This window comes from Streptococcus suis, from assembly GCF_019794555.1.
In the GTDB taxonomy this organism is placed as follows: Bacteria; Bacillota; Bacilli; order Lactobacillales; family Streptococcaceae; genus Streptococcus; species Streptococcus suis_AB.
The window spans coordinates 115,344-156,854 of the sequence record NZ_JAIMEP010000001.1 but is presented as its reverse complement, the minus strand read 5'-3'; the positions used below and the strand labels follow the sequence as shown (position 1 = coordinate 156,854).

37 protein-coding genes and 3 pseudogenes (1 of these 40 cut by a window edge) are annotated in these 41,511 nt (G+C 38.6%); 5 read left to right on the top strand and 35 right to left on the bottom strand.

Going from position 1 to position 41,511, the window contains the following annotated elements; all coding sequences use genetic code 11:
- Both ltrA and K6V48_RS00800 read right to left on the bottom strand, forming a co-directional pair.
- Window positions 1–866, bottom strand: an 866-nt coding sequence (gene ltrA, locus K6V48_RS00805) for a group II intron reverse transcriptase/maturase (RefSeq protein ID WP_222367281.1), incomplete at its 3' end; no start/stop codon positions are given.
- An 818-nt stretch (window positions 867–1,684) separates the two neighbouring features.
- On the bottom strand, window positions 1,685–2,389 hold the full coding sequence (locus K6V48_RS00800) for a glucosamine-6-phosphate deaminase (RefSeq protein ID WP_172038677.1): 705 nt from the start codon (window positions 2,387–2,389) through the stop codon (window positions 1,685–1,687).
- 124 nt (window positions 2,390–2,513) lie between these two features.
- Between K6V48_RS00800 and K6V48_RS00795 the strand changes: the two genes are divergently transcribed.
- From K6V48_RS00795 to K6V48_RS00785, 3 genes and pseudogenes are all read left to right on the top strand, one after another.
- Window positions 2,514–2,681, top strand: coding sequence for a hypothetical protein (locus K6V48_RS00795; RefSeq protein WP_172038678.1), 168 nt, complete (start codon window positions 2,514–2,516; stop codon window positions 2,679–2,681).
- A 14-nt stretch (window positions 2,682–2,695) separates the two neighbouring features.
- On the top strand, window positions 2,696–3,724 hold the full coding sequence (gene queA, locus K6V48_RS00790) for a tRNA preQ1(34) S-adenosylmethionine ribosyltransferase-isomerase QueA (protein ID WP_171989752.1): 1,029 nt from the start codon (window positions 2,696–2,698) through the stop codon (window positions 3,722–3,724).
- Between the two features lie 24 nt (window positions 3,725–3,748).
- A pseudogene (locus K6V48_RS00785) lies at window positions 3,749–4,221 on the top strand (arginine repressor).
- Window positions 4,222–4,310: 89 nt separating this feature from the next.
- Here the strand turns inward: K6V48_RS00785 and K6V48_RS00780 are convergent.
- The 19 genes and pseudogenes from K6V48_RS00780 to K6V48_RS00690 form a co-directional block, all read right to left on the bottom strand.
- Window positions 4,311–5,660, bottom strand: coding sequence for a dipeptidase (locus K6V48_RS00780; protein ID WP_222367279.1), 1,350 nt, complete (start codon window positions 5,658–5,660; stop codon window positions 4,311–4,313).
- Between the two features lie 51 nt (window positions 5,661–5,711).
- The gene (locus tag K6V48_RS00775; protein WP_172017291.1) at window positions 5,712–7,214 is read right to left on the bottom strand and encodes a YfcC family protein; all 1,503 of its coding nucleotides are present in this window, start codon (window positions 7,212–7,214) and stop codon (window positions 5,712–5,714) included.
- Window positions 7,215–7,783: 569 nt separating this feature from the next.
- Window positions 7,784–8,731, bottom strand: coding sequence for a carbamate kinase (arcC, locus tag K6V48_RS00770; RefSeq protein WP_172071491.1), 948 nt, complete (start codon window positions 8,729–8,731; stop codon window positions 7,784–7,786).
- 223 nt (window positions 8,732–8,954) lie between these two features.
- Window positions 8,955–9,968 (bottom strand): ornithine carbamoyltransferase, encoded by a 1,014-nt coding sequence (argF, locus tag K6V48_RS00765; protein ID WP_024391973.1) that lies wholly within the window; start codon window positions 9,966–9,968, stop codon window positions 8,955–8,957.
- A 17-nt stretch (window positions 9,969–9,985) separates the two neighbouring features.
- Window positions 9,986–10,432 (bottom strand): GNAT family N-acetyltransferase, encoded by a 447-nt coding sequence (locus K6V48_RS00760; protein WP_222367277.1) that lies wholly within the window; start codon window positions 10,430–10,432, stop codon window positions 9,986–9,988.
- Entirely contained in the window at window positions 10,433–11,665 is a 1,233-nt protein-coding gene (gene arcA, locus K6V48_RS00755) for an arginine deiminase (RefSeq protein ID WP_161942967.1), read from the bottom strand. It abuts the gene before it with no gap.
- 397 nt (window positions 11,666–12,062) lie between these two features.
- Window positions 12,063–12,758 carry a Crp/Fnr family transcriptional regulator gene (locus K6V48_RS00750; protein ID WP_024391976.1) on the bottom strand — a complete coding sequence of 232 codons (696 nt, stop codon included), beginning with the start codon at window positions 12,756–12,758 and terminating at the stop codon, window positions 12,063–12,065.
- A gap of 180 nt (window positions 12,759–12,938) precedes the next feature.
- Window positions 12,939–13,850, bottom strand: a complete 912-nt coding sequence (whiA, locus tag K6V48_RS00745) for a DNA-binding protein WhiA (RefSeq protein WP_172038685.1) — start codon at window positions 13,848–13,850, stop codon at window positions 12,939–12,941.
- Window positions 13,847–14,821 carry a gluconeogenesis factor YvcK family protein gene (locus K6V48_RS00740; RefSeq protein WP_222367274.1) on the bottom strand — a complete coding sequence of 325 codons (975 nt, stop codon included), beginning with the start codon at window positions 14,819–14,821 and terminating at the stop codon, window positions 13,847–13,849. Before K6V48_RS00740 ends, whiA begins: the two co-directional genes overlap by 4 nt.
- Window positions 14,818–15,705 (bottom strand): RNase adapter RapZ, encoded by an 888-nt coding sequence (rapZ, locus tag K6V48_RS00735; protein WP_172017302.1) that lies wholly within the window; start codon window positions 15,703–15,705, stop codon window positions 14,818–14,820. Before rapZ ends, K6V48_RS00740 begins: the two co-directional genes overlap by 4 nt.
- Before the next feature lie 22 nt (window positions 15,706–15,727).
- Window positions 15,728–16,108 (bottom strand): RidA family protein, encoded by a 381-nt coding sequence (locus tag K6V48_RS00730; protein WP_222367273.1) that lies wholly within the window; start codon window positions 16,106–16,108, stop codon window positions 15,728–15,730.
- Between the two features lie 49 nt (window positions 16,109–16,157).
- A pseudogene (locus K6V48_RS00725) lies at window positions 16,158–17,477 on the bottom strand (MATE family efflux transporter).
- Between the two features lie 317 nt (window positions 17,478–17,794).
- Window positions 17,795–18,133 carry a type II toxin-antitoxin system RelE/ParE family toxin gene (locus K6V48_RS00720; protein ID WP_105127518.1) on the bottom strand — a complete coding sequence of 113 codons (339 nt, stop codon included), beginning with the start codon at window positions 18,131–18,133 and terminating at the stop codon, window positions 17,795–17,797.
- Complete coding sequence (gene relB / locus K6V48_RS00715; protein ID WP_172017310.1) at window positions 18,133–18,420, bottom strand: type II toxin-antitoxin system RelB/ParD family antitoxin; 288 nt, start codon at window positions 18,418–18,420, stop codon at window positions 18,133–18,135. The genes K6V48_RS00720 and relB (K6V48_RS00715) overlap by 1 nt, the downstream gene beginning before the upstream one ends.
- A gap of 503 nt (window positions 18,421–18,923) precedes the next feature.
- Window positions 18,924–19,192 (bottom strand): annotated as a pseudogene (locus K6V48_RS00710) (type II toxin-antitoxin system RelE family toxin).
- A complete protein-coding gene (gene relB / locus K6V48_RS00705; protein ID WP_130554954.1) occupies window positions 19,182–19,409 on the bottom strand; it encodes a type II toxin-antitoxin system RelB family antitoxin in 228 nt (75 codons plus the stop codon). The pseudogene K6V48_RS00710 and the gene relB (K6V48_RS00705) overlap by 11 nt, the downstream one beginning before the upstream one ends.
- Window positions 19,410–19,531: 122 nt before the next feature.
- The gene (asnS, locus tag K6V48_RS00700) at window positions 19,532–20,878 is read right to left on the bottom strand and encodes an asparagine--tRNA ligase (RefSeq protein WP_024397445.1); all 1,347 of its coding nucleotides are present in this window, start codon (window positions 20,876–20,878) and stop codon (window positions 19,532–19,534) included.
- Window positions 20,879–20,892: 14 nt separating this feature from the next.
- Complete coding sequence (locus K6V48_RS00695; protein WP_222367271.1) at window positions 20,893–22,074, bottom strand: pyridoxal phosphate-dependent aminotransferase; 1,182 nt, start codon at window positions 22,072–22,074, stop codon at window positions 20,893–20,895.
- Window positions 22,071–22,568: a cell wall elongation regulator TseB-like domain-containing protein gene (locus K6V48_RS00690; protein ID WP_222367269.1), complete on the bottom strand. Its 498-nt coding sequence runs from the start codon at window positions 22,566–22,568 to the stop codon at window positions 22,071–22,073. The genes K6V48_RS00695 and K6V48_RS00690 overlap by 4 nt, the downstream gene beginning before the upstream one ends.
- A gap of 146 nt (window positions 22,569–22,714) precedes the next feature.
- Here K6V48_RS00690 and K6V48_RS00685 point away from each other — a divergent pair, with 146 nt between their 5' ends.
- Both K6V48_RS00685 and K6V48_RS00680 read left to right on the top strand, forming a co-directional pair.
- Window positions 22,715–23,155 (top strand): MarR family winged helix-turn-helix transcriptional regulator, encoded by a 441-nt coding sequence (locus K6V48_RS00685; protein WP_172065821.1) that lies wholly within the window; start codon window positions 22,715–22,717, stop codon window positions 23,153–23,155.
- Between the two features lie 76 nt (window positions 23,156–23,231).
- On the top strand, window positions 23,232–23,744 hold the full coding sequence (locus K6V48_RS00680; protein WP_172017322.1) for an NADPH-dependent FMN reductase: 513 nt from the start codon (window positions 23,232–23,234) through the stop codon (window positions 23,742–23,744).
- Between the two features lie 318 nt (window positions 23,745–24,062).
- Here the strand turns inward: K6V48_RS00680 and K6V48_RS00675 are convergent, their stop codons facing one another.
- The 14 genes from K6V48_RS00675 to K6V48_RS00610 form a co-directional block, all read right to left on the bottom strand.
- Window positions 24,063–24,497, bottom strand: a complete 435-nt coding sequence (locus K6V48_RS00675) for a CoA-binding protein (RefSeq protein ID WP_222367261.1) — start codon at window positions 24,495–24,497, stop codon at window positions 24,063–24,065.
- Window positions 24,498–24,545: 48 nt separating this feature from the next.
- Window positions 24,546–25,304: a glucose-6-phosphate isomerase gene (locus K6V48_RS00670; protein WP_222367260.1), complete on the bottom strand. Its 759-nt coding sequence runs from the start codon at window positions 25,302–25,304 to the stop codon at window positions 24,546–24,548.
- Window positions 25,305–25,322: 18 nt separating this feature from the next.
- Entirely contained in the window at window positions 25,323–27,959 is a 2,637-nt protein-coding gene (gene polA, locus K6V48_RS00665; RefSeq protein WP_222367252.1) for a DNA polymerase I, read from the bottom strand.
- A gap of 75 nt (window positions 27,960–28,034) precedes the next feature.
- The gene (locus K6V48_RS00660) at window positions 28,035–29,342 is read right to left on the bottom strand and encodes a hypothetical protein (RefSeq protein WP_261311009.1); all 1,308 of its coding nucleotides are present in this window, start codon (window positions 29,340–29,342) and stop codon (window positions 28,035–28,037) included.
- A 77-nt stretch (window positions 29,343–29,419) separates the two neighbouring features.
- Window positions 29,420–33,157: a YobI family P-loop NTPase gene (locus tag K6V48_RS00655; protein ID WP_222367248.1), complete on the bottom strand. Its 3,738-nt coding sequence runs from the start codon at window positions 33,155–33,157 to the stop codon at window positions 29,420–29,422.
- Window positions 33,158–33,408: 251 nt separating this feature from the next.
- Window positions 33,409–34,902, bottom strand: coding sequence for a nucleotide sugar dehydrogenase (locus tag K6V48_RS00650; RefSeq protein WP_222367246.1), 1,494 nt, complete (start codon window positions 34,900–34,902; stop codon window positions 33,409–33,411).
- 98 nt (window positions 34,903–35,000) lie between these two features.
- Window positions 35,001–36,353 (bottom strand): IS66-like element short variant transposase, encoded by a 1,353-nt coding sequence (locus tag K6V48_RS00645; RefSeq protein WP_222367244.1) that lies wholly within the window; start codon window positions 36,351–36,353, stop codon window positions 35,001–35,003.
- Window positions 36,307–36,513, bottom strand: a complete 207-nt coding sequence (locus K6V48_RS00640; RefSeq protein ID WP_105138229.1) for an IS66 family transposase — start codon at window positions 36,511–36,513, stop codon at window positions 36,307–36,309. Before K6V48_RS00640 ends, K6V48_RS00645 begins: the two co-directional genes overlap by 47 nt.
- 52 nt (window positions 36,514–36,565) lie before the next feature.
- Window positions 36,566–36,916: an IS66 family insertion sequence element accessory protein TnpB gene (gene tnpB / locus K6V48_RS00635; protein ID WP_222367242.1), complete on the bottom strand. Its 351-nt coding sequence runs from the start codon at window positions 36,914–36,916 to the stop codon at window positions 36,566–36,568.
- Window positions 36,897–37,082, bottom strand: coding sequence for a hypothetical protein (locus tag K6V48_RS00630; RefSeq protein ID WP_105138228.1), 186 nt, complete (start codon window positions 37,080–37,082; stop codon window positions 36,897–36,899). The genes tnpB and K6V48_RS00630 overlap by 20 nt, the downstream gene beginning before the upstream one ends.
- Before the next feature lie 258 nt (window positions 37,083–37,340).
- Window positions 37,341–38,774 carry a lipopolysaccharide biosynthesis protein gene (locus tag K6V48_RS00625; RefSeq protein WP_261311008.1) on the bottom strand — a complete coding sequence of 478 codons (1,434 nt, stop codon included), beginning with the start codon at window positions 38,772–38,774 and terminating at the stop codon, window positions 37,341–37,343.
- Window positions 38,767–39,930, bottom strand: coding sequence for an O-antigen ligase family protein (locus K6V48_RS00620; RefSeq protein ID WP_222367238.1), 1,164 nt, complete (start codon window positions 39,928–39,930; stop codon window positions 38,767–38,769). The genes K6V48_RS00625 and K6V48_RS00620 overlap by 8 nt, the downstream gene beginning before the upstream one ends.
- Before the next feature lie 41 nt (window positions 39,931–39,971).
- Complete coding sequence (locus K6V48_RS00615; protein ID WP_222367229.1) at window positions 39,972–40,562, bottom strand: acyltransferase; 591 nt, start codon at window positions 40,560–40,562, stop codon at window positions 39,972–39,974.
- An 8-nt stretch (window positions 40,563–40,570) separates the two neighbouring features.
- Window positions 40,571–41,511: the final stretch of a capsular polysaccharide synthesis protein gene (locus tag K6V48_RS00610; RefSeq protein WP_222367227.1), read on the bottom strand. 997 nt of this gene lie beyond the right edge of the window; only the last 941 of its 1,938 coding nucleotides appear in the window; the start codon falls outside the window, past its right edge; the stop codon is at window positions 40,571–40,573.

The window sequence follows — 41,511 nt, the reverse complement described above, 5'->3', positions numbered from 1 at the left end:
TCCTGATGCGGACGACTTTTCCAACCCCCCGATGATTTCCAGAACCCAAATCCTAGATACTTCAATTTGCTCGGTCTCACAATCTTGGTCTTGGTCATGTTGACTTTCAAACCTAATCGCTTTTCAATATAACGACTAATTGAATGCATCACACGTTTAGCCGCCGCCTCACTACCAACTGTGATGACGCAGTCATCTGCGTAGCGAACAAAGCGAAGTCCGCGATTTTCCAACTCTTTATCTAGCTCATTAAGCATGATATTGGACAGGAGCGGTGATAGGTTTCCTCCCTGTGGCGTTCCAACTAGTGTTTTATGCCGTTGGCCGTTGATGACTACACCTGAATGAAGGTACTTACGAATCAGAGATTCTGTATCCCCATCCTGGATAATGTTATGAACAAGCGACATCAGTCTATCTTGAGGAACGGTATCGAAAAACTTTTCGAGGTCTATGTCCACTATCCACTCATAACCGTCATTAAGGTATTCTAATAACTGGATAACGGCATGTTCACAGGACCGATTGGGTCTGAATCCGTAGCTCTTATCAGAGAAATAGGGTTCACAAATAGGACTAATGACTTGGACAATAGCTTGTTGTATCATTCTATCCATGACCGTTGGGATGCCAAGCTGGCGAACTTCGCCGTTAGGTTTAGGAATTTCAACTCGTAAAACGGGCTGTGGTTTGTACTTTCTCTGCTTTATGAGTTCTTTAGTTGACCGCCAGTGTTTGCGGAGATAGTCATCTATTTCGTCAATAGTTACGCCGTCAATTCCTGCTGAACCTTTATTGGCTCTAACTTGATTGTAAGCATCCAACATATTTGAACGTGATAGGATATTATCTAGTAACTGTGACATGTGCGTACTCCTTTCTTGTTTCGGTGTCTGTAGGATGTCTTATATTGGCGAACTTTCTTCTAGTCATTACGTGACTGCCTCCAGTTCTATCAGACCATTCTTTACAGACACAATCGAAGTAGGTATACTTCGGTTAATTGTTCAGCCCTTCGCTCCGTTTCCATTACAGAAACTTCATCACTACTATGGCTTTGGCTGACTTCTCATGGTTCGTTGTTACTACGTCTTATCGACGCCCATGAGACCTCACGGGATAAGTCGTACATCTTTCCTCGTTTACACTCGTGATTTACGCAAATAGGTTACGACTACCTTTTTGGACTTTAGTGTTGAAAGCCACCTTATCCGCTAAATACGCCTTTGTATCACGTTTCTGTTCGTAGTGCCACGATTTCGCTATCCCTTCCTCTCCCCGCTACCTCACGATAGTCAGGCTTGGGAGTCGCTATTGGGTTCACCGGTAGCGGGTGCCCACGGAGGACTTTCACCTCAGAGGTACGACATGCCCGTCGTACTTTCAAAACACCTATGACGGCCACCATAGGTGTTTTTCCTTGCTTAAGACAAGCATTCTATAATCCTGTCGCGTTGTTTATTTGAGTACATTTAAATGAACCTAATGATATTCTCACATTCGCCTACCCATACTTTACTGCTGCCCGTGCCTCGGTTCCTTATCTGAAAGCTGGTGCCTTTGACAATAGAAAGAATTAATAATTATTAAATAGCATCCATTCCTATTCTGAAGATGGGGAGAAAATCAAAAGACCACAATAGGCATTTCTATTGGATAGAATGATCCCTTGTGGTTTTTTCTGTTATCCTAATTTACTCGCAGCTGCATGGTCAATAATCAACACTACATCGTTATGTTTTTGGAGAATACTTGCTGGAACCTCTTCCGTAACTTCTCCTTCGACCATAGCTTTAATCGCATCTGCCTTTTCTTCCCCATAAGCCATGAGGACAATGGTCTTGGCTGCCATAATATTGGCAATCCCCATTGAAATGGCTTGTTTTGGAACATCCTCTGAATGAGCAAAGAAACGAGCATTGGCTTCAATGGTTGATGGTGCCAAATCAACCACACGAGCAACAGCATCAAATGACGCTCCTGGTTCATTAAAACCGATATGACCGTTGCGACCAATTCCTAAAATTTGGAAATCTACCGGATGGTCTACCAAAATCTGATTGTAACGGGCAATTTCCTCGGTCAAGTCGTTTGCCAAGCCATTTGGTAAAAATGATTGTTTGAATGGTTTAGCATTGAAAAGATTCTCTTTCATAAAGTGAACATAAGACTGGTCACTGTCTTCACCCAGTCCCACGTACTCATCCAAATTGACAGAAGTCACATCAGAAAAGTCCAAATCTGACTCACGGATTATTCTATAGAACTCAAGCGGGCTAGAACCCGTTGCTAAACCAAGCACTTTTGCACCATTAGCCAACTTTTCTCTCAACAAATCTACAGCTAGTACCGCACCATCAACTTGATTGTTTACAACATGAATTTTCATATGATTCACCTCTTACCTATTTCTTATGTATATTATATGGTATATACCAATTTTTGTCAATTGATATATACCAATTCTTTCCGTTCAACCTCACGATTTACTAAAATTGTGATATAATGAATACATGACACAAGAATTATTGATCCTATTTTTTACAGGAATTGCTCTCTGTTTAATCAGTTATTTTATTCCAAAGCCAAAAAGTATAAAAATCATCCTAACGATGCTTGGTGTAATACTCATTCTATTCCCGTTTGCCCTATTGATGTATTTGATGGCTGTATTATTTTAGATTAAGGAGAGTATATGAATACTGCAGATTTTGATTTTGATTTACCAGAAGAACTGATTGCCCAAGTTCCGCTTGAGAAGCGTGACAGCTCCAAACTTCTCATCCTCGACCGCGAGAAGCACAGCATGGTTGATAGCCATTTTGACCATATTATTGACCAGCTTCACCCAGGTGATGCCCTTGTAATGAACAACACGCGCGTTTTGCCTGCCCGCCTCTACGGCTACAAGCCCGAAACAAACGGACATGTAGAACTTTTACTTTTGAAAAATACCCAAGGTGATCAGTGGGAGGTTCTTGCAAAACCAGCGAAGCGCTTGAAAGTCGGTACGACAGTTGCCTTTGGAGATGGACGTTTGACAGCTACCATTGTAGAGGAATTGGAACACGGAGGCCGAATCGTTGAGTTCACTTACGATGGAATCTTCTTAGAAGTCTTAGAAAGCCTCGGTGAAATGCCACTCCCTCCATATATTCATGAAAAATTGGAAGACCGCGAGCGCTACCAGACTGTTTATGCCAAAGAAAATGGTTCTGCCGCAGCTCCAACTGCCGGCCTCCATTTTACCCAGGAACTACTTGAAAAAATTGAAGCCAAAGGTGTGAAATTAGTCTATTTGACACTTCATGTTGGTCTCGGAACCTTCCGCCCAGTCTCTGTCGAAAACGTTGATGAGCATGAGATGCATTCAGAATTTTACAACCTAACCGCTGAAGCAGCTCAAACTCTCAATCAAGTCAAAGAAAATGGTGGACGTATCGTTGCGGTTGGAACCACTTCTATTCGCACGCTGGAAACCATTGGAAACAAATTTGATGGGCGTTTAGAAGCAGATTCTGGTTGGACAAATATTTTCATCAAACCAGGATATACCTTCCGAATTGTCGATGCATTTTCAACTAATTTCCATCTTCCAAAATCCACTTTGGTTATGCTTGTTTCAGCTTTTGCAGGTAGAGAATTTACCTTAGAAGCTTATAAACATGCTGTTGAAGAACGTTACCGCTTCTTTAGCTTTGGAGATGCAATGTTTATCCAATAAAACTTTTTAATTGAGGTCAACCCCATGAATAAGATTGAAAGTCGCCATAAATTAATCCTTTCCTTAATAAAAGAAAAAAACTTCACACACAACAAGAACTGCAAGAATTGCTGGAATTAAACGGAGTCACCGTTACCCAATCAACCTTGTCTCGTGATATCAAATTATTAAATTTAGTAAAGGTCAATGAAGATGCCTCCTCTTATTACATGGTCAACCCGATCGTACCAACCCGTTGGGAAAAACGCCTCCGTCTGTATATGGAAGATGCTCTCATTATGCTCAAACCAGTACAGCACCAAGTTGTATTAAAAACACTTCCAGGACTGGCCAGCTCCTTTGGCTCAATTCTTGATGCCATGGAAATCCCTGAGATTGTCGCGACGCTTTGTGGCGACGATGTCTGTCTCATTATTTGCCACGATACTGAAGCAGCCTTAGCTTGTTTTGAACATCTTACTCAATTTACACCACCATTCTTTTTATCAAAGGAATAAGAAAAAATATCCTAGGTTACAAGATTGCCTAGGATATTTTGTTTTCCGAAAAAACACCTCGTATTTTTCAACACGAGATGCTTTACAGTTTATTGCATTTCTCCAGCTAAGCGATAGACTGCTTCTGCGTAGATATCCATCGTTTTATCTAAATCCTTCAACGGCATCCGTTCATTTTCCTGATGCTCGGTTTGCTCCGTATCTGGGAAACAGGCTCCAAAGGCCACACAGTTTTTCATAGTTCGAGCGAAGGTCGCACCACCTGATGAGATAGGCTGACTAAGGGTATCACCCGTTTTTTCTTGATAGACTGCCATTAAGGTCTGAACCAATTCACTGTCCAAAGGGACATATAAAGCTGGTAAGTAGTCAAATTCTTGATAGTCTAAACCATAAGTTGCTGCCTTTTCACTCAAGATATGCACCAAATGTTCCTTAATCGCAAGAACAGGAATCCGCATATCAATCCGAATTTCAGATTTTTTAGGCTGAATCGTGAGACCCGCAATATTGAAACTAAGGGTTCCAGAAGGTTCATCCGTGACATCGTCAAATAATCTGAAACCTGTTGCATCTTCCCCTACTGCATTGGCAATGAAATCAATCGCAGGATGACCAACAAATTTTTGGAGCGCAATGGCCAATCGAACGATCGCATTGATTCCCTCTGCAGCATCCTTGGCATGTTTTGAAATGCCTAAAACAATTACTCGATCATCATCCATTTCATAATCGAATCCTAATTGATCCAATTCAGCAACCAAACTGGCCAACAAATGCCCTGAATAACTAGCCTTTGCAGGCACAACATTATAAGCTGTTCCAGCCTCAATCGTTAAAATACGGTCTCCAGGACCAACAAGTTTTGCTTGTAACAGACCTTTTTCTGCATAGGTCAATGGGAAAGAAGAATCTGGTGCAAATCCCATCGTCGCAACTTCTTCTAATTGATTGTACCGATTCATACACCGCCATAAGGTTTCTTCGTCTGTTCCAAAGATAAACCGAATACGTTTGGTAAAAGTGACACCAGCATCCATTAAGGCCTTGACCGCAAATAAAGCTGCCATGGAAGGACCCTTATCATCTTGCACCCCTCGACCAACCAAATGGTCATTTTTTATGGTTGCTTCAAAAGGGGGAGTTTCCCAATTCGATAGGTCCCCAGCTGGAACGACATCTAAATGACAAAGAATTGCCAACAATTCATCCCCTTGACCGATTTGGGCATAACCATAATACCCTTCAGGATCGAGATAAGTTGAAAAACCCAGTTTTTCAGCCATGGATAGCGTGTATTCTAAAACATCTTGAATAGCTTGTCCAAAAGGAGTACTGGTCTGATGTTCTTGCAATACAGAGGGAAAGGCGACTAATGCTTGAATAGCCGCCACACAAGCTTGCTTGTGCTCCTCAGTAATAAATGAATGTTCCTTCATTGTCTCTCCTTTCATACACAATTTATGGATCGGAGTAAGACCTACCATTTTTTAAAAGAATGTTGCAATCACAAGAATGATGATAGATGCAACAATAATGGCTGCAATCAATTTTCCAACGAATTTATACCAGGTAGCAATATCCACGCGACCAAGTGCCAATGCTCCCATAACAATACCAGAGGTTGGAGCAACTAAATTCAATACACCAGAAGCTGCTTGGAAAGCAGTGATAATCAAATGTGCAGGTACATTTACAAACTCACCCAAAGGAGCCATGATACCCATAGAAGCACCTGCCAAGCCAGATGTTGATGGAATTAAGAAAGACATTGGAAGGTAGAATAGATAGGTCAAGACGATAAAGACTTGAGAAGAGAGTCCTTGGAGTCCCACTTCGCCCCAGTGTAGAATCGTTGCAGTAATCATACCATCATTCATAATCACTTGGATTCCACGCGCAACAGCACAAATCAAGGCAACACTAAGAAGATCCGCAGCACCATTCATGAAGGCCTTTACCAAGCGATCTTCACCCATACCATAAACGACACCAATCAATACACCTGCAGCAGCAAAGAGCATAGCACCTTCTGGGAAATACCACCAACCAAATGGATAGGTTGTAATACCAACAATTTGCCCTAGAACTGGGATTGAAATCAACCATTCTTTAATATCTGTAAAGAGTGTCACCCCTAAATCTTCCCATGGAATGAAACTCAAAATCATAAAGACAAAAGTAAGGAAGAAGAGAATCAATACACGTTTTTGTGCAGGAGTTAAGGTATCATTAACAGCCCGATCAGCTGTCACGTTGAAATGTTCCATATCTTCTGCCCTTTGTTTATAAACCAAGGATTTAGTTGGATCTTTCTTCACTTTTTCAGCATAATTAGCAACAAAGGCCATTCCCAAACCAAGGATAACAATAAAGAAGACAATCCGCCATATCATACCATCGGCAATGGATACCCCAGCTGTTGCGGAAGCCACACCAGTCGCAAATGGATTGACAGTTGAGGCTAAACAACCAATTTGAGAACCTAGTAGGATTATGGCAACCCCAGTAATACTATCGTACCCAACTGCCATCATAACAGGAATAATCAGCGGGAAGAAAGCCATTGTTTCTTCACCCATGCCATAGGTGGAACCACCTAAGCCAAAGAGAAACATAAGGACATAAATCAACCATTTTTCACGGCCCTTGAAGCGTTTCACGATGGAGGCAATCCCAACGTCTAAGGCACCTGTCTCATTTACAACTCCAAGAAAAGCACCAACCATCAAGATAAAGAAGGAAACATCAATGGCTGCAGATGTTGCACCGTGCCCTAGCATTGCCCGCACAGGAGCCATCAACACGTCCCAAATCCCTTGGGGATTTTGATCCACTGCTTCATAGGTACCTGTAATAAAATTACCGCCATCATCCACTTGATATTGGCCGGCAGGAATAATCCAAGTCATCACAGCCATAATGGCAATGATGATCATGAGGACAGTATATGAAGAAGGCATCTTAAAGCCTTTTTTTACTTTTTCACTCATTGTAAAAACCTCCCATAATATTTTTCAATGTATGGATACATAAAATGAATGTCAAACGGATACACAACTCTACTAGATACCATACGAACAGCTCTGGAAAAACCATGAAAATATTCATACATATTTCAAAAACATACTCCAGAATAACCAGTCTTCAATCTTGTCTTCTAGTTTGCATTTCGTACTCACTCAAAAAGTTTAGGAAATCTTTTAACACCCAAATATAGTAGGGATAAGATTGGTTTTAGTAGTTACAGTTTCCTTCACCAGTCTGTTTCTAATGACTGTCAAAAGTTGGAAGCTACTGACCAAAGCAAGTAGATTCATGAAGTACAGTTAAAGCAAGTTTATGATAGACAAACTGTCGGTATTTCCAGTAGAATCGTCAACTCAAGTATCCACCTACACACAATTGAAAGGTCCTTATGAACGGAAGGCAGGCTGGATGAGTGTTCGTCATCCTCAGTTACTCATAGGTAGATACTGATGAGGAATAAGCTAAAATGGAAGGAGAGTAAGAACGGAAAGAAATACTCTCCTGTCCTTGAATAGCAATCTGTTTGCTATTATCAATGTTTTGTAATGGTTGTGCCACTGTGCGACTCAATCAATGCTCCTAAATTTTCTAACGAGGTAATCACAGCCTTAGAGTTTGGCTTATGATTGACAAAAGCAATAGCTGCTTCTACTTTTGGTAACATGGAGCCAGGTGCAAATTCATTTTGACCAATATACTCTTCAAGCTCCGCAACGGTTACCTTTTCCAATTTCCTTTGATCTGGCTTGTTAAAACGAACATAGACATAATCCACGCCCGTTAAGATAATAAAGACATCTGCATCGACTAATTCAGCAAGACATTGTGATGCAAAGTCCTTATCAATTACAGCCTCGACGCCCACAAGGGTTCCATCTTCTTCTTGGATAACTGGTACACCACCTCCACCTGCTGCGACAACAATCTCCCCTGCATTTAGTAGAGTACGGATTGTGCCAATCTCTTTAATACCAATTGGCTTTGGAGAAGCCACTACTTTGCGCCAGCCCCGTCCAGCATCTTCTTTGAAAGTTGCACCAGTCTTTTGACTTTCCAACTCCGCTTCTTCTTTGGTATAGAATGGACCAATGGGTTTTGATAAGTTTTCAAATGCAGGATCATTTTTATCTACAATTACTTGTGTGACAACAGAGACAACACCTTTATCAATACCTTCTTTGGCTAATTCATTTTCAAGAGCATTTTGTAACCAGAAACCGATTGATCCTTCGGTCATAGCGACCAAACTGTCTAATGGGAAGGCTGGATTTTTTTCAGAGTTAGCTGCTAAGTTTTGCAATAATAAATTCCCAACTTGCGGACCATTACCATGAGTGATAATCAAATCATCCCCATTTTTGATCAGTTTGACAAGGTGCTTAGCAGTCTGTACCAGGGCAGCTTTTTGGGCTTTGGCTGATGGATCTGACGTTAAAATGGCATTTCCTCCCAAAGCAACAACAATTTTACGATGAGTCATATTGATTTTCTTCCCTCCTTTCTATAAAGAAATCGCTTACATTTCTGATTTTCAAACTGGGGACAGGGTCAAAATTGAATCCGGTCCCCATACATGATGACTTCACTGACCATTTAATACTCTTCGAAAATCAAAATTATCCGTTGTCAACTTGCCTTGATGAACTCCAGTTCTATCTTCGACATCGTTTCCTAGGCTACTTTTGATTTTCATTGAGTATAAGCTACACACGTGGTACAAATGGATCCCCTAAAGTAGCTGCCATCACTGCTTTAATGGTATGCATGCGATTTTCAGCTTGGTCAAAATGGCGAGCATATTTGCTACGGAATACTTCATCCGTTACTTCCATTTCTTCTACACCAAATTTTTCAGCAACATCTTTACCATATACAGTATTAGTATCATGGAAGGCTGGCAAGCAGTGCAAGAAAATCAGATTCTCATTTTCTGCTTTTTTCACCAAATCCATGTTTACTTGATATGGTTTTAATAATTTCACACGTTCTTCAAATTTAGATTCTTCACCCATTGATACCCAAACGTCTGTATAGAGGACATCTGCACCTTTAACAGCCTCGTCAGCATTGTCCGTAATCAATACACGCGCACCAGATTCTTTAGCAAATCCTTCTGCAAGTGCTACCACTGTTTCGTCTGGGAAGAGTTCTTTTGGTGAGAAGATGTGCACATTGACACCAAGAATAGCCCCTGTTACCAAGAGAGAATTCGCCACATTGTTTCGTCCGTCACCACAGTATACCAAGGTCAATCCTTCTAACTTGCCAAAGTTTTCTTTCACAGTCAGATAGTCAGCCAACATTTGAGTCGGGTGCCATGCATCTGTCAAACCATTCCATACAGGAACACCTGAAAATTCGGCCAATTCTTCCACCATCTTTTGGCTGAAACCACGGAACTCAATCCCATCGAACATACGTCCCAATACCTTAGCTGTATCTTCTGTGGATTCTTTTTTACCAAGCTGGATATCATTAGCGCCTAGATATTCAGGGTGTGCACCCAAGTCAATCGCCGCAACAGTAAACGCAGCACGTGTACGAGTGGATGTTTTTTCAAATAAGAGAGCAATATTTTTACCTTCTAAATAGCGATGAGGGATATTGCGCTTTTTCAAATCCTTTAAGTGAGCCGCAAAATCAATCAACCATTCTAATTCAGCGCGAGTGAAATCTTTTTCCGCTAAAAAATGTCTGCCTTTAAAAATGTTTGTCATTATCCTTCTCCTCTTCTTTACCTTAAATTTTTGGTCAGAGTCTGACACCATTCACCATCTTCTAAATAGATTTCGGAAGTTGGCTGATAACCCAGCATCTCATAAAATGTTTTAGCTGTCAACTCAGAATGTATATTTATACATAAAACATTCGTGTTTTTGGCATATTCTTCCAATTTTTGGATAATTTCCCGAGCATATCCCTTCCCACGGTGTGGAGCCAGGGTAGCAATCCGAGTCAATCTTGCAGATCCAGATTCTGTTGGTAAGAAACGGCCGGTAGAAACTGGCTCGCCATGAACTTGTAGATTGGCATAGACACGTCCAACTTCGTCATATTGATCAAACTCATCTTCTCGTGCGATGGATTTTTCCATTACAAAGACACGATATCTTACGTACACAGAACATGCACGATGCCAAGGCTCACTTCCAATAACCAGTTCAATATCTGGTTCATTCATTTAGATATCCTCTCTGACAAAAGGCATAGACATGCAACGTGGTCCACCACGACCCCGAACTAATTCACTACCGCTAATCTTGATTAACCGAAGACCTTTTGATTCTAGGATGGCATTGGTAATGGTATTTCGTTTGTACACAACGACAACCCCTGGTGCGATGGTCAAGGTATTGGAACCATCGTTCCATTGTTCCCGACCAGCAGCTACAATATTTTCCCCACCACAACGAATCAAGTCAACTTTTTCAACGCCTAAGTTTGCAGCTAATAATTCAGCCAAATCACCATGTTCTTCTTCAATATGAAGCTCTTCATTTTCATAAGTAACGGAGAAGACACGCAAGCTACCTTCAATTTCTGGGTGAATGGTAAATTTATCATAATCTACCATGGTGAAAACAGTGTCCAAATGCATGAATTTTCGACTATTGGCAAATTCAAATGCAAGGACCTTCTTAAAGCCAACGCCTCTTTCAAATATGTTAATGAGGAGTTTTTCAATGGAAGCTGCGTCTGTCCGTTGAGAGATCCCAACCGCAAGCACATCCTTGGATAAAATCAGCTCATCGCCACCCTCAATACGTGTGGTTTCATTTCTGTTATATACCAGCGGAACCTTGCCACCATAGACTGGGTGGTAGGTAAAAATATACTTACCATAAATGGTTTCACGGTTGCGGGTTTCTGAATACATGTGGTTAAGCGATACCGCATTCCCTATTGTTGCGAAAGGATCCCGTGTAAAATACAGGTTTGGCATCGGATCGATTGCAAATGGGTACGATGATTCAACAAGATCTGTTAACCCTTTTTCTTCAATGTCATCTGATGGCAATTCAGCTTTTTGAATACCTGCCATAGTCTTTTCAATTAGCTCTTTATTGTCCTCAATTGCAAGTAAGAGTTTCCGAATGGCTTTTCTACACATCCGACCACGAATGTTGGCCTCTTCTAAGTATTCATCAATAAATTGTTCACGAATTTCTGGACTAGTCAGTGATTCCGCCGCCAACTGTTCCAAATATAACACTTCTACGCCTTCATCTCGAAGAGCTTGCGCAAAGGCATCATGCTCTTTTTGCGCGTCTTCTAAGAAAGGAATATCATCAAATAACAACCGTTCAAGATGATCAGGCATCAAATTTTCAATTTCTTTACCTGGTCGATGGAGCATAACCGTTTTTAGTTTCCCGATTTCTGAAAATACATGAATTGGACTTTGTGACATCAGAGCCCCCTCCTTTGATATTTTTTCTTGGCTGGGAAAGGTGGAGGACCGTACGCTTTCCTTCATTCCCTTTCCACTTTATATCTGTAGTGTATCAAAGGATCTTTGTTTGGAAGTGAAATTTTTGGCATCAATTTTGCGAAATTCATCTCATTTTATCCATTATTTTTGGGTATTCTTCAAAAAATTACGAAAATATTCGCATATTTACAATTTCTATATTATCATATGCATTTTTATTTTTTATCAAAAAATAAGATAATCAAATGACTTAGCTTTCAAATAAGGGATAGAAGTGCAGAGCCGAAAGTGACGAGGCTTCAAAACCATTAAAAGTGATGATGCTCTTCATTCAACACTTACACCTCTATTCCAATCAATGGAATAAAAAACAGAAACATCAATGTGTTTCTGTCAAATTCTCTAAGAAAAAGGTGGTATCTAAATAGGTTAATTTTTTATGGCAATAAGTAATTTTTTCTTCACTAATCAGCTGTTTTAGCACATGACTAACTGTTTCTCGTGTCGTTGCTGCCAATTGAGATAGCTCCAAGATATGGATTTCAAATGGCAAGGATGATAGGTGATTCCGTTGACACATATCCCAATAAAGCAAGGCAAGAACTTGAATCACCCGCTCAGTTGCCTTGGATTGGAGGGCATTTCGCAAGCGTAACTCCTGAAAGTGTAAAACACGGGATAGTTTTTTACAAATATAGACAAGCTGCCTTGGATTGACCATCGAGAGAGATTCAAATAAGTCCATGGGAATGATGAAACATTCTACATCTGTAATCGCAATTGCTGTGTAAAAATAGTCCTTATCTTGAAACATCCCGCCAAAAGGAAAGGCACTGTCTTCCCGAATGTAGTCAAGATAGGTAAAGGTATCCGTCTCATCGTACTGTTCAATACGGGCATAACCACGAGACAAGACAAAAAAGTAATCTCTTGGGTCCTGTGCATAAAAAATGACCTGTCCCTTAGCAATCTTTCTAAAACGGATATGCCTCGCTAACTGATCAAAAGCTTCTCTGGTAAGTTGTGCAAATGTCTGATGTGTTTTGAGATAATCATACTGTTCATTACTAATCATTCAGAAACCTCCAATCACGACAATCTTCTATGTATATTTTACCATACCGAATCGATAAAATCTAACATTTATGGAAGCGGATACAAAATCGCTGCACACAAAAAAATAATCACCTACTGCCACAGCTCCTTACTCGATGAGAACTGAAACAGAGCAGGAAGTGATTATTCACAACAACACCTATAATTCTTCTGCAATTTTATTTAACTTACGTAAACGATGGTTAACACCACTCTTGGTAATGGGCTGTGACAGGCTTTCAGCTAACTGCTGGATCGAATAATCAGGATGTTGAATGCGCAATTGAGCAATTTCTTGTAAATCACCTGACAGCTGGTCTATACCGATTGTATCCATTATTTTAATAATATTATTAATGGTTTTCATGCTAGCAGTGACTGTCTTGGCAATATTGGCCGCTTCAGCATTAGTAGCACGATTTAAATCATTCCGGGCTTCCCGTAACAATTTCACGTTTTCAAACTCAGTCTTTGCATCTTCTGCCCCAATCACCAAAAGGAAGTCCATAATATCTTCTGCCCGTTGCAAGTAGGTAATAGTTCCCTTCGACCGCTCTATAACCTTTGCATCCAATAGAAATTTCTGCATCAAATTGGCCAAGTCATAGGCATGATCACTATAGACAGAGGCAATTTCCAATTGGTATTTGCCTTTTTCAGGATCCTTTACAGAACCACTTGCTAAAAAAGCTCCACGTAAATAAGCCTGACTCCACGAATCATTTTCCAAAACTCTTGGTGAAATCCCTGTATCCAAACCAAAAAAACTGTCAGCCAGATGGAGATCATTGAGAATCTCGTTGACCCCATCTTGCACAAAAACCGAATAAACACGATTTTTCTTTAAATTTGACTTTTGATGATGCCGAATTTCTGCTTTTATCTGGTAAAAGTGAAAGAAGAGTTCATAGATATGACGCGCAATCTTGGCGTTTTCAGTGCTAATCGAAAGAGTCAGCCCTGAAGAAGCAAGACCAAGACTACCGGCTAACTTGATAATGGCTGACAGTTCACTTTTATTTTGATTGGATTGAAGCAGTAATTCTTCTTTAACCTGCACAGTGAAACTCATGTTCGCACCTGCAAAATGTTAAATAGCTCTTCCACGACTAAATCCCCATCGTGGAAGGCACCACCATTTTCTAGTTTCAAAAAGTTGGAAGAAATGATGCGACAGCCCTGGTCCTGTAAGCCTCGAAAATCATGCTTAACTTGCACCAAATACTCATCAAAATCATGGGTATTCATGTATTCTTGAGGAACGGGTTCAATATTCACAAGAACAGTATCAACAAATTGACTGGCCAAATGAGCATTCAATACACTGACGTGATTAGCATCTGTAAATGATTCTGTTTCGCCCCGCTGTGTCATGATGTTACAAATATAGACGACTTGAGCTTCTGTCTCACAAAGTGCCTTACCAATATCTGGAATCATGATATTAGGTAAGATAGAGGTATACAGAGAGCCTGGTCCTAAAACAACCAAGTCGCTGTCCATAATCGATTGTACTACTTGACGGCTGGCTTTCGGCTCCTCATCATTATATGTATTGGTCACGTAAACATGCCCTATCATACCCTTGTAGTTAGCAATGTTACTTTCACCAACCACTTCTGTCCCATCTGTAAAAACAGCATGTAGGGTTAAAGGCGTTTCACTAGACGGATAGATACGACCAGTCGTATGAAAGAAGCGTGTCAATAAACGCATGGCATCATATGTAGATCCTTGCATTTCAGAAATACCCGCAATAATCAAGTTTCCCAGAGGATGACCAGCCAAGGGGCCATCCGATTCAGCAAATCGATACTGAAAAATCTTTTCATAAAGCTTTGGCATATCCGACATGGCTAACAACACATTTCGCAAGTCACCCGGAGGAGTAACCTGTAAGGCCTGACGAATCTCGCCTGACGAACCTCCATCATCAGCAACAGTCACTATCGCTGTGATATCGGCATCCTTGGCACGAAGGCTCTTCAAAATCACAGGAATCCCCGTTCCGCCTCCAATCACTGTAATCTTTGGTTTTCTCATGAGCGGTTGACCGTTTCCTTCCGTCTATCCTTGTCGCGATGACTACGGTTGACAATCCAGTTTCTCTCTAAATCATCTGCAAGACGTTTGGCAAATGCTACACTTCTATGTTGACCGCCCGTGCACCCAATAGCGATTGTTAACACAGATTTTCCTTCCTTCTGATAACCAGGCAGAATTGGTTCAATCAAACCAAGCAAATGCTTGTAAAACTCTTCTGATTCCGCATGACCCATCACGTAGTCATAAACAGGTTGATCTAATCCGGTCATTTGCCTTAATTCCAATTTATAATACGGATTTGGCAAGAAACGAACATCAAAAACCAAGTCCGCATCTAAAGGCAGGCCATATTTAAAGCCAAAGGACATCACTTCGATACGAAAAGATGGCTGATTATCTTGACTAGCAAATTGCTCTGAAATGGCTTTCCGTAAATTTCGTGGAGTCAATTCAGAAGTATCAATCACATTCTGGCTCATATTTTTCAATGGTGCCAAGAGTTCACGTTCAAGCTGAATACCATCCAATACGCGACCATCAGCTGCCAATGGATGTGACCTTCGAGTTTCTTTGTAACGAGCTACTAATTCATTATCAGTCGCATCCAAAAATAGCACCTTAAAGTCTAGATCCTCAGCACCTTCAATCTCATCGAGCACTTCTCGAATCTCAGAGAAGAAAGATCGACTACGCATATCCACCACCAAAGCGATCTTGTTATTATCCTGACTATGACGAATTAATTCTAAAAATTTTGGTAAAAGTGTCGGTGGCATATTATCAATGGTAAAATAACCCAAATCCTCAAAGGACTGGATAGCTACCGTTTTACCAGCTCCTGACATCCCTGTCACAATGACCAAATGGAGTTTGTCTGACATGGCAGTCCCTCCTGTTCTTTCTCTATTCTCCAATAACTGCTATTACTTCTATCTCAACCTTTACATCACGAGGCAAACGAGCCACCTCTACAGCAGAACGAGCTGGAAACTCAGCTGAAAAAGCAGTTTTGTACACCTCATTAAATGCTACAAAGTCATTCATGTCTTTCAAAAAGCAAGTTGTCTTTACAACATGGTCAAAATCAGTCCCAGCTTCTGCCAAAATCGCGCCAATATTTTTTAAAACTTGTTCCGTCTGTTCTTGAATGGTTTCCCCAATAACTTCACCAGTTTCTGGTGAAAGAGGAACTTGACCGGAAGCGAAGAGGAAGTTTCCTACCACTTTTCCTTGTACATATGGTCCAATTGCTGCGGGTGCTTTATCTGTATGAATCGTTTTCATCTGTCAATCTCCTTTTTATTTACTCATACTATTATACCAAAAAACCAGCCTATTCAGCTAGTTTTCGTGTTTTTACCATAAATCGCCATGTGAGGAAGTTGGCTCTCAAGAAAAGGTCAATCAAAATAGACAGCCAAACCCCTGCGATTCCTAATCCCAAGATCTGACCGAGGACAATTACCCCAACCACGCGCAGCCCCCACATCCCAATGGCTGTGGAATAAAGTGGAGACTTGGTATCTCCCAACCCTTGCAGTGCGCCAGCCATTATCAATGAAACCGCAAGCCCCGGTTGGTTAAAAGCATCAATTTTCAGGGCGATGACGACTTGATGGATAGCTTCAAGGTCTTTGGTAAATAGCTGAGCAAATACTGGAGCCCCGACATATAAGACAATGCCGAGTAGGGACATAATGACTACACCATAGGCTGAGCTTAGAAATGCGACTTTTCGTGCTGTAGAGATATCTCCTTTTCCCAAAGATTGCCCAATTAAAACCGCTGCCGCAGTCGCAAGGCCATAAGCAGGCATATAGGTGAAACTTTCGATATTACCTGCAATCATATGAGAGGCATAGACAGTTGTCCCAAGAGCCACAATTAAACTAAAATAGACAACCTGTCCCAACCGCATCACTAAGCGTTCCAAGGCTGCTGGAATGGTCAAATGCACATGTTCCTGATAGTCTTTCCAAAGTCCACTTTTTTGAAATGATAAAGCCAACTCAGACTTTTGAACCTCTCTAGTAAGCAAATAGCAGCCAAGAAGTCGCGCAAAAATTGTTCCAAGTGCTGTTCCTAATATCCCCAGACCATCCCACGAACCAAATCCAAAAATCAAGAAGTAGTCCAGTAAAACATTAGTGACATTGGTAATAATTCCCACCTTCATCGGAGTCACCGTATCTCCAGTCGCCCTCAAAATCGTACCCAAACTAGTCATACTGGCATGGAGAAGGGAAAAACCACCTACCCAGTAAAAGAAGACTTGAGCATCCTCCAAAGCACTACCGCTTGCTCCCATGGCTTGTAACATCCACCGACCAAAGAAGATAGAAATAAAACCAAATACGATACCACCTGCTATTGACAATTCTTGTGTTTGGCGAGCATATTATCTGGCCTTTTCTTGGTGACCAGCTCCCAGACTTCTAGCAATAAGCGCCGTACCACCAACACCAATGGCCATAAAGACAGCCAAATAGACATTTAAAATCGTATTGGCCAAACCAACTGCCGTCACCGCGACCAATCCCAACTGTGCAATCAAAAGTGTATCCACAAACCCTACCAAGGTCTGAAAAATATTTTCAACCGTTGCTGGAATGGCCATACGCACGATTTCAATTCCTAAATGCTTTTCTTTCATACAGACTCCAATTATTTATTTAGAATGATTATAATTAAAATCCTGAAAATTCGCAAGAAAAAACAGACCACATTTGTAGTCTGTCTATCCATTAGATTATAGGGTTATACTAAGAAGATGTAAGCAAATTACAAAATTTCCATTATCAATCGACTCTTTCTTCACGTCACTGACGAGCAACAAAAGCAAAGCTTGTTGCTAATACCGTTTATCCAATGAAACTCATGAAATTCGTTTCTTTCTCACCAATTGAAGGAAGGCTACTTTGCACAGATTCTTTTGAATCAACCACATTATCGATAGATAAATATCCCCTATTATCGAAAAAGTTTAGCATAATCAGTCTTTGATGAGAATAAGAAAGCAACTTCAACGGAATGCTCTTCCTGGTTTACAGTATAGATGACAATATATTTTCCATTTTGAATGGTTATTCCTCGGCTACTACGGCCATTCTTATCAATCTTAACTCCAATTTTTTCATCAGCATCAAATCCACGCTCTGGAAAGAGTTCTAGGCTCTCTATTTCATCAAAAATAGCCGTTACTAAACGCTCTGCAGTTTCTGGACTCAGTTTCACATTAGCAACATAATCCCTAATACTTTTGATTTGCTCAATAAGCCTTGGCGAAATAATGACTCTATATTTCTCCATTATCCTAGTACTGCCTTTCTCGCTTCCTCAACCGACAACCCTTCATCTGCTTTTAGCGCTTCATAGCTAGTGGAAACTTCTTCTTGAAGTCGAGCAATTAACTTCTCTCTCTCCTTTTCCTCTACTGTCTTAAAAGGCAGTGTTTTGGAAATTGCCACCTCTTGTACAAATTCATTGAATGCTGATGTAATATCCAGTCCGTTTTCCTGAAAGACCTCTTTCGCTAATTCAAAGTATTCTGAATTTACTTTGAAATTGATTTGTTTATCCCTTATTACTGTTGGCATAACTAAGCCCTCTCTCGTGTATAGTTGATAACTATATTATATCATTTCAAATAAATATACACAAACTATATTCGTTCTGTATGTTTTCTTTTCAAAATAAATAAAAATTAAAAAAGAACCGTGCCAGTTGACACGGATTATCTGGAATGATACAATCATTTTGCAAGATTTTCGTTAGAATATACTAAAGTCCACAAGAATTTCCGTTCTTGTGGGCTTTTTTATTTCTTGGTTGTTAATGGAAATTGACATGCTATAGCGCATGCCATTTCAATAAGTCTGAATGATTTGTAACAAAAAAATGATGAGTTTCTTTGAGTGAATACTACGATTCAATATCAAATAATACTATTATTCATTTGATATATTCTTAAAAATGTTAAAAAATCAGACCACTTTTGCAGTCTGATTCCAATTCAAAATGTAGCTGATTGGTTAGGGTAAACGTTTAAAAGAGCGATAATTAGGTACGCATCATTCACCAAGCACATCTTGGTCATCAATCATTTTCGATAAATATCTTTCCGGTGCCCCATTTCAAGAGCTAAGATGACCATTTTGTTATCAATAATTTCACAAATCACACGGTAATTCCCCACTCTATACCGCCACAGGCCCTTATAGTCTCCTACCAAGGCCTTGCCAAACTGTCTTGGATTTTCCAAACCGTCCAATCGTTTTTTCAAATCCTTAGCAAGCATCATCCTACATCCTTGTCCATTTTTTTCAACAGCTTCAAAGTATCTTCGCTGAAAACAAGTTTATAAGCCATCTTCTAACTCCGCAAGCACATCATCAATCGAGTGTGTAACAGGATTTTCTTGGAATTTCTTCAAAGCCTTGATACCAATTTCATAGTCCAACTGGTCTTCTATCTGTTCAATAAGTGCTGATTTGAATAACTCAGACAGGCTTTTTCCTGTATGAATGGCATAGCTTCTGAAAATTTCCTCTTCAGTTTCATTTAATCGCAAAGATACAATTCCCATCATTCCACCTACTTTTTTATTGTAATACATTGTAAAACAATTCGTTCAAAATGTCAATTGACACTCAATGAAAATCAAAAACAGACCACTTTTGTAGTCTGTCTGTATATCTATTAAATTACTTACGGATGCAAGCGATGCAACATACGTGGGAACGGAATGGCTTCACGGATATGTTTTGTACCTGCTACGAAAGTGACCATGCGTTCGATACCAATACCGAAACCACCGTGTGGTACAGAACCGTATTTACGAAGATCAAGGTAGAAGTCATATTCAGACTTGTCCATACCAAGTTCATCCATTTTCGCTACCAAGGCATCATAGTTGTCTTCACGCATTGAACCACCGATGATTTCACCGTAGCCTTCTGGAGCAAGCAAGTCTGCACAGAGCACACGTTCTGGGTTGCCAGGAACTGGTTTCATATAGAAAGCTTTAAAGCTAGCTGGATAGTTCACAACAAAGGTTGGTACACCAAAGTAATTTGAAATCCATGTTTCATGAGGTGAACCAAAGTCATCCCCATGCTCGATGTGTTCGTAGTCTGTATCTTCATCCGCTTCATGCTCTTGTAGAAGAGTAATGGCATCATCATAAGCTACGCGTTTGAAAGGTTCAGCGATGTAGCGTTTCAAAGCATCCACATCACGTTCAAGAGTCTCCAAGGCTTGTGGAGCTCGGTCGATGGCACCCTGAATCAAAGCTTTGACATAAGCTTCTTGCAAGTCAAGTGACTCTTCATGGCTGAGGAATGAGTATTCCGCATCCATCATCCAAAATTCTGTCAAGTGACGACGGGTTTTTGATTTTTCCGCACGGAAAACAGGACCGAAGTCGAAAACACGACCAAGAGCCATGGCACCAGCTTCAAGGTAAAGCTGACCTGATTGGCTCAAGTAAGCAGGTTGACCAAAGTAATCTGTTTCAAACAATTCTGTCGAATCTTCTGCTGCATTTCCTGACAAGATTGGGCTATCAAACTTGATAAAGCCATTTTTTTCAAAGAATTCATAGGTTGCATAGATGATGGCATTACGGATTTGCTGGATGGCTACTTGTTTACGAGAACGCAACCAAAGGTGACGGTTATCCATAAGGAAGTCTGTACCATGTTCTTTAGGCGTAATTGGATAATCTTGTGACTCACCGATCACTTCAAGGTCTGTTACATCCAACTCATAACCAAACTTAGAACGTTCGTCTTCCTTCACAATCCCTGTCACATATACAGAAGTTTCTTGGCTCAACCGTTTCGCCACATCAAACTTTTCAGTACCAGCTTCTTCACCGAATTTTTCAATGAAGTTTGGCTTGAAAGCAACTGCTTGGAAGAAAGCTGTTCCATCACGTAATTGCAAGAAGGCCAATTTCCCTTTACCTGACTTGTTGGCAACCCAGGCACCGATGGTCACTTCCTGACCCACGTAATCTTTCACTTGGTTAATCGTAATCAATTTTCTAGACATTCTATTTCCTCTTTTTATTTTTTCATAAATGTATGTAAACGAGCGACTGCTTCCTTTAGCGTATCCATATCTGTCGCATAGCTAAGACGAATATTTTCAGGAGCACCAAAACCTGCACCAGTTACCAAAGCCACACCGACTTCTTCCAAAATGGCTGTCGTAAACTCCGTTACGTCTGTAAAGCCTTTCATTTCCATGGCTTTTTTCACATTTGGGAAGAGATAAAAGGCTCCTTCAGGTTTGACTACTTCAAATCCAGGTACCTCTGCAAGCAAAGGATAGATGGTATTGAGTCGTTCTTCAAAAGCTTGACGCATGGTTTCTACCGTATCTTGGGGGCCAGTAAAGGCTTCAATGGCCGCATATTGGGCAACGGTAGTCAGGTTTGAAGTCGTTTGACCGATAATTTTACCCATAGCCGCGATAATTTCTGGATTACCTACTGCGTAACCAACCCGCCAACCCGTCATAGCATAGGCTTTGGCAACTCCATTCACGACAATGGTTTGTTGACGAATGCTCTCTGAAATACTAGAAATCGGTGTAAAGGTATTACCGTTGTATACCAAACGACCGTAAATATCATCCGCCAAAATCAACAAATCATGTTCTACAGCCCAATTACCAATAGCTTCCAGCTCCTCACGACTGTAAATCATACCAGTCGGATTGGATGGACTATTGAGCAAGAGGACCTTGGTCTTGTCAGTCCGAGCCGCTTCTAGCTGATCAACTGTGACCTTGAAATGATGCTCTTCCGTCGCTGTCACAAAGACTGGCACCCCTTCATTCATCTTGATTTGGTCTGCATATGAAACCCAGTAAGGTGTTGGAATGAGGACCTCGTCACCTGGATTGATGACCGACGCAAAGAAAGCATAGAGAATAAACTTGGCACCCGTACCCACTACTACTTGATTGCGTTGAATAGAGTATCCATAGAACTTCTCAAAGTAAGTATTTACCGCATCTTTCAACTCTGGAAGACCAGAAGCAACTGTATAAAAACTAGCCTTGCCATTTTCGATGGCTTGAATAGCTGCTTCTTGAATATTTTTAGGAGTAACAAAATCTGGTTCCCCCAGCGTTAATTCTAAAATATCGCGGCCCTCAGCCTTGAGTGCTTTCGCACGCGCACCAGCAGCCAAAGTCACACTTTCTTCCATCTCTAAGACACGTCTTGATAACTTGCTCATAATCCCTCCATCTTGACAAAGTCACCTGTTTCAAAATCCACCAAATAATAGGCTGTCCCCGATTTGACTTCCCAAATCGGTTTGCCATCCCTATAGCCTAGAATGGTTCGATCAGCCGTTTTTGCACCATTCTCCTGAGCAATCGCTTGCGCTTCTTCCTTTGTAATCCCTGCCCCAACAGGATAGACATAAATAGAGGACGAAGCACTTGGTATCAACACGTATACCTCATCTCCGTTCTTATCCTTACCTTTCAAGCTATAATAAGTTTCCGTACCATTATAGATTGCAAAGTCATCCACCTGACTCACATCCGCATATTGCTGTGCAATCTGTTGCGCCTCAACTCTAGCTTCCTCAAAAGGACGAGAGGACAGCTCCCAAACGTAGAGAATTAAAAAGGTAACACTGAATGTAAGAACAAAAAAACCAATAAGACATTGACCCAAACGGCCACTAGCAAATGCCAAGAGACGGCTGAATTTTTTTTCCATAGTATCCCTATTATACTACAAATCCCCCTGCAATGCTATTTTTTCTAGAAATTCAAATGGAAATTTTACAAAAAATATTCAAGTATACCTTCCTATTTTTTAGGAAATCACTTGCCAATCAATGTAAATATTGCTAAAATATTCGTATGAATAGCGTAGAAAAATCATTAAACGAAAACAAACATGCCTTACATAGCTTAGTCGTTTTTCGAAGAGCGGCAAATACTATTTCAAAAAAAGAAATGGAAACCATCAGAAAATATGGACTGACAGTTGCCCAATTTGGAGTATTGGAGGCACTCTACAACAAGGGCGACTTGAGAATTCAGGATCTAATCGATAAATTGCTGAGTACATCAGGAAACATGACAGTGGTCATCAAAAATATGATTCGAGAAGGTTACATTTCCAAAACCATCGATTGCAATGATAGAAGAGCCTTTCGAATTGGTCTGACACCTTATGGACGAGAAACCATTGAGAAAATCCTACCTGATCACTATGCTCATGTAGGGGAACTCTTTTCTGTCCTCAGTCAAGAAGAACAAGATCAGCTAGCTGAGATTTTGAAAAAATTTAAAAATTAAGTTCAAAACTATTGCTAACTAGTGATAAAAAGAGTATACTAATAACATCAAATTATTTTAAGGAGCTATTATCTCTATGGCAAATGTATTATTTTTAGTTGGTTCTCTTCGTGAGGGTGCTTTCTCTGCTGAATTGGCAAAATCTGCTGAAAAAGTTCTTGAAGGCAAAGCAAGCGTTTCATATCTTGATTGGAAAAATATTCCTCTATTTTCACAAGACCTTGAAGCTGATGCACCTGCAGCTGTTAAAGAAGCTCGTGAAGCAGTTTTGGCTGCTGATGCTATCTGGATTTTCTCACCAGTCTACAACGCTGCTATCCCAGGTACAGTGAAAAATGTTCTTGACTGGCTCAGCCGCGCACTTGATCTTTCTGATACACGTGGTGTTTCAGCAATCAACGAAAAAGTTACAACTGTTTCAGTTACTTCATTTGCACATCAAGAAGATGCCGCAGCTCAATACCGTTCATTGCTACCATTTATTCGCACTAACTTTGTTGATGAAGTTACTCTTGCAACAAATGGTGCACCTGTTGATGAAGCACAACTTACAAAACAAGCAGATGCACTCCTTGCAGCAATCAACTAAAGCCATCTGACAATTATTCAATTCTAACCGAGCCACCTGTGCTCGGTTTTTTTGCAATGAAAAAGCTATAGAACTGGCCACTTCCCCTTAAGAGGGATTCACCAAGATTCTATAGCTTTTGTAGTCATTTGAATTAACTTTGATACATCGTCACTTTCGGTTTGCCGTACTCTACGAGAGTGACTTGTTTCGCAAGTCTTATTTCCAACCTAGAACAGCCTAGAGGCTGTTCTAGCTGTCAGAACCTCAGTTCCTTGTCTGAAAGCTAATTCATTCGACTATATTTTTTATCACCGTAACTGATATTCAATGATAAACTTATTCCCCAATCATCTTTTGGTATTCAATCTTAATGCATCGGTTCATGACAATTTGGTCTCGACCTGCCTGCCGAAGAATATGCTCAGCCTCTTGATTTTCCAAGCCCAATTGAGCCCAGAAAATTTTAGCATCTGTTTCAATGAATTCACTCGCCACTTCCGGAAGAAATTCACTCCGTCTAAAGATATTAACAATGTCGATGGAGAGAGGGATATCTTTGAGACTTGCATAAACAGTCTCTCCAAGAATCGTTTCTCCAGCAGACCGTGGGTTAACTGGAATAATCCGATACCCAGCATCCTGCATGATACTTGAAACCCGATAGGCTGCTGTTTCTTCCCGATTGGATAATCCAACAACCGCAATGGTTTTAGAATCTTTGAGATAGCCGAAAATAATCTCTTGACTAGGATTCTGAAATGAATATGTCATATGTTTCTCCTTTTACTAAAATATCATCAAAATCATTTGATAGGAAACTTACTTTTTAGAAATTTGATAAACGACATCCTTCAACTGGCCAATTGCCTTTTTCAACAAGGTCCTATCCTTATCAAGTCCAGGGTCCAGGGAATAATATATTGAACCAACTACGACAGAATCATCATAAGAACCTGTAGATTCCATCCGGTAAAAGGTCAGCCGAGCTAACTTCTGATCTTTCATGATTTGACGACCTACCTGCCATTCCTGACCTGCGATCTGAACAATTGTCTGCTCTGAAAAATCATGGTTTGTTTCTTTCATTCGAGCAGGCAATTCTTCTGCAGTCATATTACGCCCATCTTCCAGAGGAGATGCATTAAAGGCATTGATATTGTAGAGTTGAACCATAAAGCTACTTGACCCATCTTTTACATCATAGACAGCTACATAGGTTTCATCCTCTGTATTTTCTGTATTGAGCGTCCAATTACTTGGGATGTCATAGTAACGAAAATATTCCTTAATATTGCCATTCTCATCCTTTTCAGCAACCCCATTGTTGGCCGCATGCATTTTGTGACCTTTTTGAGCTTCGTCTGCAGGTGGATTCGGATTCACGACAACAGTTTCTGCGTTGGCTAAAACAGTCAATGTTTCATTGCTTGTGTCTGTCTTTTCCTGTAAAATGGGTAAGGTTGTTGAAAATTCTTCTCCAGATGGACTGGTTTGTTGATTTGAGCTAGACTGTTCCTTTTTTCCACAACCAACTAAAAATAAACTAAATAGACTTGTCAGAACAAGTAACTTCTTCATCTTTTTTCTCCCTTGTGCTTATTTGGCTTCATACCAAGTCTGGCCTTCATTTTCATCCGCAATCAAAGGAACTGACAACTGAATGGCCGACTCCATGGTCTCCTTAACCATAGCTTTTACAGTTTCCAGCTCTGCTATTGGCACCTCAAGGACAATTTCATCGTGTACCTGCAAGAGCATACGGGTTGAAAGACCTGCATCTGTCAGTGCCTTATCAAGATTGATCATGGCTACTTTGAGAATGTCTGCGGCCGAACCCTGAATCGGTGAGTTGATGGCCGTCCGTTCCGCAAAATTACGGACATTGAAATTCCGAGAGTTGATATCTGGCAATTCCCTACGACGCTTGTAGAGCGTTTCTACGTAGCCCTTATCACGTGCTTCACGCACTATCGTTTCCATATAGTTTTTGATACCAGGGAAACGTTCAAAATAGGTATCGATATAGTTTTTGGCTTCTTTACGGGAAATTCCAAGATTGTTGGAAAGACCGAAATCAGAAATGCCATAGACCACACCAAAGTTGACAGCCTTGGCATTCCGACGGTCATTTGCCGTCACATCCTCTGCCTTTTCAATTCCGAAGACACGCATGGCTGTTGACGTATGTATGTCAGCACCTTGTTGGAAGGCCTCAATCAAGTGTTGGTCTTGAGAAATATGGGCCAATACACGCAATTCAATCTGTGAATAGTCTGATGCCAAGAGGACACTGTTTTCTAGCGAAGGAACAAAAGCCTTCCGAATCAAACGACCTTGTTCCAATCGAACAGGAATATTTTGCAGGTTAGGGTCCGTCGAAGATAGGCGACCTGTTTGTGTCAAATCCTGTACATAGCGAGTATGGATCTTACCGTCTTCTAAAATAGCATCCTGTAATCCGATAACATAGGTCGATTGCAACTTAGTAATCTGGCGGTATTCCAATATTTTTGAAACAACAGGAGCGATAGGTGCCAATCGTTCCAAAACATCTACTGCGGTAGAATAGCCAGTCTTGGTTTTCTTGGTATATTCCAAGGGCAAGCCCATATCCTCAAAGAGAATAGTCCCTAGTTGCTTAGGCGAATTGATATTAAATTCTTGACCAGCCAACTCATAGATTTCCTTGGTCAACTGCTCAATCAAGACTTCATTTTCAGCCTGCATGGCTTTTAAGGTCTCTACTTGTACCTTGATTCCAGCAATTTCCATCTTGGCTAAGACATTAGCAAGCGGCAACTCCATCTCAAAGAGAAGATCCGACTGCTGGTTTTCCTCTAACTTGGCCAACATCGGTGCTTCTGTCTCCATCAAGACCTGCACCTTACGGGCCAAATGTGGGAAGAATACATCACGCTCAGGCAGAGCCAATTTCGCACCTTTGCCGTAAATGGCCTCGTCAGGAATCAAGCTGGTCTGTCCATAGAGATGGGCAATGGTTGTCAGCGCATTGTCGTCAACTGTCGAAAGCAAATACTTGGCGAGTCGGCTATCAAAGGTTGCAGGTGGTAAATCAATCCCTTTACGAGCAAGCAAAACCTTACCACGCTTGAAATCATAGGTTTTGATAGGCTGGTGTTCCAGAAAATCCTTCAATACCGGATTATCCAAAAGTTCAGGACCACCAACATAGATACCATCCTTATCTCCCCAAGCCAGACCAACTACCTCTTCTCTGTGGTAATTCTCCCCCAAGATTTCAAAGTAAAAGAATTGGTCTTTTTTGAACATAGCAGAGCTGACTTCGGATACGATTTGAAAATCCAGTACTTCTTCCTCTTGCGTGTTCGTCGTGCCTAGCTGGGCCCGTAATTGCTTGAAGCCCATGTCATCATAAAACTGCCCCAATTCCTCAATCCGTGGACCTTGGTATACAATGTCATCCAAACCAATTTCAATCGGTGCCTGCGTATCAATGGTCGCAAGAGTTCGAGAAAGAAAGGCCTGTTCCTTATCCGCAATCAGGTTTTCCTTCATTTTGGACGCCTTCATGCTATCGATATGTTCATAAATTCCTTCCAAGGAACCAAATTCCGTAAGAAGCTTGAGACCTGTCTTTTCACCGATTTTCGTCACACCAGGAATGTTATCAGACTTATCTCCCATGAGGGCTTTGAGGTCAATAAACTGTATTGGCGTGATGCCCATTTTTTCCATGAGGTAGGCAGGGGTAAATTCTTCGAACTCGGCAACCCCTTTCTTGGAAATTTCCACAACGGTGTTTTCATCCGTCAGCTGAATCAAGTCTTTATCACCGCTGACAATAGTCACATCGAATGGAATGTCTGTCCGCTCTGCCATTTTATCCAAAGTACCGATAATATCGTCGGCTTCGTACTGGTTCAGCTCATAGTGCTTAATCCCCATGGCATCTAGCATCTGGCGGATAAAGGGAAATTGCTCACGGAACTCATCTGGAGTTTTGGCACGACCTGCCTTATAGTCCGCAAACATCTCTGTTCGGAAAGTTGTCTTCCCTGCATCAAACGCCACCAAAATGTGAGTCGGCTCAATCCGCTTCATCATGTGATCCAACATCAGGTTGAAACCATAAATGGCGTTGGTATGAAGACCAGTCGGACTCTTAAACCGATCGATTTGATGATAGAGTGCAAAGAAAGCACGAAAGGCTACAGAAGAGCCATCAATTAATAATAACTTGTTTTTATCCATAGAACTATTATAGCATGAAATCAGGGATTTTGCGGTTTGAGGACATCTGATCAAATAGAAAAAACCTAGCAAAAACTAGGATTTTTCTTTACGATAATAAATGTTCTTAGCAACAACCATACTATGGGGTTTTTCATATTCTTGATCCAGATAGGTTTGATAGGTACCAGGGGCGATAAATCCTCGAATGCCAAGGATGTCCGTGCCCGCTTGTCCAATGACTGAATCTGCCAATATGACACAGTTGGTGGATAAGACAAAATAGGTTTTGAATTTCGATTTTCTAAATTTAAATAACTCAGCACCGATTTCTTCTTTGATACGATAGGCGTACATTTCAATCGCTTGTCCATCTGCTGTTTTTGATACTTTTTCAGAACTTGGATTCCAAGGCACCAAGAGTTTGTCAATCTCATCCAACCGTTCTTCAATAGCTGCCTCTTGTTCAGAAGTCAACACCATCTGGTAACCAAGCATGGTCATCCCCTCCTGGGTACAAAAGTCAATATAGGCTTGGCGCTCAGCTTTAAATAATACACCATCACCAATCGCCCCACCCAGACGTTCCGACAAGACATCATAAGAACCATAGCCATAGACCCGCCCTTTGTAACTCAAATCAACGTGCCCTACAGCCCCAAAACCTTCTTCACCAACATGTACAAATACTTCTAAAGTTGGAATAACAGAAATATCTTTTTGACGATTATAGACTGCCTGTGCTGTCTGATCTTTATTGTCTGCTAGAAAGTCGTTGACTCTTTGTAGGGTCATACGAGGAACGAGAGCAGCAATAAATAATGGCAAAGTCAGCCTCACATGACGTTTGAGACTCTGTTGTTCAATTGACTCTTCAAAAATGAATCCATCACGCAGATTGGTCAATCCATATAACACAAGGTAGCTCCCAATGATAAAGGTTTGTACAACTAGTTGAGTCCCAGAAACAAATAAAGACGCCACGCCTAGAATGGACAACCAGATTCCATCCATTAAAAAACGAATTCTCGGCTGCACATCATCTTTTTTATATAAGTAAAATGTGATAAAATTAATCACCGCTGTGAACAGCTGGTATATACCAATAAATATCGCCGCAAAATACAAGGGAATCTGAACAGCCAAGTCAAGACTGGCCAATATACCAAATAATACCGCTTTTCCCACGAGTGCTATTACACTTTCGCTTGATTTCTTCTTTCTGAAGAAAACCATGCTCAATTCATAAAGGGCTAAGAAGAACAACCCAGCGTGAATAAAACGCAAAATCAACCCTGGAAATTGCCAACCAGCAATCAGAAAGCCAATACCTATGATGACTAGAATCAGTCCCTCACCAACCAGCTTTCGACCCGTTAAACCTAAATCACTAATCTTTTTCATATGAAGATTATACCATATTAAGGACTGTAGACAAAAAATACAACATTTAACTTCTCTAACCTACAAATGCATACCTATTAGTTAGTAGGATACGCTTTTTTTGTTTTTTTACTATATACCCTGTAATGTTCTCCTTCTTCCCGATAAGAACTTAGTTTATCATTATTCTTCAAAAACTCTAAAATATTTTGGTTTATTTCATTTATTTCCAGTTTAGGATTTCCGTTCCGACTAATGATACTTATTAAGTTATCATAACTTTCAAGTAGTTTAACTATCTGTAATTTCTCGTTCAGCTCTTGAAGGCTAAAATCTGAAAGCTGTCTACTTAATAAAACTTGACGGGTAGTAATATCAATAGTCTCTACAGAAATAATCCTGCAAAGTAATTGTTTATCCAACGTCAGCTCTTCAGATACAATTTCTTCAATGAATGACTTGGTTTTATTAAAAATCACATTTTGAATTTCCTGATTAAATGCAGAATAGTTGATAACTATATACTCTAAATCTTCCGCGTCAAAAAGATTTTCCAAAATATAAGCTTGCAAACACGGGCTAAAAGCTTTATCTTGAATACTGATAGTTCCTTCAAACTGTTCAACTATTGAAATTGCTTTTGTATCTGAAATATTCATATCAAGAACTTGGATTATTTCCTCCTCATCATACACATCGGGATCGTCTAAATTCTGAATATAACCATCTAAATATCTCAATATATACGCAATAACTTGTTCAGGATATCGCTTTCTCAAAACCTCTAGAGTATCTCTATTAAACTCCTTAGATATAGCACCAGCTTTTATAAGTATATTAACCTTATCCTCGTGAATCTCTTCTTCGGGAAATGCACCAAACCTCCATTTAATCACAGATAGGATGCTCTCATAGTGTTCATTGTTTAAATCATTGCAAAGTGCTGTTTTTCGGAAGAACAATTTCTGTCGTTCTTCTGGATAACGATCAAAAACTGTCTTTTCAAAATTGATTTTATCTTTTGAATTTACGAATTCTAAAAGTGGGGTTACCAAATCATCATATTCGTAAAAAGCATCCATTATATTTTGAGTATCGCATACAGACTTATTGAGTGTAAGTGAAGCTTCAACCATTTCCATCGTTTTAAGATCTTCAATCATTAGAGTTTCATCCGAAAGACATTTCATATATGCAATTCGAATCTCTTGAGCTATAGATTCATTATTTAAGATATCGTAAATATCATCTTGCTCATCATTAATTTGTCCCTCAGAAAAGGAAATAGCCTGTTCGAGATATTCCTCTATATTTTCTTGTATATAGTTTTTAAGCTCCTCGAACTGTTTAGTTATGCTAATTGGTCTATGTTTAACCATCTCCTCGCTAACTGCATTTCCCAGATATCCTAAGAGCCCGACAATGTTTCTCATATTAATAGCATATAAATTGTGGACATATACATATCTACTAATGGACTGATACCTCTTATCAAAAGTAAAGTCAATAATTTTAACTCCTAAGAATAGCAAATTATCTTGAACTTGAGAAATGTTTACTCTTGACGGCTCGCTAAAATTATCCAAACCATCGTTAATAACTTTCCAATTATCTTCAATGAATGAAATTAAAACTTCTTTAAATTTAGATTCAATATCGTATATTTTTAGATTAATCGATGATAATAGTATATTACAGATATAAACTTTATCCTTACCCACAATATTATCTGATAAAAATATTCTTTTTAATGTTTCTTGATTGTGTCTTATAAGCTCAATAATTAAAGCAATATGATACTCTGTACCAATAGAGCTGTTTTGAAGAAATCTATTTAAAAAATTGTATCGCTCCACAGACAAGTATTTGGTAATTCTCTCTAAACTCGTCCCTTCCGTTAAAGTGTATTTTAATAGATCAAAATTCAATATTGAGTCATGTTCAAAATATGAATCATCCAATCGATCATAAACTTCAGATATTTCCACCAAAGTGTAATCTTCGTCCAATATCTTCTCTCCTTGAACTGCCATAAGAAATTCATGATCTTCTTTTTTCAAACTATTCGGATAGAAGTAGGTAATATAATCTGAATAGCCTTCATCAATATAACCATTTTTAACCAAGAACATTATCATCGAAAGTTTTTTGTCATTTTGTAGATATTTAAACTCATCTTGCGAACAAATTTCATCAAAAGCAGAACGTTCCAAAAGCTGAGCTATTTTCATAGATGAAACCTTACTCAACTCATTACGAATCTGTTCAAGGTCATTATTTAAGACATGAATTTTCTCTCTATCTTCTAGTTTTTTGAGCCTATTTTGGAATTCTATATCATCTACAGGAATAATATCCTCAAAACTCTCTGCTTTATCATAATATGAACCAGAATTTGGTAATGTGGATTTTATTTCTACCCCATCCTTGCTTAATTCTTCAATAAAATCCAACCTGCTTGTAAATTCGCTCTCTAATTTTCCATTAACCCTAAGCGCTCCTCGTCCTTCTGGTATCTTTAAAAATATAGAATATAACTCTAATTTACTTTTCGCAAACTCTTGCTCGGCATCTATAATTCTATTCTCGAGTTCCGATACTTCCTGCCTCAATGCCTTTATTTTAGGTTGCCTTAAATTGTTAGCTTCTTGTATAACTTTATACACCAAACCCGAATCCATCTGTAAGCAAGAAAAATCTTTCGGGAATATGTTTTTATAAACAACCATTGAAAATAATTTCTCATCGTCAAGTTGTAATTTATTAGGATTTTCCCTATCAGATAATACCGAACGATAAAAAACGAACTCATTACAAATATTATATGCCAGACGCATCTCATCTATATAAATAGAAATCTTTTGGAGAAACTTTTTATCCAACTCTACTTCAAGATTCATCTCATTCAAAATTTTTGTGAACCGTTCTCCTGCATTAGATGAAGTAATCACAGGTATTATTGGAATAATAAAGTCAAAGAACTTAGTTCGTTCTTTAGAAATAAACATATCATCTTTGATAAGATATATAAATAAGAGTTTCTCACCACTTTTCTTTTTACTATTGACTAGTGTGTTGATTTCACGTAATTTTTCAAAAATCAAATTAGTCTCAAACCTATCAATATCTTCAAAAATCACAACGTTACTCTGACAGTTTTCAAATAGGTATAATACATCATCTAAATATTTATCAAAATATGAAACGTCAGTGTTTTGAAACACCTCTATTTGACCCGAAACTACTCCACCCTTGAATGAAATATTTCGAAAAAGTTTTTGATGGAACTGCAGATTAACTAGTTGATAGATTATATTTCCAGAAACACAAAAAATTGCAAGATAGGCAATCAATCGAACTAAAGCTCCAATTTTTGGGAGCCATGGAAAAGCAGATACTAAAGTGATAGCAATGTTGCTATAATTTATTAAAAACAATAAAGCTGTTATAAAAATAATTAATTTTACTGTCCACAACCTAATACTATCGTTACTAGGATTCTGTTTTGATTTAAAAATGGTCAAAGGAACATCTTCGGGACTAATCCTATGAAGCAATTGATTGATAATCTTTCCTTCCAGGACATTTACCTGCTTATCAGAAATCTCGGTTTCGTCTTCTCTACTAAAATGGGATAGAGAAATATGTATAGGATTAAAATTCTTATTTTTGGTTTTATATGTCTCTATAAAACTACTTTTTCCTGAGCCATAATTTCCTGATATAGCAACGTTTTTAATGTCTTTTTCAGACATAATAAAATTCATAGCATTAAATTGTGACTCATCAATTTCAATGTCATTTTTTGGAGTTAATTTATTAAAAACAGATACCATATATTCTCCTTTTAATATGTATTAATATTATATCATAATGTGATTGAAACTTAATAAGTCTTCAACGGTAACAAACCAGAAAAATGTAATGATTAGACTCGTTACAAAATTACTATCACTACTTTCCATTCTATTTAATTAATAATTACTCCACTCATAAAAATCTTGTATAAAATAATATTGTCCTTCGAATAGGTATGAACATAAAAAACTAGAATCCTAATCATAAAGACTAGAATTCTAGTTTTTCATTAATCCCGTCTAAAGATATCCCTTGTATAGACTTTTTCTTGTACATCGTCTAGAATGCTGTCATAACGGTTTGCGACGATTGCTTGACAATCTGCTTTAAACTGTTTCAAGTTGTTTACCACTTTTGAACCGAAGAAGGTTGACCCATTTTCCAAGGTAGGTTCAAAGATAATGACTTTGGCACCCTTGGCTTTCAGGCGTTTCATGACACCTTGGATAGAGCTCTGACGGAAATTGTCCGAATTACTCTTCATTGTAAGTCGATAGATACCAATCACAACTTCTTTCTCAACTGTTTGAGAGAATTGATCATGCGTAGAGTAATCGTAATAGCCTGCCATTTTCAGTACCTGATCAGCAATAAAGTCTTTTCTAGTTCGATTCGCATCAACAATTGCTGTCATCATATTTTGTGGCACCGCATCATAGTTTGCCAATAATTGCTTGGTATCTTTTGGTAAACAATAGCCACCGTAACCAAACGAAGGATTGTTATAATGTTCTCCAATCCGAGGATCCAAACCAACCCCACGTATGATTGATTTAGTATCCAGCCCCTTTAATTCAGCATAGGTATCCAATTCATTGAAATAGGAAACACGAAGAGCCAAATAGGTATTTGCAAATAACTTCACTGCTTCTGCTTCTGTTGACCCCATATGAAGAACCTCGATTTCAGACTTCAAGGCACCTTCCTGTAACAAAGCAGCAAATTTTTCTGCGCCAGCTATCACAGCTTCGTTGTCATCATTCTCATATGAAACAATAATCCGTGAAGGATAGAGATTATCATACAAGGCTTTGGACTCTCTAAGAAATTCAGGACTGAAAATAATATTTTTCGTTCCATATTTTTTGCGCACAGCTTGCGTAAAACCTACAGGTATCGTTGACTTAATCACCATCAAGGCATCTGGATTCACTTTCAAGACAGTTTCAATGACCGTTTCAACATGTCCTGTATCAAAATAATTCTTTGCACTATCATAGTTGGTTGGTACCGCGATAATGACAAGTTCAGCCTCTTTATATGCTTTTTCCGCATCCAATGTTGCGACCAAATCCAACTCTTTTTTAGCTAGGTATTGTTCAATATAATCATCTTGAATCGGAGATTTTCTAGCATTGATCAAGTCGACTTTTTCAGGAACTACATCTACCGCAACTACATGATGGTGTTGAGCCAGTAGTACAGCATTAGATAAACCAACATAACCCGTACCTGCAACAGCGATATTTGACTTTGCGATTTTGGCTACTGAAGTAGGCTTGCTGCTCGAAACAAACAACGAAGCAAGATCAAACTCCAACGCTTTAGATAAGCTTTCAAGTTGCGGAATAGATGGAATATAATCTCCTTGTTCAATCCGACTTATCATCGCACGATTAATACCAGTCTTATCAGCTAGTTCTTGTTGGGACAAATTATTCTGTTTTCGTCCATCCAATACGACCTTAGCAAGCGTAGATTGAGAAAAAAGTGATTCTCCCATTATATATACCTCAAAAATTTTATAAGTATAGTGTAAGCGCCCAATAACAAAGTATATTGAAAAAGGCTCCAAAGTCCTGTTGACTCTGGAACCTTTTTCTATTTACAAGCTCTCTTAATGTTTTTCTTCCATGGCAAATAAGCCTCCAGCACCTCTTTTTTTGCGAGTGTCTCCTCGTTAGGTAAGTGTTCTAGAAGATAGGTTATATATTTCTCTGCATCAAGGCCGTGTCGTTTAGCAGTTTCCAAAAGACTCAGAATGACAGCTGTCGACTTGGCTCCCTCAAAGCTTTGGGAAAAAAGCCAATTTTTACGGCCCATAACCAAAGTCTTCATTGCTCTCTCAGCTATATTGTTGGACAGGACTAAGTCACCATCCGATAGAACGGTTCGGAAGGTGGTTTCATATTTAAGGCTATACTCTATTGCAGTACCCAATTTGGAGCCTGGCAAAACGGCCTGATTGCGACACCAGTCAAAGAACTCGTCCATCAAGGGTGCCAACTCTGTCTGGCGTTTATGTAGTCGTTCCTCAGTAGACAAATCTGCCCAGTCATTCTCTAAGGCAAATAGGCGGTCGCAATAGGCTAATCCTTTCGCTCCTAAAGAAGTCTTGTCTGTCTTCTTAGGAGTCGCCTCAAAGAACTTTCTCCTGACATGAGCCCAACAGCCAACCAGTTGAGCCTTATCTAATTGACGATAAGCACTCCACATGTCACAATGAACGTAGCCCGCATAATCCCCAAGAAATTTCTCCACAACCAAGCCACTCCGACGTTTGTCATGATGATAGAGGGTGATACCCTTTTTCTCATGCTTACCAGACAAGAATGTCCAGTAGAAGGTTGACTCACTATCATTTTCTAAGACCTTGTAGGAGGTCTCATCCGCATGGAGAATAGGCTGCTCTAACAATTTCTCGTGTAACAGGTTATAAATCGGTTCGAAATAATACTGACTAGACTTGATGTGCCAGTTGGCTATTTCCTTCCGACTGATTGGCAGACCAAGCTTATGCCAGTCCTCTTCTTGGCGGTAATTGGGTACCTTCAGATTGAATTTCTGGTGAATGGTGTGGGCGATGATAGAAGCTGAACCCAAGCTGTGTGCCAAAGGGGCCTTAGGAACGGGAGTCTTGATAATCTTATCGCTTAGATTCTTCTGACTACATGCCTGACACTTGTAGGCATGTTGGACATGGTCAATCCGCTTTAATTGTGCGGGAATGAAGACCAATTCTTGTCGTTGAACAGTAGAACCAATCTCTTTCAACTGTCCATGACAGTCTGGACAAGTACAGTCTTCGCCCTGCAATTCGTGATGAACAATCTCTGGAGTGAACTGACTAAAAATAGCCTGACGAACTCCCTTAGCTTTCTTACGTTTATAGGTAATCGTTTCTGTTTCAACTGGGTAAGTCAGCCTCTTCTTCAGGGAGGCTTTCCTCCCCAAACAAGCTTAGCTGACCGGGTTGATGCACTACCTTCTCTGATGATTTTCCGTAGAGTTTCTGTCTCAGATACTCTACCTGTTCTCGAAGGAGGGTCAACTCGTTGGTAAGTTGTTCAATCGTTGAGGTCTGTTGTTTAATAATTGCCAATAACTCATCCATACGCTCGATCCTCCTTCTTTTATTTCATTATACACAAAGAAAAGCCGTAATTTCAATAGAAATCACGACTTTTTGAAACATTTATTTTTGGACTGATAGAAAATCCTTTCATGAGCCAGTCCACCTGCTCAGAAGTGAGGGCTTTGACCTCCTCTTCATTGTTTGGCCAGGTCAATTTCCCATTTTCAAAACGTTTATACAATAACCAAAATCCCTGTCCATCCCAGTAAAGAGCTTTGAACCGGTCTTTTCGAACTCCGCAGAAGAGATAGACCTGACCGGAGAAGGGATCCAGATTGAATTGACTTTTGACAAGGTAGGCGAGTGAATCAATCCCTTGACGCATATCCGTTTTCCCGCAAACCAAGTAGACTTGACCTAAATCACTGAGCCGGATTGTCATAGAACAGTACCTTATCCAAGATTGTTTCCAATACCTCTTGGTTGATAGAGTGAAAGAATGTGAGTTCTACTTTTTCGAGACGAATCTTCATCAGAATATCGTTTCTGCTTTTCTTTTCAAAGCGGCGAGATTGGGGAACAGTCAGTGGGACGATGGGTTGTGACATAAAAAATCCTCCAGTTTGTTTCTTATAACAGTATACTGGAGGAAGGAGTGATTGGATAGATACCTTGTTATTGGGCGGTTACAAAGAAAAAAGAGTGTTTTTTGTTAGCAATAACAACAACACCCTTTTTTTATAAAAGTATACTGGAGGAGTGAATGATTGGATAGGTACCGTGTTATGAGGCGTTTACAAAGAAACACTTTTTCAATGGGCTCCTTTCATAGTGGATTCCTCTTTATATTTACATATTGTATAGACCTATTTATTCCTTTTTGCAATTCCGTTAACAATGTAAATCCAACTTTTATTTTTTGATATAATCGACAAAAAAATGTATACCATTACTCCAAAAATGACTTGAAGTAACAAGTTAATGATAGGTGTGATAAAAATAAAAGTTCCAGCAAAATAAACTACAACCCCCATAATAATTGCCATAAAAACATTATTCGCAAAATCATTAAAAACTTCAAAATAATTATAATTTATTAGTTTAGATGAATAAAATGAATATATTATTAATGCTAAAAATTCAACAACAATTTCAGAAATAGCAATATAAATGACACCAAGTCTAATTGTACATAAAAGCAATAACAAAGCAAATAGTCGAACAGGTATATCCATTTTTAATACGATGTCTGATCGTCCAATTGATTTAATAGCCTGTAAAATCGCAGTTTGTGAAGCTCTTATTAACAAACAAATACAAATTATTCTTATATACGGTACTGCAGCAAGCCATTTATCAGTCATAACAATTGAAACAATTGGTTCCGCACAGACAATAAATCCAACTAAGATTGGGCTCATGATATAAGAGCTTGTCTGAGCTGTCCTTCTAGTCAAAGATTTCACTCTATCAAAATCATCTTGTTCTCTAGACATGACGGGGAACATCGTTTTACTGACAGCTGTATCCACATTTGTAACAATTAAATTTGGATATTGATTTCCTTTCGTATAATATGCCAAATCAGTTGCAGAGTAAAAACCACCGATTAATAAGCTTCTAATATTCGCATAAACTGTATTGAATAATGTCTGAAAAAAAATCTTCACACCAAAACCAAAGAGCTTTTTTAATCTAAAAAGAGAAAACTGATAAGTTGGACGCCAACCAACAGAGAACCATAGTACAAGTGTAATCGTAATAACATTAGATAAATCTTGTACAACTAATGACCATACTCCAAAATTAGAATATGCCATTGTAACACCTATTATACCTGAAACAAGCGTTGCTAAAACTGTCGAAATGAAAAATTTTTGAAACAACATATTTCTTGAAACATAAGCCTGTTGAACAGAATTCAAAGCTGACAGTGGAATTTTTAATGCCAACACCTTGAGGACTGAATCAAGCTGAGGTAACTTATAAAAATTAGCTAAATATGGTGCACAAATATATACAAGAGTGTATATAAATAATCCCAACACAATACTAAAATAGAATACTGTAGAATAGTCTAAATCATCAACATTATCTTGTTGTATTAGTGAAGCACTAAAACCACTCGTCATGAATACATTTAGTATTGCTATTATCACCGTTACTACTGAAATCACCCCATAATCAGAGGGAGCAATTAATCTTGTTAATATTATAGTAACAATAACAGAAACTAATTGTGACATGAACCGTTCTGAAAGAGTCCAAAAAAGACCTTTCACTACATCATTTCTAGACATTTTCATGTTCTTTAATCCCTTTTATTGAATAATTTTTATCAACTTTTGTAATTGTTTTATCTAAAAAAAGAGGTAAAATAATAATTAACTGTAACAACAGGTTCGAAGTAATCTCGGTTATTCCAGCAATAATATATGCAAAAACTCCGAATGAATAAATCTGAGCAATTGGATTTTTCCAAAATTTCTCACTTTTCCAAAAACAAATAAAATAAATAAATAACGTAGCAATTATTACAACTAAACCGCCTTGTACTCCTAAATTTAACAATTGATTATGTGCATGAGTAGCTCCTTTCCATATATAAGAACCGAAATTACCTAATAAAGTTGCAGCTTTATCTGATTGCATTCTTCCATAACCGCTGTACAGACTAATATGATTCAATGCATTTTTCCAAATTGTAGTTCTGTTAGTAAAAGTTAAATCTTTCCCCAATATGCCATTAATAATTGGAGATAAAAATTCAGCATTACTAGCAAGAACAATTAGAAACTGTACAAAAAGTGCCACAGACAAACTGATAAATGGTCTAAATAAACTTTTAAAATATGGAATTGTAGATAATATAAATAACACTACCGAAGTAACAATGAGGGTAGATGAAGTTTGGAAGAATTGTGTTGCAAAGATTGCGCAAACTAATAAATTAGCTCTTATATTGCTTCTGTTATATTGTTTATAAAGTAGGGCAATCAACAAGCCTGGTAACAACCAAATAATAAAATTATTCCTTGATCCCAAAAACCATTCAAAAGTTAATCCATATGCATTATTTACTCTACTAAATAATTTTTCCGGAAAAAGTATTAAACTTAGCAAATTAGTATAAATAGTTAGTTCAAAGTGAAGTAATAATGCCTTCAAAAAAACTTGAAAGTTACCTTTATATATATTTATCAACATGACAATACAGTATAGCATAATAAAATTTAATAATTCTGCCTGAATTTGTCCCTGCTTTGTTATAGTTAGAATTAATAGCCAGAATTCTACCAGAATTAATATAATTGGAGCAATTGATAATGATTGCTTTGTTTTTATTGCATAAATTGAGACCGAAAAAAATGTCAGGATTCTCAAAATATTATAAATGGTACCAACATATGGAAGTACTGAGACAAAGGTAGGTTGAAAGAATGAAATTAATGCCAAAAATGCGATTAAAAAACTCTTTTGTATCCTTATCATAAAACTTACTCAATCTTTCTAATAACTTTTGCAGGAGAACCTGCAGCAATACATCTTGCTGGGATATTTTTGGTAACAACTGAATTTGCTCCAATTACCGAACCATGTCCAATTGTAACTCCTGGCATCACGCATACATTTCTTCCAAGCCAAACATTTGTCTCTATTCTTACCTCGCCTTTGCTCCAGATCTCTCTATCTGATGGTGCGATACTAACTTCATCAAGAGAATTTCGACCATGATAGTTATCAGTAATAAACACATTATCCCCAATCAAAACATTATCTTCTACAATGATTTGATTTGCACAAGTTAGGTAACAATTATCACCGAACGACACATTTGAACCAATTTCTAAATTTGGATTTTTTTTGAATATCTGTTTTTTGTATCTATTCCAAGCATGTAATTTTAAATAATTTTTGGCAGAAACATTATCCCCAATAGATATAAATTCGTGCCCTTTTATTTCAAAAAAACGGCCAAAAGAAACGCTTTTACCAACAAATAGCAAATGCTTTTTCTCAATATACCAAGAAAATTTATTGATAGCAATACTTGGACTCAATATTAGTCTGATAAAATGATTTTTCATGTTGTTATTTATAGTCCTAATTTGTTAAAAAAACTGTTTTTCAAATTCACATCACCACTATGTGACCAGGATAGTTTTTGTGGAACCCTTTTTAATAACTTTAAACTAAATTCATTATATTCTTCATTATATAACTTTGGTAATAAAAACATATCTCCTAAAACACTATCCGTTTTTGAAAGTACATCATCATCAATTTTATTTACTTTACATATGATAAACAATGCATCAATAAAGAAATAAATTGGGTAGTTATTATAAATTAAAAAATATTCTTGAAAAAGGTTATTCATTACCGTTACAAAATAACCATTCTTACGTGAAGCGATGAAATAACCAGACCAAGAACATTCCTCGCCTTTATATTTTAGAAAGTAATTGCTTGAAGAAAATGAAAGCGAATTAAATGAACTATTTTCTAATCCTTCAAATAAATCAAATTCATTTATAAACAAAATTGTTGCATCAATCCAAACACCACCATTATTCATCAATAAATTAAACCTTAATATGTCTGAAAAAGTCTGAATAGAAATATTTCCATTATAAAACTCATCAATAATTTTCGAATCAATATTAGTATATTCACGAAAGTTTTGCTCAGAAATCTTGATTAAATTTGCAGATGGATTATATTTTATCACTGACTCCAAACATTTTTTAACAATTTTTGGTGCATTATCAAATCCATCCCACCAAAAAACAAAAATATTCTTACAAATTGGTGCATTAGACAGTTCAGTACTCTTATCTAAATATTTTAAAATCAGGGGATTAATTTGCGTTTCTATGATTGGAAGTTTTTCTTCTAAATCTCTAAAAGCAGATTTTCTCAATTTTCTATAATAAGCCAATTTTCTCGCCTTAACTAATCCATTTTTTTTAGTATCAGATAAAAACTTTGGCAACTCCTGCAAACTATATTTTGCAACTTCTTTCGAGTAAACTA

Bases quoted from the DNA above. Each gene is read 5' to 3' on its own strand.
- K6V48_RS00720 (WP_105127518.1), bottom strand. From the start codon at position 18,133: ATGGAGAAATATAGAGTCATTATTTCGCCAAGGCTTATTGAGCAAATC.
- K6V48_RS00625 (WP_261311008.1), bottom strand. From the start codon at position 38,774: ATGTCTAGAAATGATGTAGTGAAAGGTCTTTTTTGGACTCTTTCAGAA.
- K6V48_RS00760 (WP_222367277.1), bottom strand. From the start codon at position 10,432: ATGAATGAACCAGATATTGAACTGGTTATTGGAAGTGAGCCTTGGCAT.
- relB (WP_130554954.1), bottom strand. From the start codon at position 19,409: ATGGGAATTGTATCTTTGCGATTAAATGAAACTGAAGAGGAAATTTTC.
- K6V48_RS00655 (WP_222367248.1), bottom strand. From the start codon at position 33,157: ATGGTATCTGTTTTTAATAAATTAACTCCAAAAAATGACATTGAAATT.
- K6V48_RS00775 (WP_172017291.1), bottom strand. From the start codon at position 7,214: ATGAGTGAAAAAGTAAAAAAAGGCTTTAAGATGCCTTCTTCATATACT.
- whiA (WP_172038685.1), bottom strand. From the start codon at position 13,850: ATGAGTTTCACTGTGCAGGTTAAAGAAGAATTACTGCTTCAATCCAAT.
- relB (WP_172017310.1), bottom strand. From the start codon at position 18,420: ATGCCAACAGTAATAAGGGATAAACAAATCAATTTCAAAGTAAATTCA.
- K6V48_RS00800 (WP_172038677.1), bottom strand. From the start codon at position 2,389: ATGAAAATTCATGTTGTAAACAATCAAGTTGATGGTGCGGTACTAGCT.
- K6V48_RS00780 (WP_222367279.1), bottom strand. From the start codon at position 5,660: ATGAAGGAACATTCATTTATTACTGAGGAGCACAAGCAAGCTTGTGTG.
- tnpB (WP_222367242.1), bottom strand. From the start codon at position 36,916: ATGACAATCCGGCTCAGTGATTTAGGTCAAGTCTACTTGGTTTGCGGG.
- arcC (WP_172071491.1), bottom strand. From the start codon at position 8,731: ATGACTCATCGTAAAATTGTTGTTGCTTTGGGAGGAAATGCCATTTTA.
- rapZ (WP_172017302.1), bottom strand. From the start codon at position 15,705: ATGTCAGACAAACTCCATTTGGTCATTGTGACAGGGATGTCAGGAGCT.
- K6V48_RS00690 (WP_222367269.1), bottom strand. From the start codon at position 22,568: ATGGAAAAAAAATTCAGCCGTCTCTTGGCATTTGCTAGTGGCCGTTTG.
- K6V48_RS00650 (WP_222367246.1), bottom strand. From the start codon at position 34,902: ATGGGAGAATCACTTTTTTCTCAATCTACGCTTGCTAAGGTCGTATTG.
- K6V48_RS00640 (WP_105138229.1), bottom strand. From the start codon at position 36,513: ATGGATGAGTTATTGGCAATTATTAAACAACAGACCTCAACGATTGAA.
- K6V48_RS00730 (WP_222367273.1), bottom strand. From the start codon at position 16,108: ATGAAAACGATTCATACAGATAAAGCACCCGCAGCAATTGGACCATAT.
- K6V48_RS00630 (WP_105138228.1), bottom strand. From the start codon at position 37,082: ATGTCACAACCCATCGTCCCACTGACTGTTCCCCAATCTCGCCGCTTT.
- queA (WP_171989752.1), top strand. From the start codon at position 2,696: ATGAATACTGCAGATTTTGATTTTGATTTACCAGAAGAACTGATTGCC.
- K6V48_RS00660 (WP_261311009.1), bottom strand. From the start codon at position 29,342: ATGAAAAAGATTAGTGATTTAGGTTTAACGGGTCGAAAGCTGGTTGGT.
- K6V48_RS00670 (WP_222367260.1), bottom strand. From the start codon at position 25,304: ATGAAGAAGTTACTTGTTCTGACAAGTCTATTTAGTTTATTTTTAGTT.
- K6V48_RS00740 (WP_222367274.1), bottom strand. From the start codon at position 14,821: ATGAGAAAACCAAAGATTACAGTGATTGGAGGCGGAACGGGGATTCCT.
- K6V48_RS00695 (WP_222367271.1), bottom strand. From the start codon at position 22,074: ATGAGCAAGTTATCAAGACGTGTCTTAGAGATGGAAGAAAGTGTGACT.
- K6V48_RS00795 (WP_172038678.1), top strand. From the start codon at position 2,514: ATGACACAAGAATTATTGATCCTATTTTTTACAGGAATTGCTCTCTGT.
- polA (WP_222367252.1), bottom strand. From the start codon at position 27,959: ATGGATAAAAACAAGTTATTATTAATTGATGGCTCTTCTGTAGCCTTT.
- K6V48_RS00680 (WP_172017322.1), top strand. From the start codon at position 23,232: ATGGCAAATGTATTATTTTTAGTTGGTTCTCTTCGTGAGGGTGCTTTC.
- argF (WP_024391973.1), bottom strand. From the start codon at position 9,968: ATGACAAACATTTTTAAAGGCAGACATTTTTTAGCGGAAAAAGATTTC.
- asnS (WP_024397445.1), bottom strand. From the start codon at position 20,878: ATGTCTAGAAAATTGATTACGATTAACCAAGTGAAAGATTACGTGGGT.
- K6V48_RS00685 (WP_172065821.1), top strand. From the start codon at position 22,715: ATGAATAGCGTAGAAAAATCATTAAACGAAAACAAACATGCCTTACAT.
- K6V48_RS00615 (WP_222367229.1), bottom strand. From the start codon at position 40,562: ATGAAAAATCATTTTATCAGACTAATATTGAGTCCAAGTATTGCTATC.
- K6V48_RS00675 (WP_222367261.1), bottom strand. From the start codon at position 24,497: ATGACATATTCATTTCAGAATCCTAGTCAAGAGATTATTTTCGGCTAT.
- K6V48_RS00750 (WP_024391976.1), bottom strand. From the start codon at position 12,758: ATGATTAGTAATGAACAGTATGATTATCTCAAAACACATCAGACATTT.